Below are 56,229 nucleotides of genomic sequence, written 5' to 3' on the forward strand. Positions count from 1 at the left end.
GTCTTCCGTTATTACCGTTCGGATTCGGCCAGCGCGGTGGAAGCCGGCGCGGATGTGCGCACCGCGCTTGTCGCCTTCGGCGTCGATGCCTCGCACGGTTATGAGCGCATCCACATGCATGCGCTGCGCTCGATCGCGGAGCTGATCACCGCCTATCTGACCTCCGATGTCGAGATCAAGCGCGACTTCCAGCAGACCGGCCCGATGACCGGCTTTACCCGTCAGCCGACCGGAAAGGCCAGGCAGGAACTCTCCGCCGATGTCGAGACGGAGAAGATCGACGACCCGGAACATCCCCACCATGCCGGCCATGCCTGAGCGATTGCTGCAGTGCACGCGCTTGCCAAGCGGTGCAATCTTGCTATGAATGCTGATCACCCTGGATCGTTTCAGGCGTGGTGCAAGGGGATAGAATGCAACGTGTGACCACTTATATTCCGGCAGGCGCGGCCAGTGGCCCGGCCTCCGGACGCGTCGAACTGACCCATGACGGGCGTCACCTCCGGCGCAAGGCGCTGAAGCTTGCCGATGGCGGCTCGGTGATGCTCGATCTGAAGGAGGCCGTGCTATTTGCCAGCGGCGACCGGCTGGTGCTGGAAGACGGCTCGCTGATCGAGATTGTCGCAGCCCCCGAGGAGCTTTACGAGATTCGCGCCCGCGACGGCCTCCACATCATCGAACTTGCCTGGCATCTCGGCAACCGGCATCTGCCGGCACAGATCGAGACCGACCGGATCCTGATCCTGCGCGACCATGTCATCCGCCAGATGCTCAATGGTCTTGGCGCGACGGTGAGCGAAGTCGTCGAACCGTTCCAGCCTGTGCGCGGCGCCTATCACAGCCATGGCGGTCACGATCACCATCACGGCGATCACGACCACAACCATGATCACGGAGATCACGACCATCACGGCCATCACCACCACCACGATTGAAGCGGCCAACGTATCGGGTACGTCGCTGCTCAGGCTGATGTCCTGGTTATCGCCGGCCTTTCCGCTCGGCGGCTTTGCCTATTCCGGCGGGCTGGAACGTGCCGCTCATGACGGTCTGCTGCAGGACGCGGAAGGCCTGAAGGTCTGGCTCTCATCGGGGCTCGCGCAGGGCTTTCTCTGGAACGACGCCGTTCTTCTGTGCGAAAGCCATCGCGCGGAGGGTGACAGCGCCCGCATTGGCGAGACCGCAGCGTTGGCCGCCGCCCTTGCGGGTTCGCGCGAACGCCATCAGGAGACGCTGGCGCTCGGATCGGCCTTTGTCACGGCCGCCGCCGCCTGGCCTGCACCGGTGCTTGCCGAACTGCCGGGCGAGATCGCGCTGCCGGTTGCCTTTGGCGCTGTCGCCGGAGCGCACGGCATCGGTCTGGAAGCGGCCTGCCAGGGCTATCTCCATGCCCAGATCGCCCAGTCGGTCTCCGCCGCCATCAGGCTGTCGCTCTGTGGCCAGGTCTTGGGGCTTGAAGTGCTGGCGGGGCTGGAAGAGAAGATCCTTGAAACGGCGGCGCGCGCGGCGATCTCCGGCCCTGATGATCTCGGCGGCTGCACGTTCCGGGCGGATGTCTCGGCGCTGCGCCATGAAACCCAGCATTCGCGACTTTTTCGCAGCTAGAGCGGTTCCGCCTTTCATGGAAACGTGTAACCGTTCTATCTCTTTGTTTCGACGCATTTTCACGGACGTCAGATGTTTCCATCTGACTGCGAAATGCTCTAACTTTTGGATTTGACGAGGTTCGACATGAAGTCTGAAAACGGTCCCCTGCGCGTGGGCATCGGCGGTCCGGTGGGCTCTGGCAAGACGGCGCTGACGGAGAAACTGTGCAAGGCGATGGGCCGCGATTACTCCGTCGCCGTCGTGACCAACGACATCTATACGCGTGAGGATGCCGAGGCGCTGGTGCGCATGCAGGCGCTTTCGTCGGATCGCATTGTCGGCGTGGAGACCGGCGGCTGCCCGCATACGGCCATCCGCGAGGACGCGACGATCAACCTGCAGGCGATTGCCGAGCTGAATGCCCGCATTCCCGATCTCGACATCATCTTCATCGAATCGGGCGGCGACAATCTGGCGGCCACCTTCTCGCCGGACCTTGCCGACATCACCATCTATGTGATCTCGGTCGCCCAGGGCGAGGAAATTCCGCGCAAGGGCGGGCCGGGCATCACCCGCTCCGACCTTTTGATCATCAACAAGAAGGATCTGGCTCCTTACGTCGAGGTCAATCTCGACGTGATGGCTGCTGACGCCGAACGCATGCGCTCCGGCGCGCCGACCGTGTTTACCGACCTGAAGCGCGGCGACGGGGTGGAGGCGATTGTCGCCTTCCTCAAGGAAAATGGCGGTCTTTGAAAGAGAACTTCCGTAAACGAAAAACCGGCGGGAGTTACCCCGCCGGTTATCAGGTCGGTCGCATGACCGGTGCGCAGATCAGAGAGCCCGCAGCGCGTCCATATCCTCAATTTCGATGATGCGACCGTGTACGTGAACGCCGAGACCTTTCAGCGTCGCGAAGGCGCGGGAAAGCGCTTCGGGGGCAAGCCCCAGCTTTCCGGCAAGAAGGCTCTTCTGGAAGGAGAGGCGGAAGGAAGCCGGGGATTCCTGGCCTTCGGCCTGTTCCAGAAGGTAAAGGGCAACGCGCTGAACGGCGGTGTTGAGCCGGTCATTGGCGATGCAGTCCATGGTTTCCTGAAGCTGGCCGGCAAGCGAACCGGCAATGGCGCGCGCCAGCATGCCGTCATCGACAAGGCTCGCATTGCGCACGCGATTGATGTCGTAGCGCGCCAGCATCGCCTTGTCGGCGGCCTGGGCGTGGTATTCATAAGTGTCGCCGCCGAAGATCAGGTCGTCGGCAAAGCTGTCGCCCGGTCCGCAGACGCGGATATCGGCTTCGCGTCCTTCGCTGTTCTGCCGGTAAAGGCGCACATAGCCGGAAAGCACGCTGTAGAAGTGGGTTGCCGGATCGCCTTGGCGAAAGACCACGTCACGGGGATAGCAATTGGCGAAGGTCGCGCATTCCATCAGCTTGTTCATGGTCGCCATATCCATGTTGGCCGTCAGCTTGGTTTCGACAAAAAGCGTTTTCTTTCGCTCGTTCAGCAAGAGGGTCCTGTTCACTGTCCGTCTCCTGTCCCGGCCCCGCGGCGACCGGGCTTTTTGCCTGTCCAGATCTGCAACACGACCGGTGCACGCCGCAATGTCGCCGGTTGCTGCGCCGGAGCCCGTCTCCTCGTCAGGGGGAAACCCGGACCCTCGCGCATAATGTCTGACTATCGCAGGCCATACGGACCATCCGTATCGCCCGTCCTGCGGCCAGGGCCGTCTCATCGGTTGGGAGGGAGGAGACCGGCCTTCTGCCTGGATGAAACCTAGAAGCAGATGCCGCACGGGGTATTGATTTCAATCAACTGAAAGCCGGAAATTTTGACGTTTGCGGCGCGCGCGGATGTCGCGTGTGGCAAAAAGCAAAAGGGCCGGTTTCGGGCCGGCCCTTGAGCGAAACGATTTAAAGAAATTCGCGTTTTCCGCTAGCGGAATGTTTCCGCTCGCCAATCCGGAACGCTCACGCCATGCCGTGCCTGCCATAGCCGTCGCGGTTGTTCTCGATCTCGTCGATCCGCTCTTCGAGTTTGGCAATTTTGGCGCGGTTGGCCTCGCTGAGCCGGCCCGCTTCCTCAGTGGTATAGACATGATCGTCCGGGTCGCGCTGGCCGATGAAGCGGCTGAACGCCCACCTGAGAAGTCTGGCGATATCATCCATGATCATGAAGAAGGCCGGCACCACCAGAAGACTGAGCACGGTGGAGACGATGATGCCGCCGATCACCGCCGTTGCCATGGGCGCGCGGAAGGCCGAGCCCTCGCCGACGCCAAGAGCTGCCGGCAGCATGCCCGCCGACATGGCGATCGAGGTCATGATGATCGGCCGGGCGCGTTTGCGGCCGGCTTCCACCAGGGCAGCGCGCCGTTCCATGCCGTGCCAGATCGCCTCCTTGGCGAAGTCGACGAGCAGGATCGCGTTCTTGGTGACGATGCCCATCAGCATCAGCAGGCCGATCATGACCGGCATCGACACCGGCTCATCCGTCAGGATCAGCGCGATCGCCACCCCGCCAAGCGCCAGCGGCAGCGAGAACAGGATGGTGAAAGGCTGGATCACATCCTTGAACAGCAGGATCAGCACCGCCAAGACCAGGAACAGGCCAAGCAGCATGGCGTTGATGAAACTCTGCTGCATCTCGGCGAGGATCTTGGCATCGCCGCTTTCAGCCAGCGTCACCGTATCCGGGATCTCGGTGTTCTCGACGATCTCGCGGAAGCGCGCCGTTGCCGGATCGAGCGCCACGCCCGGCGGCAGGTTGGCGCCGATGGTGACCACGCGGTGGCGATCGTACCGGTCAACGGTTGCGACGCCTTCCGTATAGTTGACGTCGGCGACGACCGACAGCGGCACCATTTCGCCGGTTGCCGTCTGGATCTTCAGGTTGCGGATTGCCGAGAGGTCGCGCCGCAGTTCCAGATCGGTGCGAACGCGGATCGGAATCAGCCGGTTGTCGAGCGAGATCTTCGGCAGGTTGGCGTCGATATCGCCGACGGTCGAGACGCGCACGGTGTTGGCGATCTGGGCCGGCGTGACGCCAAGCCGGGCCGCGATTTCCTTCTTCGGATGGATCTGCAGCTCCGGCCGGGGAAGGGCGCCTTCGGAGGAAACCTTGTCCAGCATCGGATCGGCGCGCAGCTTCGATTCCAGAATGGCGACCGCCTGCTGCAGGTCTTCCTCATTGTCGGAGAGGAAGTTGAACTGGATGTCGCGCTGGCCCCGGTCGTTCAGCTTGGTGACGCGCAGGTCGGGAATGTCCGAAAGCGCCGCCAGAACCTCCTGCTCGATCTGCCATTGCGGGATGGTGCGGCCCTGCGGCTCGAGCTTCGGCAGGTACTGGCCGATCAGCGGAAGGCCGCCGATCAGGTCGTTGACAATTGCCTCGGGCAGGGAATGGGCGAGGTTTTCGAGCGTAACCGTCACGGTTGCGCGGCGATATTCGAGATCGCCCAGCGGCGAGGAGCCGCCAAGAACCGTGACGCTTTCCACGCCCTGAAAACCTTCGATCCGGTTCGCGACCAGCCGCGTCATCGCTTCGGTGTCGGAAAGCTGGGCGTTCGGCGGCAATTCGACGGAGAGGACGATGCGCGAGGCATCTTCCGGCGGCATGAAACTGCCGGGGATCTTCGACATGAAGTAGCCGGAGATGATGAGGACCATGATGGCGAGCCCAAGAGTCGGGTAACGCCAGGCCGTCGTCCAGCGCACGGCAGCCGTATAGCCCCGCATCGCGCGGCCGTCATTGGCCTCGCTGTCTTCGGCCGCCTTGTGCTTTGCGGGCTTGAGCATATAGGCGGCCATGACCGGGGTGATCAGGCGGGCAACCACCAGCGAGAAGAACACGGCAAAGGCCACCGTCAGACCGAACTGGATGAAGTACTGGCCCGGAATGCCCGGCATGAAGGAGACGGGCGCGAACACGGCGATGATGGTGAACGAGGTGGCAATCACCGCAAGGCCGATCTCGTCGGCGGCATCGAGTGCCGCGCGGTAGGGCGTCTTGCCCATGCCGATATGCCGCTCGATATTCTCCACCTCGACGATCGCGTCATCGACCAGAATACCGGTCGCCAGGGTCAGCGAGATCAGGCTCACAAGATTGAGCGAGAAGCCGAGCATATCCATGATCCAGAAGGTCGGGATCACCGAGAAGGGAAGCGCCACGGCGGCAATCAGCGTTGCCCGCCAGTTATGCAGGAACAGGAAGACGACGATGATGGCGAGGATCGCGCCCTCATAAAGCGTGTCGAGGGCTGCGGTGTAATTGCCCTTGGTGAAGTAGACGGCATCATCGATCAGGTCGATGGAGACGTCCGGGTGTTCGGCGCGGACTTCGTCCAGAGCTTCGGCCACCGCATCGGCCACCGTCACTTCGCTGGCGCCCTTGGAGCGGAACACGCCGAAGGAGACCACCGGATTGCCTTCGTGGCGGGCGAAGGTGCGCGGCTCCTCATAGGTATCCGTTACCGTGCCGAGATCGGAAAGCCGCGCGAACCGGCCATTGCCGAGCGCGATCATGGTGTTGGCGAGATCGGAAACGCTGCGGGCATCGCCCAGCGTGCGGATCGCCTGTTCGGCGCCTGCCACCTGGCCGCGGCCGGAACCGGTGTCGGCATTGGTCTGGCGCAGCTGCGCGTTCACATCGGAGGCGGTGATGCCATAGCTCGCCAGCTTGTTTTCATCGAGCGAGACCTGAATTTCCCGATCCGCGCCGCCATAGCGGTCGACCCGGCCGACGCCGCGAATGCCCTGAAGCGCCCGCTCGATCGTGTCATCGACGAACCACGACAGTTCTTCCAGCGACATGTTGGGCGAGGAGACGGCAAAGGTCTGGATCGCCTGGCCCTCGACATCGATCTTGCGCACCACCGGCTCGTCGGCATTGGCCGGCAGATCGGAGCGGATATTGTCGATCGCGTCCTTGACGTCGCGCAGCGCCTCGTCGGGCTTCACTTCCATGCGGAACAGCACCGAGGTGGTGGAAACGCCGTCGGTCACCGTGGAGTTCAGTTCATCGACGCCGGAGACGCTGGCGATCGCGTCCTCGATCTTCTTCGTCACCTGCATTTCCAGTTCCGCAGGTGCCGCGCCGCTCTGGGTCACGGTCACGGCGACGACGGGAACGTCGATATTCGGGAAACGGGTGATCGGCATGTCGCGGAACGACTGCAGGCCCATGAACAGGAGCAGGCCCAAGAGCAGAAGCGGCGCAACCGGATTTCGAATGGCCCAGGCTGAGAAATTCATGTGTCCTGACCTCAGTTCAGCGGCGCTTCGGCGGCCGGTACGGGGTTGATCCGGTCACCGGCGCGCACATAGGCGCCGGCCTTGGCCACCACCTGGTCGCCCTCGGCAAGACCGTCAACGATCTCGATCGCGTCGCCGTCCTGAATGCCGGTCTTGACCGTCACGATCTCCACCGTGCCGTCCTTCACCCGGCGCACGGTGGAGCCCTGGCGGTCGATATTGACGGCGGTCATCGGCAAGGCCAGGTTCTCGGCTTCCTCGACGATGATCTCGGCGCTGGCATACATGCCGGGCCGGGCGCGTCCAGGTTCATCAATGGAGATGAAGACATCGCCGAGACGGGTGATGTTGTCGACGACGGGCGAGACCAGCCGGACGGTGCCGCTGAGAGCGGGCGCATCGCCGACCAGCGAAATCGTGGCGCTCTGCCCCTCCGATACCTTCATCATGTTTTCCTCGGGAACCTCGGCAACCAGCTCGATCGCGCCGTCGCGGATCATGGTGAACATCGGCGTCGAGGCGCCGGTGGCAATCGCGCCGATGCGGGCATTCTTGCCGGAAACGATGCCGGAGACAGGCGCCTTGATGTTGGTGCGCTCAAGCCGCAGGTCGATATCGTCGATCTGCGCCTGCTGGACGTTGATATCGGCTTCCGCCACGCTGACGGCCTCGCGCGCGGCGGCCGTCGAGGCATCGGCCCTCAGAGCCGCCGTTTCCGCCTGTTCCAGTGCGGAGGTGGAGACCGAGCCGTTGTCGGCGAGGCGTTTGGTGCGCTCGAATTGGCGGCGGGCATCCGTCTGCGCGGCTTCGCTTGCGGTCAGCTGGGCGTTGAGCTGGGCCAGACTGGCCTCGGCCTTCGCCTTGCTCGCCTGGAGGCTGCTCTTCTGCAGAAGGAGTGAATCAGTTCTGAGCGTCGCCAGCACGTCGCCTTCTTCGACCCTGTCGCCGATCTCCGCATTGATCGTCTCGACCGAGAGGCCCTCGACCAGCGGCTGGACATAGACCTCCTCGACCGGTTCGATCGTGCCGGTTGCCCGAACGATCGCGGTCAGCGGCATTACCTTCACATCGGTGACAATAATGGAGGGCAGGCTCGTTCCTGTCTCGGCGGGCGCGCTCGCTTCCGCGCCGAGTGCCGGCGAGAAAGCCATCGCGAGAAGCATCGGAGACAATACGGCGAGACGGACATGTTTCTGCATGACGGTTTTCCTCTATCGGCCGGGAGGAGGCCACAACTCTATTGCGGATCGTCTTGCGCAAAACTGAGCGCGCGGTGATCGACCGGTCTTGCACCGGGCACCTGCAGCCTGTTCTACGCGAACGGGCGAGTGCCGGATGATGTCGCTGGGCAGTTCGTCACAACCGGGCGCTATTTCAAGTCGGTCTGGTGCAAAAACATTCATAATTGAACCAAGTGGTTCGATTAATATCGGCACTGGTGCAAAAATGCAATACGCGCGGCTCCGAAGGGAACCGCGCGCAACAGGATTTAATCAAGTGTTTGAATTTTAGTTGGAAAGTGCCGCGTCGGTGATTTCCAGCGTATAGGCGCCTTCCGGCGTCTTGGTGATGACCGGGTCCGAACCGCCGCCGAGCAGAACCTCGACGGTGCGCTCGTAGTCGGCCGGATCAAGCGCGCCGTTGGAGCCGGCCGTCAGCTTGGCCACTTCGCCCATCATCCGCTTCTGGTGCTTTTCGGTCTGGGCGCCGGTATCGTCATATTCGAGCACGATTTCGGCGGCTTCGTCCGGGTTTTCCTCGGCCCATTTCCAGCCCTTCATCGAAGCGCGAACGAATTTGACCATGTCTTCCTTGAATTCCGGATTGGCCAGGTCGTCTTCGAGAACATAAAGGCCGTCCTCCAGCGTCGCCACGCCTTCATCCTCGTATTTGAAGGTGTTGAGCGCATCTTCCGGGATACCGGCGTCGACCACCTGCCAATACTCGTTATAGGTCATGGTCGAGATACAGGCTGCCTGCTTCTGCAGGAGCGGATCGACGTTGAAGCCCTGTTTCAGCACGGTCACGCCATCTTCGCCGCCATCGGTCGGGATGCCAAGATGCGCCATCCATGACAGGAAGGGATATTCATTGCCGTAGAACCAGACGCCGAGCGTCTTGCCGGGGAAATCCTCGGGGCTCATGACATTGTTTTCCTTCAGGCAGGTCAGCATCATGCCGGAGGATTTGAACGGCTGGGCGATGTTGACGAGCGGCACGCCCTTTTCGCGCGTTGCAAGCGCGGACGGCATCCAATCGACGATGACGTCTGCGCCGCCGCCGGCGAGCACCTGTGCCGGCGCGATATCCGGGCCGCCGGGCTTGATGGTGACGTCAAGGCCTTCTTCCTCGTAGAAGCCCTTTTCCAGCGCCACGTAATAGCCCGCGAACTGGGCCTGCGTCACCCATTTGAGCTGCAGGGTGATCTCGTCTGCGGAAAAGGCCTGACCTGCGCCGAGCGCCAGACCGCCAGCGGTCAATGCCGCGAGAAATGTCGATTTCATGTTTTCGTTCCCCTTGGTTTCGATTGGTTCATCACGACCGCCCGGACCGGACGGAGGGATGCCAGAACGTGACGACGCGCTGGATGAGCGCCACCACGCCATAAAAGGCGGAGCCGGCAACAGCCGCCACCGCTATTTCGGCCCAGACCATGTCGATATTGGCCCGGCCCACTTCCGTGGAGATCCGGAAACCCATGCCGACCGTGGGTGTGCCGAAAAACTCTGCCACAATGGCGCCGATCAGCGCCAGCGTGGAATTGATCTTCAACGCATTGAAAATGAACGGCCATGCCGCCGGAAGCCGGAGCTTGACCATGGTCTGGCCCCAGCTTGCCGCATAGGTGCGCATCAGGTCGCGCTCCATGCTGGAGGAGGCGGACAGGCCCTGAATGGTGTTGACCAGCATCGGGAAGAAGGTCGCGACCACGACAACGGCGGCCTTTGACGGCCAGTCGAAGCCGAACCACATCACCATGATCGGCGCGATGCCGACAATCGGCAGCGCCGAGACGAAATTTCCGAAGGGCAGCAGCCCGTTTTTCAGGAAAGGCGAGCGGTCGATGAGGATGGCAACGATGAAGCCCGAGCCGCAGCCGATCGCATAGCCGATCAGCACCGCCTTCAGAAAGGTCTGCTGGAAATCGGCCCACAGGATCGGCAGCGAGTGTGTCAGCCGCACCCAGACATCGCTTGGGGCGGGCAGCAGGATCGGCGGGATGTCGAAGGCAATCACAACGCCTTCCCAGATGATGATGATCGCGGCGCCGAAGATGACGGGCACGGCAAACCAGGCGAGGCGATTGAGCACGGGGTTGGAGAATTTCTGCCGCACCAGCCATTCATTGAAGGCCCAGCCGCCGAGCCAGAAGGCGATTGCGAACCAGACAAAACCGTCATTCATGGCTTGACCCCCATGCGTTTGAGGACCGCCGTTTGCGCAAGGCCGACAATGGCGACGAGAATGGAGGCAAGGATGGCCGCCATGAACAGCGCCGACCAGATCTGCACGGTCTGCCCATAATAGGAGCCCGACAGGAGCCGCGCGCCAAGTCCCGCCACCGCTCCCGTCGGCAGTTCGGCAATGATCGCGCCGACCAGCGAGATCGCAATGGCGATCTTCAGCGAGGTGAAGAGATAAGGCATGGCCGATGGCAGCCGCAGCTTCCACAGGATCTGCCGGTCATTGGCGTTATAGGTGCGCATCAAATCAAGCTGCAGCGCGTCGGGCGAGCGCAGCCCCGAGACCATGCCGACGGCGACGGGGAAGAAGGACAGATAGGTCGAGATCAGCGCCTTGGGCAAAAGCCCGGTAATGCCGATGGCGTTCAGCACCACGATCAGCATCGGCGCTATCGCGATGATGGGAATGGTCTGGCTAGCGATGATCCACGGCATCATCGAGCGCTCCATCGTGCGGTTATGAACGATGGCGATCGCCAGAATGATGCCGAAACCGGAGCCGATGGCAAAGCCGAGCAGGGTGGAGGAAAGCGTGATCCAGGCGTGGTAGACGAGGCTGCGCTTGGAGGTGACCTTCTTCTCGATGGTCGTGCTCCACAGCTCCGCCGCGACCTGATGCGGCGAGGGCAGGACCGGCCTTTCCAGCGTGTAGGATTGCGAGACGACTTCGCCGAAGGTGATCTCCTGGCCTGCCCGCCTCGCCTGGTCCTCGACGAATTGCCGGTTCAGGACCACGACGAAGACACACCAGATGGCGAGGATGGCGAAGACGACGGTGGCAACGGGAAGGACGCGCTCACGCAGCATGGCGGTGTCCTTTCCAACGGCTGGACGTCGATCGCGATGCCGCAGCGCCGGCCAAGCCCACCCCCCAATCTCCCCCCTTGAGGGGGAGATGTCGCGAAAGCGACAGAGAGGGGTACAGCGCACCCGATCTGCTCTGCGTGCGCGGCTTGCGGTTCACCCCCCTCTGCCCCTGTCGGGGCATCTCCCCCTCAAGGGGGGAGATTGATTGGAGGTTGCGGCCGCGTTCAGCCACTCCCCAACCTCTCCCGTCATCCCGGCCTTGAGCCGGGATCCAGGGCCACACAACGGGAGGCAGCGATTGATGTCCGGCAGCAGAACCGGTTCGCGCGGTCATACCGTGCCGCCCTGGACTCCGGCTCAAGGCCGGGGTGAGGGTATGTGGGGGTAGCAGGCGCTTATTCATAACGATGCCCCTGAAGTTCGCTTTGTTCGGGCCAGCCGTACAGTATATCCGGAAGTCCTTCTTCATTATCGCCATCGGTGCGGCGAAGCTCGCCAAAGCCTTCCCGCTCATAGAAGCGTCGTGCTGCGGTATTGGCCTGAAAGGTCCAGAGCCTGAGCCCCGTGGGCCGGTTCGTCTTGGCTTGGTCGAGCAGTGCCTTGCCAACGCCGGCGCCGCGCGCGATGGCGGAAACGTAGAGCGCGGTGACATAGTCATCATCGGATAGGGCCAAAAAACCCAGAACGCTCATGTCAACCGCTACGACGGACACGGCGCGCTCGTTGAATACAGACTCCCGATAGTGGTGTGTGACGTCGGCATGCGTGTGCACTCGCGGCATCCAGGGCGTTTCATCGATCCAGTCGTTGAGGATGGCGGCACAGGCTGTCATATCGCCGATTTCGGCAGGGCGAAGTGCGTATTCACTCATAACTATGCCCCGCCCTCAGTCCCTCGCGCACGCGATGGGCGATCTTCAGAAACTCGGGGCTTTCGCGAATGTCGAGCGGGCGCTCCTTCGGCAGCGTCGAATCGATCACGTCGGTCACCCGTCCGGGGCGCGGGCTCATCACCACGATCTTGGTCGAGAGATAGACGGCTTCCGGAATGGAGTGGGTGACGAAGCAGATGGTCTTGTTGGTCGCCGCCCAGAGCTTCAGGAGCTGTTCGTTCAGATGGTCGCGGACGATTTCGTCGAGCGCGCCGAAGGGCTCGTCCATCAACAGGAGATCGGCATCGAAGGCGAGCGCGCGGGCAATCGAGGCGCGCTGCTGCATGCCGCCGGAAAGCTGCCAGGGGAATTTCTTCCCGAAACCCGCAAGGTCCACCAGTTCCAGCACCCGCTCGATGCGGCGGTTCTGGTCGGCCCTGGTATAACCCATGATCTCGAGCGGCAGGGCGATGTTCTTCTCGATCGTGCGCCAGGGATAAAGGGCGGCGGCCTGAAACACATAGCCATAGGCGCGGTCGAGCCGGGCGTTTTCCGGCGTGGTGCCGTTGACGGTGATCTCGCCGGCGGTCTTTTTCTCCAGATCGGCGATGACGCGCAGAAAGGTGGTCTTGCCGCAGCCGGACGGGCCGATGAAGGAGACGAAATCGCCCTTCTTCACCTCCAGATTGACATCCTTCAGCGCGTGGACCGGACCATCATTGGTCTCGAAGGTGAGACAGAGATCCTTCGCCGAGACGACGGAAAGGGGCGCCTTGTCATTCATGCTGCGCTCTCCAGTTCAGAAAATCGTTTGCGCGCGATGGGAAACAGGTGGTGTTCGCTCAAACCCGCGCGCTTGACGTCGACCGGCCCGAACAGCGGAAGCCAGCGACATTCCGCGATTTCGGCCTGCGGGGCGACATTCGGCGCGGCGAAGGTGGAAAAGGCATGCGCCTCGACGATCATGCCGGGTTCGTTCGCCGCCTTTTCGCGATGGAGACCTTCCGGCCGGAAGGTTTCGGGCGAAAGCTTCAGCGCTAATTCTTCGTCCAGTTCACGAATAAGCGCGTCAATCGGGGTCTCTCCGTCATCAATCTTGCCGCCGGGCTGCATGAAGGCCTCAGTGCCGCGCTTGCGCACGGTCAGCATCTCGCCCTTGTCATTGATGATCAGCGCGACGGCGATGCGGATGGTGTTGTCGTCGCTCATCGGCTCAGGCCCTCTTCTGCAGGGCAAGCGCTGCCCCCAGCATCACCAGGAAGCCGCCGGCGGAAGCCTCGAGCCAGGCAACCACGCGCTCCGTCACCACCCGGGCAAGGGCGGAAAAGGCGAGCGCATAGATGATCAGGATCGGCAGTTCGAGCATCACCGAAATGCCGCCGAAGACCACCATCTGCATGGCCACATCACCCGTCGGATTGACGAATTGCGGCAGGATGGCAACGAAGAATGCGAGGTTTTTGGGGTTCGCCGCCTGCACGCTGAAGCCGCGGAAGAACAGCCGGAACGGGGCCTCGGGTGCCACGCGCTTGAGATTTGCCGCACCAGCCAGGGCCGAACCGCCTTCACCTTTCCGGCGAGACAACAGCGGGGCGATCATCTTGATGCCGAGATAGCCGAGATAGACCGCGCCGACGATTTTCACCACATTGAACAGCGTCGCGCTCATCAGGATCAGCGAGGCGACGCCTGCGGCCGAAAGCGCGAAATAAAGCGCATTGGTCGCCAGAATGCCGGCCGCTGCAGCTTGCGAGCGCCAGAAGCCCTGCCGCATGGATAGCCCCACGACCAGCAACACGGCAGGCCCCGGCGACAGGCACAGAAGAAACTCGGTCGCGGCAAAGGCCGCCACGCTTGACCAGTCCATGCGTCAGACTCCTGACGGCGGAATGCCGGCGCGCTCGATCTTGCGCGGGGCAACGAGGTCCTTCCAGGTGGAGAGCGCCTTGTTGACGGCCGGGTAAGGCTCGCGCTTGACGTATTTGCCGTGTCCTTCCTCGGTCTTCAGCGTGGTCTCCTCGACCACGACCTTGCCGCGCGACAGCGTGAAGCGCGGCAGGCCCTTCACATGCTTGCCCTCGAACACGTTGTAATCGATGGCGGAAACCTGGGTCTCGGCGGTAATCGTCTTTTCCAGCGTCGGATCCCAGACGATGAGATCGGCATCAGCGCCCACCAGAACAGCGCCCTTCTTCGGATACATGTTGAGGATTTTTGCAATATTCGTGGAGGTGACGGCGACGAATTCGTTCATCGTCAGCCGGCCGGTCGAAACGCCATAGGTCCACAGAAGCGGCAGCCGGTCTTCGAGCCCGCCCGTGCCGTTCGGGATCTTGGTGAAGTCGTTGACGCCGTAGCGCTTCTGTTCGGTGGTGAAGGCGCAGTGGTCGGTCGCCACGCAGGACAGCGTGCCCGATTGCAGCCCGGCCCAGAGCGAGTCCTGATGCTGCTTGTTGCGGAAGGGCGGCGACATCACCCGGCGGGCGGAATGGTCCCAGTCCTTGTCGAAATATTCGCTTTCATCGAGCATCAGATGCTGGATCAGCGGCTCGCCATAGACCCGCATGCCCTTCTGCTTGGCGCGGCGGATCGCCTCGTGGCTTTGTTCGCAGGAGGTGTGAACCACGTAAAGCGGTACGCCAGCCATGTCGGCAATCATGATAGCGCGGTTGGTGGCCTCGCCCTCCACTTCCGGCGGGCGCGAATAGGCGTGGCCTTCCGGGCCGTTATTCCCCTCGGCCATCAGCTTGGCCTGCATGCTGGCAACGACATCGCCGTTTTCGGCATGCACCAGCGGCATGGCGCCGAGCTCGGCGCAGCGCTGGAAGGAGGCGAACATCTCGTCGTCATTCACCATCAGCGCGCCCTTATAGGCCATGAAATGCTTGAAGGTATTGATGCCGTGCTCCTTGACGACCGCTTCCATCTCGTCAAACACCTGTTTGTCCCACCAGGTGATCGCCATGTGGAAGGAATAGTCGCAGGTCGCACTGGTCGACTTGTTGTCCCAGCGCTTGATCGCGTCGAACAGCGACTGGCCGGGATCCGGCAAGCAGAAATCGACGACCATGGTGGTTCCGCCGGCAACGGCCGCGCGCGTGCCGCTGGCAAAATCATCCGAGGAATAGGTACCCATGAACGGCATCTGCAGATGCACATGCGGATCGATGCCGCCGGGCATGACGAAACAGCCGGTCGCGTCGAGTGTCTCGTCGCCGGAAAGATCATGGCCGATCTCGATGATCCGGCCGTCCTCGATCTTCACATCGGACTTGTAGGTGAGGTCGGCGGTGACAATGGTGCCGCCCTTGATAACTGTGCTCATTATGCTGTTCCCTTGATTTTCAAACGGGCGGTTTTCCGCTTCTCGTTTTCATGATGTCTATTTCAGCCGGTATTTTCCCCGCGGATAGGTGTTCTGGTTCATGTCCGAAGGTGCGGCGCCGACGCTGGGGCTGATGCTGCCCCGGCTTCTGGCGGCTTCGCCTGCTTGCGGCGCGACCGCCGCCCCGCCGCTGACGGTCGAGGCCGGTTTCGCGCCGATGAAGCCGCGCGATCGGAGAGCCGGTGTTGCGTCCTTCGGTTTGCTTTTCATGCTGTGTTGCCAGTGGTGAAAAAGGAGCGGCGGCTATCCGTCGACCAGGTCGAGCCGCTTCTCGATGCGTGAAATGCGCTCGTCCACCCGATCAAGGCGATTCGAGAGACTTGCATATTGCGCAGTAAGAATGCCGATTTGGCTTTCGATAATGCCAAGCCTGCCCTTGATCTCAAGCAATTCTTCCGTGTGCCGATCTTGCGTGGCGCGGATCGCTCGGAGATGCTCAAGAACAAGATTCTCTGTTGCAGGTGACATGTGCGTTTTTCCATCGCGTTGAGACAGCAATATAGCGCCAAACCATTGGCCTCACAATCTGCCCGGTTTTGTCCGCCTAGAGGCATCGCTTTAGCTCCTCGATCCCGCTATTTGTGAGCATGAATGCCGTCTGGTTGCTATCCGGGCCGCCAATCTCAATAAACAGAACGCGTTCAGTGTTTGCTCCCCAATCGCCTTTGCAAGTCCTGTCGAACAATGTTGCATTCATACCGACCACCTCAACCGGCGCGCCGAGCCTGCATGTGCCTTCACAATCGTCATAGCCAAAATCGGAAATCGGTTTCATGCTTCCCATGCATGCATCTGCCGGAAGACACCAGCCGTTCGGATCGAACGCTAGAGCGGGTGCCGACCAGAAGCTGAGGCAGACAAGGCTTAACGTAACTGAGTTGGCGAGGTGCATTGGAAATTACTCCACAATCTCCGCCGTCTTCAACACCGCCCTCAGCAGCACGTCTGCGCCGGCGGTGGCCCATTCCTTGGAAATATCCTCGGCCTCGTTGTGCGACAGCCCGTCGACGCAGGGGCACATGACCATGGTGGCAGGCGCGACCTTGGCGGCCCAGCAGGCATCGTGCCCTGCGCCGGAGACGATGTCCATGTGGCTGTAGCCGAGTTCGACGGCGGCATCGCGGACATTCTTCACAAGCTCCGGATCGAAGGTCACCGGGTCGAAATGGCCGACCGGCTCGACCGAACAGCCGACGCCGAGGTCATCGCAGATTTGCGCCGCCTGCTTCTCGATCGCCGCGCGCATGCCGTCGAGCTTGTCCTGGTCAACGGTGCGGATATCGACGGTGAAGGTGACGGTGCCGGGCAGAACATTGCGGGAGTTCGGCTTGAAGAACATCTGGCCGACGCCGCCGACGGCGTTCGGCTGCGCGTCCATGGCCACCTTCTGCACCATTTCCAGAATGCGGGCCATGGCAAGGCCTGCATTGACGCGCATGGCCATCGGCGTGGAGCCGGTATGGGCTTCCTTGCCGGTCAGCGTAAATTCCAGCCACCACAGCCCCTGACAGTGGGTGACGACGCCGATTTCCTTCTTCTCCGCTTCCAGGATAGGGCCCTGTTCGATGTGGTATTCGTAATAGGCGTGCATCTTGCGCGCGCCCACCTCTTCCTCGCCCAGCCAGCCGATGCGCTTCAGCTCGTCACCATAGGCCTTGCCTTCGGGATCCTTGCGGTCATAGGCATAGTCGAGCGTGTGGACGCCGGCGAAAACGCCGGAAGCGAGCATGGCGGGGGCGAAGCGCGCGCCTTCCTCATTCGCCCAGTTGGTGACCACGATCGGATGCTTGGTCTTGATATTGAGGTCGTTCAGTGTGCGCACCAGTTCGAGCGCGGACAGCACGCCGAGCACGCCGTCATATTTGCCGCCGGTCGGCTGGGTGTCGAGATGGCTGCCGACATAGACGGGCAGGGCGTCGGGATCGGTGCCGGGCCGGGTCATGAACATCGAACCCATCTTGTCGACGCCCATGGTGAGGCCGGCATCGTCACACCATTTCTGGAAGAGCGCGCGACCTTCCGCGTCCTCGTCGGTCAAGGTCTGGCGGTTGTTGCCGCCGGCGATGCCGGGTCCGATCCTGGCCATTTCCATGATCGCGTCCCAGAGGCGGTCGCCGTTGATACGCATGTTCTCGCCTGCAAAGGCTGCCATGACTGTTCCCCGTTTCTGTTCCCGAGGCTTTGCCCAGGCCGATCTTGTTACCGGCGAAAAAGGGCATTGCCTTTCTTGTTTGGATCGGTCACGTTTTTGACCGCTTGGTAAACTTTACAACTTCCGCGCCAAGGCTCAAGTGATCAACATCAAAATCCGCCATCATTTTTCGGAAAAATGGCCTAAAGTTTAGGCTAGATTCGAAATTGTGCAAAATAGCTGCGGGTGGCAGCGCAGGACGAGAGGCGACAGGAGTGGAAATGACACCACGGGCGGGGCGGACGCAAAGGCGGACGCGGATACAGGAGGCCAAGGAAGAACTGATCCTTGAGGCCGCTCTGGATGTGTTCTCCGCAAACGGTTTCAGGGGGGCGACCGTCGATCAGATCGCCGAGGCGGCGGGTATGTCCAAGCCGAACGTCCTCTATTATTTCCGCTCGAAAGAGGCCGTGTTTACAGCGCTCGTCGCCCGGGTGATGGACATCTGGCTCGATCCGTTGCGCGTCTTCGATGTCGACAAGGACCCGGCCTCGGAGATCCGCTCCTATATTCGCCGCAAGCTGGAAATGGCGCGGGACTATCCGCGCGAAAGCCGGCTTTTCGCCAATGAAGTGCTGCAGGGCGCGCCCAATACCGAGGCCTTTCTCAAGGGCGAGCTGAAGGATCTGGTGGACGAGAAGGCCAAGGTGATTCGTGCCTGGCAGGACGCCGGCAAGCTGCGAAGGGTCGATCCCTATCACCTGATCTTTTCCATCTGGGCGACGACGCAGCACTATGCGGATTTCGACGTGCAGGTGCGCGCGGTGCTGGGCGAGGGACTTTCGGGCGAGGGCAGGTTCGAGGATGCCGCGCGCTATCTTGAGACCCTGTTTATCAACGGTCTTGGTATGCGCTGAGCATCAAAGGCCGTGGCATTTTTCGTCAGAGCACGCTATGGTTGATATCTGTTGGTGCTTTGGTGGTCATGCCTATGCCGAAGGTCTCTGTCGTCATGCCGGTCTATAATGGCGAGGCGTTTCTCTTCGATAGCATTTCATCGATGCTCTGCCAGACCTACGCCGATTTCGAACTGGTCATCATCGATGATGCCTCGCATGACGGCTCCGGCGAAATGGTCTCGCGGTTTTCGGACCGGCGGATTGTCTACCGTCGCCTGGCCGAAAACGGCGGCTCTGCGATTGCTACGAATGAAGGGCATCGGCTTGCGGGCGGAACATATATCGCGCACATGGACCAGGACGACGTCGCGCCCCCGGACCGCCTGCAAAAACAGGCGGAGTTCCTGGAAAGACATCGGACGGTGACCGTGCTGGGCGGGATGATGTCTCTCTTCGGGCAAGGGGCCGGCGAAGCGAGGGTTCCGCTTCGAGACGGCGAGATCAAGGCGGGTTTGCTGGCCGGCATTGGTCATGTCTACAACCCGACCGTGATGTTCCGTCGCGGGTTCTCCCAAAGACACGGCCTTCATTTCCGTCCCGCTTTGAAACAGGCGGCAGACTGGGGCTATTTCGCGGAGGTCTTGCTGTGCGGCGGTCGGTTCGCGAATATCGATGCGGTGCTGCTGAGGCACCGCATTCACGCCCGGCAGCAAAGTCAGTCCGTCCCGGCCGTCGACGCGGAATTGTCGGTTATGCGGGCTCGCATCCTTGCCCTGTTCTATCCCTGCCTCAGCGGACGGGAATGCGCCGCGCTTGCGCCTCTGCTGCAGTGGATCGCGCCGTCGCCGCTGACGCGCGATGCGCTGACGGACGGGCTTGAGGTTCTGGCAAAGGCCTACGCCTGGAAAAAGCGATCTGCGGCAGGTGAGGACCGGAAGGCTCTTGACCGATATCTTGGAGCATGCAGGCGAAGGGCTGAAGCGGCGTTGGCGCAAACCCGCACGGTCTGAACCTTCATTCCGACGCATCCTCGAACCGTTCCGGTCCCTCGCCCAGGCACCGAAACCACCCGCGCTCTCGCACGAAACTCTCCAGCGCGTTGCCGCTTAGTGGCGGAGCGAAAAAATACCCCTGGAAGCTGTCAACGCCGAGTTCGCGCAGGATGCGAACGTGCTCTGCCGTTTCGACTCCCTCGGCAATGACCTCGATACCCAGCGCCTTGCCGATTTCGACGATCGATGCCACGAGACGCCGCTGGCTCTGGCCGGTCGTGATCGGAAGCACCAGTTGCCGGTCGATCTTGAGCCTCTTGGGCGACAGGGACAGCAGGCTGAGGATCGATGCATAACCGGTGCCGAAATCGTCGATTTCGACGTCCACGCCCAACGATTTTATGGCGCTGACGGCGGTTTCCAGACTGGTGTCCTGATCGTCGAAGGAAATCGATTCCAGCAGCTCTATGCAAAGCTGGCCCGGATCGAGTTGGCTTTCGGCGATGCTTTGAAGCAGGGCCGGGTCGATCAGTCGCTGGGCGGAGATGTTGACCGAGATATGAGGGAGCGCGATCCCATCCTGCCGCCAGGCCTGGAACTGTGCGCTGGCCTTTTTAAGCACGACCGCATCGATGCGCGCGATCGAGCCTGTTGTCTCGGCGGTGCCGATGAAATGACTTGGGGCAAGTTGGCCGCGTGTCGGGTGGCGCCAGCGCACAAGCGCCTCGACCCCCTGGATTTCCAGTGTGCGCGCGGATATCTGCGGCTGGTAGAAAACCTCGAACTGATCGTCTTCAAGGGCGGCAAGCAGTTCATCCGCCACCTTTTTGTTGGTGATCGCGATATTGCGCAGCGTGGCGTCGAAGATCACGAACTGGTTGCGCCCCATGCGCTTGGCCTCGTAAAGCGCGATGCCCGCATTGACCAGAGCGTCGCGCATGTTGACGGTGTCCTCGTCCATCCAGGCAATGCCGACACTGGCGCTGACGCGCACCTGATGTTCGCCATAGTTCAGCGGTCTGCCAAGCGCCCGGATGATCTCTTGCGCCAGACGCGTCAGCCGCTCGACATCGCCGTTCCAGTGGGTGACGAGTGTGAACTCATCGCCGCCGATCCGCGCCAGAAAGTCCCTGGAGCCGGCGATGCTGCGCAGCATGTTGGCGCTATGACGCAGCATGGCATCTCCGGCGGCGTGCCCCAGCGTGTCGTTGATCTCCTTGAAGCGGTCGATATCGATATGAAGAACGGCATAGGGCGGTTCGGTCAGTTCGGGGCTTTGGCCTTTTTTCCTGTCGGAAAAGGCTTCCGCGAGATAGCGGCGGTTGGCGAGCCCGGTCAGCGCGTCGTGGAGTGCATTGTGACGCAGCACCTTCTGGGCCTCCTCCAACGCCTGGTTTTTCTGGCGAGCCTCGACATTGGCCCGTTTCAGGTCTTCATGAAGCCTGACGTCTTCGGTGATGTCCCAGTTGACGCCGACCACCTGTTCATTGCCGCCGGGATCCCTGAAAAAGGCCCCGAAAGCCTGCATGTGGCGGATATCGCCGTCATCCATCACAATGCGGAAGGTGTTGCGGAACTCCTTTCCTTCCGCAACGGTGATCTCCATTCTCGCTCTTTCCTTCTGCCGGTCGTCGGGATGGAGACGGTCGAACCAGATCTGCATCGGGGCCTCTGCGCAATCGGGCGTCCTGCCGTAGAGCGTGTACATCCTTTGGTCCCAGATCGCCTCGCCGCTTGCCACGTCCATCTCCCACACACCGATTTTCGATGTGTCGAGCGCAAGCTGCATGCGCCTCGACAGGCGTCCGAGTTTGGTCAGTGTGTGCAGGCGCAGGCGCAGGAGATGGGCGATGCCGGCGACGGCCGCGATGATGACAAAGCCGATCGTGCCGATCAGAACCTGTCGAGGCACAGCCATTCGGGCCGGTTGAGTCCAGCCGGTCCTTGGCGCGGCGGCGAGCGTCCATTGCGTATTGGCGAGATCGATCGGCTGGGTCACGGGATCCGCTTCGAATACCGATGGCGGACCAAAGAGCACCTCGACCGGAGAGCCGCCGGCATCGTTCTTGGCGAGGGCCAGTTCAAGGTCGGGATAGCGTTCGGTGATCGTGCGATCGGCGAGCAGATCCTCAAGGTCGACGATGGCGGAGAGAAGCCCCCAGACCTGGCTCTCCTCGCCGTCGAAGAGAGGATAATAGGCGAGCAGCGCTGAGCCGCCCTGAACCAGCGGGATCGGACCGTCTACGACCGGGCCGCGCTGCAAAAGCGCCTTTTGTATTGCGGCGAGCTGCTCCGGCCGGTCGCGATAGTCGAGGCCTATGGCTTCGCTGTTTTCCTCCAGCGGATAGACCATGGTGATCTTGAGGTCACGCGCCAGCGCTATGCTCGCGATCGCATTGTGACCCTCGATCAGCTTGTCGGCCAGCCGTCCGAAGCGGTTGGCGTCGATTTCCGGCTCAATCGAGAGGGCAAGGCCAAGTCCTTCGACGAGTTTGAGGTTCTCCTCAAGGTCAGCCTCAAGCTGCGACGTGGAAACCGCCATGCGTTCCGAGGTCTTCAGGCGAAGGTTCTGGGTGAAGTTGCGTTCGGCCTGGCGGTTGGCGAGAAGCATCGAGCCGAGCACCAGCGTGACCACGGCCAGAGCAAGGAGATCGCTCGGAATGAGCCAGAACCTTTTTTGGGGTCGCCGTTTCTCCGGCTTCAGCATTCTCCCGCCTGCTCCCGTCTGCTGTCGCGTGCCGGTCGCCATGCTGCAGGAATTCGCGGTGTGAAATCAATGTAAAAACGAAATTCCCATTAATTTATACATAAGAATCACATGCTATATAAAGTATATTAAGAATTACTATTTAAGTAAATATGAAATTTGTAGAGAGGTTACAGAAAATCCGCGGGTCGGAATGACGCCGCGGCTTTCTGATTTACTTGTGAACGCCTGCCTATTCGGCCGCCTTGATTGCCATCGGGTTGTTCGGGTGCGATGTCCAGTTGGCGTAGTCGGCGGAAACCGTCTTGCCTGTGCGCTGGTCCGTTTCACCCGGCGCAAGCGTCACCATGTCGATGCAGTTCTCGACGGGACAAACATTGACGCAGAGATTGCAGCCCACACAGTCCTCTTCCTTCACCATGAAGTGGCGCTCGCCGTCGACGATCGCCGTGATCGCCTGGTGCGAGGTGTCCTCGCAGGCGATATGGCAGCGCCCGCATTTGATACAGGCGTCCTGGTCGATCCGGGCCTTGGTGATGGAATTGAGGTTCAGGTACTGCCAGTCGGTGACATTGGGCACGGCGCGGCCGGAGATTTCGTCCAGCGTTCTGAAGCCCTTGGAATCCATCCATGCCTCAAGCCCGGAAATCATTTCCTTGACGATCTTGAAGCCGTAGGTCATCGCCGCGGTGCAGACCTGGACGTTGCCGGCACCAAGCACCATGAATTCGGCCGCGTCACGCCAGGTGGTGATGCCGCCGATGCCGGAGATCGGCAGGCCGGCGGTCTCCGGATCGCGGGCGATTTCCGCCACCATGTTGAGCGCAATCGGCTTGACCGCCGGGCCGCAATAGCCGCCATGCGTGCCCTTGCCGCCGACCGTCGGGTTGGGCGCGAAAGTGTCGAGGTCGACGGAGACGATGGAATTGATGGTGTTGATCAGCGACACGGCATCGGTGCCGCCGCGATGGGCCGCGCGGGCCGAGTGACGGATATCGGTGATGTTCGGCGTCAGCTTGGTGATCACGGGCATGCGCGTATACTGCTTGCACCAGCGCACCACCATCTCGACATATTCCGGCACCTGGCCGACGGCAGCGCCCATGCCGCGCTCGGACATGCCGTGGGGACAGCCGAAATTGAGCTCGATCCCGTCGGCTCCCGTTTCCTCCACCAGCGGCAGGATCGCCTTCCAGCTCTCCTCTTCACACGGCACCATGATCGAGACCACGATGGCGCGGTCCGGCCAGCGCATCTTCACTTCCTTGATCTCGCGGAGGTTCAGATAGAGATCGCGGTCGGTGATCAGCTCGATATTGTTGAGGCCTAGCAGCCGGCGGTCGGCGCCCCAGATCGCGCCGTAACGCGGTCCGTTGACGTTGACGACCGGCGGGCCTTCCTCGCCCAGCGTCTTCCACACGACGCCGCCCCAGCCTTCGCGGAAGGCGCGCTCGACATTATAGGCCTTGTCCGTCGGCGGAGCGGAGGCGAGCCAGAACGGGTTGGGCGACTTGATACCGACGAAATTGTTGGAAAGATCAGCCATGTCCTTGCTCTCCTTAAGCCACGGCGCTTGCCAGCGGCGCTTCGCCGGCGAGAACGAGATTGATGGAAATGGCGGCGTCGCGGCCCTGCTGGACGGAGGTGACGGTCAGGTCCTCGCCGCGCTTGATGCAGTCGCCACCGGCCCAGACATCGGGAAGCGACGTCCGGCCCTCGGCGTCGACGGCGATGCGACCGTTCTCCAGTTTAAGCCCTTCAAGATGTTCGGTGACGAAGGTCTGGCCGATCGCCTTCAATACGTGGTCGGCGGCAATCACGCCGGTCTCGCCGGTGCCGACGAGCCTGCCGTCGCGGATTTCCGTATGCTCGAACAGCACGCCGGAGACGCGACCGTTCTCGCCGATGATTTCCTTCGGCGCGAGGTAGTGGCGGATGAAGACGCCGCGCGAGGCGGCAAGGTCCTGCTCGAACTGCGAAGCGCCCATGGCATCCGCGCCGCGGCGGTAGCAGAGCGTCACCTCGTCGGCGCCGAGGAGCTTCGACTGGACCGCGGCATCGATCGCCGTCATGCCGCCGCCGAGAACGACGACGTGAGAGCCGACGGAGACGGTCGAGAGGTCGTCTGCCTGGCGCAGGTTTTCGATGAAATCGACGGCGTTTTCGCAGGCGCCGAGGTCCTCACCGGGGATGCCGAGTTCGTTGACGCCGCCAAGGCCCATGCCGAGGAAGACCGCATCATAATCGCGGCGCAGCTCTTCGAGGGTAAAATCGCGCCCGAGCATCTGGCCGCCCCGGATCTCGATCCCGCCGATTTCCAAGAGATAGGCGATTTCCTTCTGGGCGAAATCATCGACCGTCTTGTAGGCGGCAAGGCCGTATTCATTGAGGCCGCCGGCCTTGTCCCTGGCTTCCAGCACGATCACGTCATGGCCGGCCATGGCGAGGCGATGGGCGCTGGCAAGACCCGCTGGCCCGGCGCCGACCACGGCGACGCGTTTTCCGGTCTCGTGGGCGCGTGTATAGAACTGCGTGTTCTTTTCCATCGCCGTATCGGTGGCGTAGCGCTGGAGAAGGCCGATCTCGACGGGCTTTTCCTCCGCCGTGTTGCGCACGCAGGCTTCCTCGCACAGCGTTTCGGTGGGACAGACGCGGGCGCACATGCCGCCGAAAATATTCTGGTCGAAGATGGTCTTCGCAGCGCCCAGCGGATTGTCCGTGGAGATCTGGCGGATGAACAGCGGAATGTCGATCGCCGTCGGACAGGCCGTCATGCAGGGCGCGTCGTAGCAGAAATAGCAGCGATCGGCCTCAACCGCCGCCTCATGCCGGTCGAGCGGCGGGTGCAGGTCGGCAAAATTCTTGTGATAATCGTCGGGCGCAAGGCGCCCGCCTTTCAAGGCAGGTTCCGGATTTCGCATCGCAATGTTCCCCGTTTTTAACGTTGTTGAGGAAATGCTACCGCGAAATAAAAATTTTATCAAACGGTAAAAGTTTTGGCCGCCGATGCGCGCTGCATCCTGAAGGAAAAGGGAAGGCGGCTCGGCGTGGTCTGGCGCGTCCGGCATCAAGCCGAGCACGGCTGTCGGAAGCAGTCTTGATCAGAAAATGTCGAGTGCGCCGCGTTTCTTGCGGTCGGCGTCTTCCCTCAGATGGTTGACGTTTTCCCGCCAAAGCAAGGACGCGCCGGCGACCATAGCGATTGCGATCGCCAGCATCGCGCCTATCAGGAGATCACGGGCAAGGGCGTGATTGATGATCTCCTGATAGGCGCTGCCGGAAGAACCCGAAAACGGCAGGTATTCGGAAAAGAAAGTCGATGCCGGGTCGGCTGCCGAAATCGGTGCGTTTTCGAAGCCGGTTCGAGCCGCTGCCTGCAGGGGAGCCATCGCCATCAGCGCTGGCATGCCCATGAACGCCATGGCCGCAAGCCAGCGCCTTGACGCCTTCGATCGAACCGTTTTCAACATTTGCGTTGTCGTCCACATTGACCTTCTCCTTCATCGGGTCGTTCCGCGTCTGCCAAAAGGCCATGGAATTGCGACCGCTTCTGGATCAAAATTGGTTGAAGGGGACCCATTTTGAGGCGGAATCGTGGCATGGTTACCGGCGGCTGGCGAAGGCGGATTGGCTCTGAATTTCGCAATGCCGCGCCAGAGGGCGTTTCTCGAAGGGCACAACCGGCCCGGAATTGGGCAGGAACCGAGGATAGCGCTTGAAACGGCGGGCAAATTGGGCTTAGACCAGCTACTTGGAAAATATGCCGCGATCCGGCGGCTTTCCAAGGTTCAATCTAGACATCAGGACATTGAAAATGGCCCTTCTTGCTGACGCTCTTTCTCGTGTGAAGCCCTCTGCCACCATCGCCGTGGCGCAGAAAGCACGCGACCTCAAAGCGAAAGGGCGCGATGTCATCAGCCTCGGCGCCGGCGAACCCGACTTCGATACGCCGGACAACATCAAGCAGGCCGCCATCGAGGCGATCAATCGCGGCGAGACGAAGTACACGCCGGTGCCCGGCATCCAGCCGCTGCGCGAGGCGATCGTCGCCAAGTTCAAGCGCGAGAACAATCTCGACTACAAGCCCTCGCAGACGATCGTCGGCACGGGCGGCAAGCAGATCCTGTTCAACGCCTTCATGGCTACGCTGAACCCCGGCGATGAAGTCGTCATTCCGGCGCCCTACTGGGTGTCCTATCCGGAAATGGTGGCGCTTTGCGGCGGCACGCCGGTTTTCGTTTCCGCGACGAAGGAAAATAATTACAAGCTGCAGGCCGAAGACCTGGAAAAGGCGATCACGCCCAACACCAAGTGGTTCATCTTCAACTCGCCGTCGAACCCGTCGGGCGCCGCCTATACCCATGACGAGCTGAAAGCGCTCACCGACGTGCTGATGCGCCACGAAAACGTCTGGGTGCTGACCGACGACATGTATGAGCACCTGACCTATGGCGATTTCGAGTTCGTCACGCCCGCTCAGGTCGAGCCCGGCCTCTACGACCGCACGCTCACCATGAACGGCGTTTCGAAGGCCTATGCCATGACCGGCTGGCGTATCGGCTATGCGGCGGGACCGGAAGTGCTGATCAAGGCGATGACGACGATCCAGAGCCAGCAGACCTCCGGCGCCTGCTCGATCGCGCAATGGGCCTCCGTCGAGGCGCTGAACGGCACGCAGGACTTCATCCCCGAGCGCAAGGCTGCCTTCGAGAAACGCCGCGATCTGGTGGTTTCCATGCTCAACCAGGCGACCGGTCTTGAATGCCCGGTTCCCGAAGGCGCGTTCTACGTCTATCCCTCCTGCGCCGGCCTGATGGGCAAGACCGCACCGACCGGCAAGGTGATGGAGACGGATGAGGATTTCGTCACCGAGCTTCTGGAATCCGAAGGCGTGGCCGTGGTCCACGGTTCGGCCTTCGGCCTCGGCCCGAACTTCCGAATCTCCTATGCGACTTCGGAAGCCGAGCTGGAAGACGCCTGCAATCGCATCCAGCGCTTCTGCGCCGCCTGCAAGTAAGCAAGACGGTCGCTCAATGCATCAAGGGGCGCGCCGGCGGCGCGCCCTTTTTCGTGCCGGTCGCGCTTAACAGGCAATGTCATTGGCGCTATAGCCGTGGTTGTTCACCATCGAGCCGGGATGTCATGAAACTGAGCTTCTTCTCCGTATCCAGCCTGTCCGCCATGGCGGCGTTGCTCCGACTGGTCAGTTTGCTGCTGCTTTTCTTGCCGGCCGGCGCCATCTGGGCGCAACAACCGGCGGACCAGACGGCGGCCGCCGAACAGGCTCCCGTGGCGGTCGGCGTGCATGCCGTGCCGCCCTTCGTGATGAAGGATCGCGACGGGTCCTGGTACGGGCTCGGCGTCGACATGATGAATGCTCTCGGGCGCAGCCTTGATATCGACTATCGCTTCGTCGAGACCGATCCGGCCGACATGGTCGCAAGGGTTGAGGACGGAACGCTTGGCGCGGCGATCGGCCCCGTTCCGATCAATGCGCGCGACGAGGCGGTGATCGACTTTTCCCAGCCCTATTACAGCGGCAGCGTCGGCGTCGCGGTCCGGCTCGTCGACCGGCTCGGCCCGCGCTTCATGCTGGAACTGCTGACCTCGCCGGCCTTTCTCTACATGCTCGGCCTTTTGACCGGCCCCGTCTTCATCATCGGCGCGCTGATCTGGCTTCTGGAGCGACGGGCCAATCCCGAACAGTTCGAACCGCGGCCGGCACGCGGGGTGTTCTCCGGTTTCTGGTGGGCGACGGTGACGATGACCACGGTCGGCTATGGCGACAAGGCACCGGTGACCTTTCTCGGTCGACTCCTTGCGATGTTCTGGATGTTTGCGGCCCTGATCCTGGCGGCGATCACGACCGCGCAGCTTGCCGCCGGCCTTACTTCGTCGATCAACACCAGTGCGATGGAGACCGTCGGCGATCTCGGCGGCCTCGATGTTGGCACGGTCGCCGGCTCGTCGGCATCCGCTGAACTCGATATCCTGCATATCGACGCGCGCGACTTTGCGGATGTGAACGCCGGCCTCGACGCGCTGGCGCGCGACGAGATCGACGCCTTCGTCTATGACCGGGCGGCGCTGCAATGGGGCCTTCGCAATTATTCCGGCCTCTATCTGGCCGGGCTTTCCTTCTCTCAGCAGAATTACGGCCTAATCCTGCCGCAGAATGATCCGAAGCGCGATGCGATCAACATCGCCATCCTGTCGACGCTGGCGAGCGAACAATGGCATCTGATCGTCGATCGCTACCTGCCGTCGGACGGACGCTGATCCCACGCAAGATAGGCCTTCAACCCGTTTGCCAACGCATCGAAGGTGACCCGGCAGCGCGGCGAATGGCGCAAGTCCTCGTGCATCACCACGAAGAGAGGCAGGCTGAGCGGCACCTGTCCCACAAGCACCTCGTCAAGACGCGGATCGCGGCGGCCGATCGGCGCTTGGCAAAAGCCGAAGCCGCATCCTGCGCGGATCGCCGCCAGTTGCGCCAGGTTGCTGTCGGAGCGGAAGTCGAAATCAGGGAGCGTCATGTCGCCGAAGGCGCTCAGCGCCTCGCGGATATAGACCAGTTCGTGATCGAAGCCGATGGTGGGAACGTCGGCGACATCTGCGAGTTTGGCAGGCGCACCGTGACGCTCGATCACCTCCCGGCGGGCGAAGCAGCCGATCGGGATCACGCCGATACTGCGCACAAGAAGCGCGTCTTGCGTCGGTTCCACCATCCTGACGGCTATATCGGCCTTGCGCGCCAGAATGTCCTCCACCGCGTCGGAGACCGAGACTTCGATATCGAGCGCGGGATGGGCTGCCATCAGCGGGGCAAGAATTTCGGGCAGGACTTCGATCGCGATGACATCGGACGCGCTGATCCTGACGCTGCCTGCAACAGCGCTCCGGCTTTCCGATGCCGTCCGGCGGATCGCATCAGCCGAAGCGGCCATGGCCTCAGCAAGATGGCGCATGGCGCGCGCCGTGTCCGTCGGCTCCAGCCCGCGCTGCGATCGGGTAAACAATTGCTGGCCCGCTTCTGTCTCCAGCGCCTCGATATGGCGGCCGACGGTCGGCTGCGTCAGTCCGAGCCGGCGCGCCGCGCCGGAGAGCGTGCCGGTATCGAGCACGGCCAGCAAGGTTCGATAGTGATCCCAACTCATTCTTTCCATACAAATATGTATAGCATCGGTACATTTTTATACAATTCCGTTTTGATAAGATTTCTCCGATCATGGCTTTGGTTTTTGACACGATAAAGGACTGGACCGATGACTGAGACCAATTCCCCCAATGCGCTCGTGACGCGCCCGCTCGCCCTTATCCTCGGCGCCAGCGGCGGCGTCGGCGGCGCGGTAGCCGCAGCGCTGCACCGGCGCGGCTATCGCATCCGCGCGATGAACCGCAATCACGAGAAGCAGACGCGCAAATTCCCGGCCTATGAATGGGTTGCCGGTGACGCCATGAAGCTTGAAGATGTCATGGCGGCGGCCGAAGGCGCGACCCTCATCTTCCACGGCGTCAACCCGCCGGGCTACCGCAACTGGCAGAAGCTCGTGCTCCCGATGCTGGACAACACCATCACCGCGGCCAAGGCCAATCGCGCGCGTATCCTGTTCCCCGGCACGGTTTACAATTTCGGGCCGGACGCTCTGCCTGGGCCGACGGAAGACAGCCCGCAGAACGCGACGACCCGCAAGGGCCGCATCCGTATCGAGGTGGAGGCGCGGCTCAGGGAAGCGGCCTGGAACGGCACGCAGGTCATTCTCGTCAGGGCAGGGGACTTCTTCGGCGGATCAAGCGGGGCCAATAGCTGGTTCGGCCAGATGGTCAAGCCCGGAAAGCCGCTCCGTTCGGTCACGCGGCTGAGCGCGCCCGGAACCGGTCATCAATGGGCCTATCTGCCGGACCTCGGCGAGACCTTTGCCGCGTTGGATGCCCGTGCCCGCGAACTTCCGGCCTATGCGAATTTTCACTTCGAGGGCTATTGGGACGAAGACGGGACTGGGATGATCGAGGCGATCAGACGCGCAGCAAACAACCCCGACCTGCCTGCCCGCCCGTTTCCCTGGTTCCTCGTGCCCCTGCTCGCGCCCTTCATGCCGTTGATGCGTGAAGTCCTCGAGATCCGCTATCTCTGGCGTACGCCGATGCACATGAAGAATGACCGGTTGGTGAAGGTGCTCGGCCACGAGCCGCGTACGCCGCTCGACGAGGCGGTCAGGCGCGCGCTCGGTGATCTCGGCGCGATGACGCCGGAGGAGGATGGCGCAAGGCAGCCGAGCGCTGCCTGAAAGTTCAAAGCCCCAGGAAGGAGAGCATGATGAAGGTTGCGAACAGCACGAAATGCGTCATGCCTTCGATCGCATTGGTCTCGCCGTCGCTGACATTGATGGCGGCGGCGACCAGCGTGATGGCGACCATGGTGATCTGAACCGGGGTCATGGCCATGGTGAAGGGCTGGCCGGTGAAAAGCGCGATCGCCTCGACCACCGGCACGGTCAGGATCACGGTCGAAAGCGATGCGCCGAGCGCGATGTTGACGACCGCCTGCATTCGGTTCTTAAGCGCGGCCCGGAGCGCGGTCAGAATCTCCGGCCCTGCCGCGATCGATGCCACGAGGATCGCCGTCAGCGCCAGCGGCGCGCCGGTTCCCTCAAGGCCGTCGGAAAGAAGGGCGGACATGAACTCCGCCAGAAGGCCGATCAGCGCCACGCCGGCCAGGATCACGCCGACCGAAAGCGCCGTCGGCCCGTGCTCCTCCTCATCGGCCGCGCTCTGCTCCGCGCCCGCCCGCATCTTTGGATAGCGGTAGGAGAAGAAATAGCTGTGCTGGCCGACCTGCATCTTCAGGAATACGGCGTAGAGCGCCAGCATGGCGACGATGGTGAAGGCCGAATAGTAGTGCCAGCTTTCCGCAGGCACGAAATCCGGCACGATCATCGAGATGCCCATGGCGGTCAGGATCATCACCGAATAGGTGCGGCCGGAATCGTCATTATAGGGCTGCTCGCCGTGCTTCAGCCCGCCAATCAGCGCGGCGAGGCCGAGAATGCCGTTGATATCGAGCATGACGGCCGAGTAGATCGTGTCGCGGACGAGCGTCGGTTGCTGGGTTTGCTGCATCATGATCACCAGGATCAGCACCTCGACCAGCACGGCCGAGAGGGTCAGGATCATCGTGCCGTAGGGTTCGCCCGCCTTGGCGGCGAGGATCTCGGCGTGATGCGCGACGCGCATGGAGGCGCAGGCGATCGAGACGATCAGCACGGCGGCACCCATCAGGGCAAAGAGCTGGCCGGCCTCCATGACGGCATGCTCGAACAGATAGGCGAACAGGGCCATCGGAACCGCCTGCAGAAGCAGGATTTCACCACGCAGAAATTTCAACATTGTTCGAGCGACCCTGTTCTGTCGCCCCGAAGGGCGTGCGATTTTCAGCCGCCCAGCACGGGATAGTCGGTGTAGCCCTTCTCATCACCGCCGAACAGCGTCCTCTGATCCAACGCATTGAGCTGCGCATTGATCCGCAGGCGGCGCACAAGATCGGGATTGGCGACGAACGGGCGGCCGAAACAGATCAGGTCGGCACGCTCCTTTTCCAGTGCATCGATGGCGAGCTGCCGGTCGTAGCCATTATTGACCATCCAGGCCCCGGAGCCATCGGTCCGGTAGTAGGTCTCGCGCATTTCCTCGTAATTGAACGGTTCTGGCCCCTGCTGGTAGACGCGGTCGCCGCCGGTCGCGCCCTCGATGACATGAACATAAGCGAGATCATAGGCGCTGAGCTGGCTTGCCAGATAGTTGAAGAGCGCCTGGGGCTTGTCGTCGTGGATATCATTCGACGGCGCGACGGGCGACAGGCGGATGGCGGTGCGGCCGGGGCCGATCTCGCGCGAGATTGCGCCGACAACATCGAACATGAAGCGCGCGCGGTTTTCCAGTGGGCCGCCGTAGAGGTCGGTGCGTTGATTGGCGCCGGAGCGCAGGAACTGGTCGACGAGATATCCATTGGCGCCGTGAATTTCGACGCCGTCGAACCCGGCTTCCATGGCGCGGGCGGCGGCGCGCCGGAAATCCTCGATGATGCTGGAGATTTCATAGGGCTTGAGCTGACGCGGCATCGAGGTTTCGATGAAATCGCTGCTGCCGTCGGAATAGACGACGAAGGTCTTGGCTCGCGCCTGGATGGGCGATGGGGCGACTGGCGGGTCACCGAAAGGCTGCAGCGATTTGTGCGAGATACGCCCGACATGGACGAGCTGGCAGAAGATCTTTCCGCCCGATTCGTGCACTGCCGTCGTCACATGCCGCCAGCCTTCGACGGCCTCATCGCTGTAAATGCCCGGCGCATGCGAATAGCCCTGGCCCTGTTCGGTGATTGCCGTTGCCTCGGAAATGATCAGGCCGGCGGAGGCGCGCTGCCGGTAATATTCGACGTTGAGCTCGTTCGGAACGGCATCGGGGGAACGGTTGCGCATCAGCGGACCCATGATGATGCGGTTTTCGAGAGTGACGTCGCCGATCGTGATGGGATCAAAAAGATTGGCCATTCAATTCCTTTCCGTCTCGGGCCCTCGAAGCTTTGTCCTGTGTAGCCTACGCCAGACGTATGCGCAATTTTGCAATGGTCCCGAAAAGCCCTTCGAAAGCCATTGCGCCGCCGTCACCTCGAAAGGTCTTGTCGTTCTAGACCACAAAAAGACAAGAAAGCGTATACGTATTGAAGTGCCGAAGGGTGCTGCCGGTTCCCGGCCTTGACGCGAGGCAAAAAAAAAGGGCCTCCAAACGGGGCCCTTGTTAGGTGTGAAGGTAAAACCTCCAGAGGGGAACAGCTGCTGCAGCGAGACTCAACGAGTCGTCGCCGTATGCATCAGCTAACTCAGCATATGGTTCTTTTTTGTGCGCGTTGCAACAGTTTTCATCGCGAAATGCGAAAAAAAAGAACAGGGAATCGCGGGCAAAAAAAGAGGGCCGCCGAAAAACGGGGCCCTTTGAGTTAGAAGGTCTCTCAAAACCTCCAGAGGGGAACAGCTGCTGCGGTGCACCAGGGAGAAATTGGGCACCAACTGCATCAGCTATGTGCGATATGCTCCCAAATTAGGCATTCTTCAATGCGATTTTCTGCATGGCTGCCATGCAGGAAACGAAATTTGCAGCCAAAATTGACTAAAAGAAAGCAGATAGGAAAATTGCACAAAAAACAGTCTTTTTTGGCGTTGAAATGGTCTGTCCGCCACCGGTTGCCGCGCTGCGCGGATATTGCCACACCAAAATGCGGCTTGCCTTGAACAAACAAAGCCCTCGGCCGGCCTGCCGGGCCTGGTCGCAGAGCGCGAAAAACGAATCGTTTCAGGCGGTGAAGAGCTTCAGAAGCTCCAGTTCCTTGATTTCGCAACGATGAAATCGCGGAATACCTTGAGCTTGGCCGAATTCTTCATTTCATCGGGATAGCAGAAATAGGTGTCGAAGCTCGGTACATCCGCGTGAGTAACGAGTTGCAGAAGGCCCGGGTCGCGCCCGACGATATAATCCGGTAGCATGACGATGCCGATGCCGAGCAGCGCCGCGCGCTTGATCGAGGTGAGCGAATTGATCTGCAGGTGCGCCGGGCGCGGATTGTCAGGCGAGCGCCCGGCGATCTCCAGCCAGTTCACATCGAGCAGATAGGCCGGCGCCGGCTCGCCGAATGTGATGATGCGGTGATTGTCGAGATCCTCGATCGACTGCGGCTCGCCGTGACGGTTGATGTAGGACGGCGAGGCATAGACATGCATGTGCACGGTGAACAGCTTGCGCTGGATCAGGTCCGGCTGTTGCGGCTGGCGCAGGCGGATCGCGCAATCGGCATGGCGCATGTTCACGTCCAGCTCCTCATTGTCGAGGATGAGCTGGATCTGCATGTCGGGGTAGAGCTGAAGGAATTCCTGAACCTTGTCGGTGAGCCACCCCTGACCGAGACCCACCGTCGTCGTCACCCTCAGCTTGCCGGAAGGCTTTTCCTTGGTCTCCGTCAGCCGTGAGCGAACACCCTCGAGCTTCAGGAGAACGTCATGGGCGGTGCGATAAAGCAGCTCGCCCTGCTCGGTGAGAATCAGGCCGCGCGCATGGCGGTGGAACAGCTTGACGCCGACATCCTGTTCGAGGGCCGAGACCTGCCGGCTGATCGCCGATTGGGACAGATGCAGCTTGTCTGCCGCATGGGTGAACGAGCCCGCCTCCGCTGCCGCATGGAAGATGCGCAGCTTGTCCCAATCCAGAGGCATGCTCGTGCTTTTCATAAATTCTACTCCGCGGCCGCCAGTGTACCGGTTTTCTGTTCGGTCAGGAAGCGCTCGGCCTCAAGTGCGGCCATACAACCCATGCCAGCCGCCGTTACCGCCTGACGATAATTGTCGTCGGTAACGTCGCCGGCGCCGTAGACGCCTTCGATGCTGGTCTTCGTCGTGCCCGGTTCGGTCCACAGATAGCCATTCTGCTTCAACTCGAGCTGGTTTCTGATCAGGTCGACCTGCGGTGCGTGGCCGATGGCGATGAACACGCCGTCGGCATCGACCGTGGTCTTTTCGCCGCTCTTAACATCTTTCAGCCTGACGCCGGTGACGGAGGGCGGCAGCGGCGGAACTGCGGCAGTGCCGACGATTTCCTCGACCGCATGGTTCCAGATCACCTTGACGTTTTCGAGCGCAAACAGGCGTTGCTGCAGAATCTTTTCCGCGCGGAACTCGTCGCGCCGGTGCACGACCGTCACCGTCTTTGCGATATTGGCAAGATAGAGCGCTTCCTCGACGGCGGAATTGCCGCCGCCGACAACCACCACATCCTTGCCGCGGTAGAAGAAGCCGTCGCAGGTGGCGCAGGCCGAGACGCCGCCGCCGTTGAAGGTCTCCTCGCTTTCGAGGCCCAGCCACTTGGCCTTGGCGCCGGTGGCGAGAATCACGGTCTCTGCGGTGAAGACCTCACCGCTGTCGGTCGTGGCGGTGAAGGGACGCTTGGAAAGATCGAGCCTGGTGACGACATCGTTGACGATTTCGGTGCCGACATTTTCCGCCTGCGCGAGCATCTGCTCCATCAGCCAAGGTCCCTGGATGGGGTCGGCGAATCCCGGATAGTTCTCGACATCGGTGGTGATCGTCAGCTGTCCGCCCTGTTCCAGTCCGGCAATCAGGATCGGCTTCATCATCGCGCGCGCGGCGTAGATCGCAGCGGTATAGCCGGCCGGGCCGGAGCCGATGATCAGAACCTTTGTGTGATGGTCGGGCATTTCAAATCCTTTCAGCGCGGCCTTTGACGCGGGCACGCCCGCTCAATTCAGCGTCTCGGCTCATTTATGGCTGGACGGGCATCAGTTTCAAGGCCATGGAGGTGCTACCAACAGACCATTTCGGTCAGTTGAAAGAATCCTGCGGAGTGTTGTAATATTATTGCTCGCTCCATAGCCAAACGCGTCCCCGATCCGCCTCAGGAGAAATCAATGCGCGCCGACCTCGATTCCGTCGATCTCAAGATCCTGCGCGAACTTCAGCGCGATGGTCGGATGACCAATGTCGAGCTTGCAGAAAGGGTCGGCATTTCCGCGCCGCCCTGTCTCAGGCGCGTACGCAGGCTCGAGGAGGCGGGCGTCATCGAGGGTTATAATGCAATGCTGAACGCGCCGCGTCTCGGATTCGACCTTGTCGCCTTCTGCATGGTCGGGCTCAAGCACCAGTCGGAGGCCGAGTTGAAGGCCTTTTCCAAGGCGACCGATGACTGGCCGATCGTGCGCCAAGCGTGGATGACTTCGGGCGAAACCGATTTCCTGCTTCATTGCGTCGCCGAGAACCTGATGCAGTTTCAGGATTTCGTGATCGAGGTTTTGACCACCAACATGCATGTCGACACGGTGCGCACCATGCTGACCATCCGTCAGGTGAAGAAGGAAGGGCTTGTCGCGCTTTAGTCGCGCTCGGCCATCAGTCTCTCATAGGCCGAGAATTCCTTCTCCAGCATGGTTTCGACGGTGAAGTTTTCAAGCACGTGGGCGCGGGCCACTCGTCCCATTTCCTTCAGTCCTTCCGGATCGGCCAGCGCCGTGTCGATTGCGGCGGCAAAGGCCTTCGGGTTGGCCGGCGGCACAAGATAGCCGGTCTTGCCGTCAATTACCGTTTCGAGGCTGCCGCCGTGATTGGTGGCAATCACCGGGGTGCCCATCACCTGAGCCTCGATTGCGACCCGCCCGAACGCCTCGGGGCGGATCGAAGCGGAGACCGCGATGTCGGCGGCTGCCATGACGGCGGGAATGTCGCGCCGGCTGCCGGTCATCGTCACGCGGCCGGATAGGTCCAGTTCGGCAATCAGCGTTTCCAGTTCGCCGATCACGCTGGCACTGCCTGAGCCGATGATGGCCAGGCGAAAATGCCGGTTTTCGGCAAAGCCGAGTGATTCGATCAGGTAACGATGTCCCTTCCAGTCGGTGATGCGCCCGACGATGACGATGAGCGGCTGATCTTCTCCCGCGCCGAGTTCGGCGCGCGCAAGCGCCTTGTCCTCTTCGCTGACCTTTTCTGGATCGAAAACGGACGTGTCGACCCCGCGCGGGGCGAGGATGATCCGCTCTTCCGGAAAGCCGTAGACCGACATGATATGATCACGGATAAAGGCCGAATTGGCGACGACCAGCGGTCCTTTCAGCATCACGCCGGCATAGGCCCGCTTGAAACGGTTGCCGTGGCTGTAGACGCCGTGAAAGGTGGTGAGGAAACGCGGCCTGCGGTTGGCCCGCCCCGCGGCGAGCCAGCCGACCCAGGCCGGCGCTCGACTTCGCGCGTGAACGATGTCGATCTCGTTCGCGTCGATCAGATTGGCCAACCTGTTCGCATTGGCATTGATGGCAAAGGGTGATTTCTTGCCGACCTTGAGGTTGAGATGGTGCGCGCCCGTTTCCCGAAGCGGCGCCAGAAGCGCGCCGCCATCGCTCGCCACCCAGTTCTCGAAGCCCTTTCGCGCGAGGTAGGCTGCCATTTCGAGCGTGCCGCGCTCGACGCCGCCATCGCCCAGGGCCGGGAGAAGCTGGAGGATTCGGGGTGGGCGGTCCATCATCTGTACTCTTTCGCTCATGCGCGTGCCGGAGGAAGAATGGTCCGGCACCCTCTGGACGTGGTGCGGCTTGTGGGTATAGTTTTGCCGAAGCGGCTGCAGACTGCCGCCGCATGGTTTGCGGCGGGCGTTCGAGGCGCCTCCTTCGCAATGATCTTGTTGTAACCGAAAAATCCTTTTTTCATAACTGGGTGTTTTAAGGGCCGGGTGGAAGCCATCGTTTTCCACATCATGAGCGTGCCTGGGCAGTTGCCTTTGCCTTGGCTTTGTTCAAAGACAGAAACGAAAAAAGTCGTAACCAATTTTGGCGTCCACTTCCGGGCAGGCTTGCCGCCCTCGGGGTTGGAAACCGCCGATATTGATAGGATGATGCCCTTTGCAGACCGTCGTATGCATGAAATGGGGAACGCGCTATCCCGCTCTCTATGTCAATCGCCTCTGGTCGATGATCAAGCGGCACACGACGCGCCCGACGCGACTGGTCTGCTTTACCGATGACGCCGAAGGCGTGGATGATGCGGTCGCGACCTTTCCGCTTCCCGAGATCAAGATTGCTGACGACATCGCCTATACGCCCTGGCGCAAGCTTTCGTTGTGGCAGGCGCCGCTTGCCGATCTTTCGGGCGACGTGCTGTTTCTCGATCTCGATATCGTCATCACTGGCCATCTTGATGCGATGTTCGATTTCAAGCCGGGCACTTTCTGCGCCTGCGAAAACTGGACGCAGATGGGGCAGGGTATCGGCAACACCTCGGTTTTTCGCTGGCACGTCGGAAAAAATACCCATATCTTCAACGAGTTCGAGAGCAAGGGCGAAGCGATCCGGAAAAAATACGGGATCGAGCAGGTCTACATCTCGGATGTTGTCGACAAGATGGTGTTCTGGCCGCACGAATGGTGCGTGAGCTTCAAGCACACGCTTGTACCGACATGGCCGCTCAACTTTTTCCGCACGCCGCCTCTGCCAGAGGGTACCAAGATCGTCGCGTTCACCGGCAAGCCAGATCCAGACGAGGCGGCGATCGGAAAATGGCCGCTGTCTACGCCGTGGAAGCGCATCTACAAATATGCGCGACCGACCCCCTGGATTGACGAGCACTGGTGCTGACCGACAGAGACTTGCCTAAAGACGCCGCGCGGGGCCTGAAGGGCGGGTGCGCCTTTGAGCATTTCGCTGTCATATGGAAACATCCGCCGCCCGCGAGAAAGCGTCAAAACAAATAGATAGAGCGGTTATGCGTTTCCATGAAAGGCTGAAGCGCTCTAGCGCCGCCGCCCGGAGAAGAAGGGGCTGCGGCCGCTATAGAGCGGCTTGCCGGGCCTTCGTCTTGTCCTGAACAGCCGCTTGCGCGGAACCGAGGCCTCGCCTCTGGCATTGCCGGCAAGGAAACCGAGACCAAATGCCACCAGCCCGACAAGAGCCAGCGCGGAGCCGCTTGCCGCTGGGTGTTCCCGTGCAGTGCGTCCCAAAGCGTCGACTTCGCCACGCACCATAGATCCCGCACGTTCCACCGGCGTCTTTTGAGAAGGGCGCAGGCGGTCGAGCAGATCACTCGGGGACGTCTTGTGTTCAAACATTCTGTTCTCCGTGCCAATTGGTCCGCATGCGTCGTCCATCAAGAAGCGCACATGCTGGCCGGCCGCGTTCGCCGGTCCCCGTCATGGTGAGCCGATCACACGCTGGCCGAATGTAGGACCATATCAACGCAAAACTATGGCGGCCGGTTCCAACCGGCGTCGCCTTGGCAGGGAAGGCGCCGGAGCGCCCCGATCCGGTTCAGATGAAGAGCATCGCCGTTACGAAAACGAATGCGGCTCCGATCAGGATCGTATGCAGGGACCGTGATAAACTCATTTTGTCTCCTCCATTTATGGTTACGAATATATGACGGTTTCCACGCTTGGCAAAGAAAAATCGTTGTTGCGTTGCGGAAGCGCCCTTGGTCCGGTCCGGCCTGAAAACCTCCCATTTTCCCAGACTGTCAGGCTTTGCGGTCCGTTTACATGCGCAATGTCAAACGCGCGATTTTTCTCGGAACGGGGCGCCTTGAGGCGGCTTCTAGCCTGTCGCGGTAGGGATTGCTTGAGCATTTTGTGCGATGGCTTCTATTCTGTGGACAAGCGAGCGGCTTTCGGGCCACCGGCAAGAGGTACGAGATGGAGCAGGTAGTTCACGAGGCCGTCACCCACGGCGCGTCCCATGGCGGCAGTTTCGCCGCCGTCGCGCTCGTCATCGCGGTTGCCGCACTTGCCGGTCTCGGTTTTCTCTGGCTGCGCCAGCCGCCGCTGGTTGGCTTCATCCTCGCCGGCATCCTGCTCGGCCCGACGGGAATGGGGCTGATCGCCAACAGCGACAGCGTCGCCTTTCTCGGCGAGATGGGCGTGGTCGTTCTGCTGTTCTTCATCGGCATGGAACTGTCGATCAGGGCCTTCGTCGTGTCACTCCGTCAGGCGCTGCTGGTGGTGGCCGGCCAACTGGCGAGCGCCGCGGTCCTCGCCCTCGTCATCGGCTTCCTGCTCGATGCCACCACACGGGAAATCGTGATCCTCAGCTTCGTCATCGCCATGTCCTCGACCGTGGTGGCGATGAAGATGCTGGACGAGATGGGGGTTCTGCGCGGCGATGCCGGCCGGATCGCCGTCGGCGTGCTGATTGCCCAGGACATCGCCGTGGTGCCGATGCTGATCTTCGTCTCGAGTTTTGGCGGCGAGGGCTTCGACGTGACGTCGACGGCGGTCCGCGTGGTTGTCGCCGTCGGCATCATGGCGGGCCTGCTCTGGTATTTCGGCCGGTACGGCAAGCTGAAGATCCCCTATGCGGAGAAGGTGGAGGACAAGGTCGAGCTTCTGGCGCTCGGCGCGCTGGCGCTCTGCTTTTCGGCGGCTGCCCTTTCGGGCGTGGCCGGGCTTTCGCCGGCCTATGGCGCCTTTCTCGCCGGCATATGCGTCGGCAATTCCACGCTTCGCAGCCGCGTCATTCCGGTCGTCGAGCCGATCCAGAGCGTGCTTCTGGTGATCTTCTTCCTCTCCATAGGCCTTCTGATCGATCTCGGCTTCATCTGGAACAATCTTCTGACCGTGCTCCTGGCCGCCGTCGGCGTGATCGCCGCCAAATCCGTGCTCAACGTGATGTTCCTGCGCTGGACAGGCTCCTCGGCCCAGACGGCGCTGGTCGCCGGGCTTTCCATGGCCCAGGTCGGCGAATTCTCCTTCGTGCTGGCCGCAGCCGGCCTTGCCGCCGGCGCGCTCGGCGAGGACCTCTACCGCCTCGTCATCGCCATGACGGCGATCTCGCTTCTGGTCTCGCCCGTCTGGGTCTCGGTGATGCGCCGGCTCGAGGCGAGCTTCAGCGAGGGGCTGCAGAGCTATCGCAACGCTCTTGCCGTTGCCTATGCCCAGGAGCTGCGGGAGGTCGATCGCGGCCGCATCTTCGTCGGGCGGATGGCTGCGGGTGCGAGGGCAAGGCTTGTCGCGCTCAGCCATGCGCGGCGCGAGCGCCGCCGTAGAAAGGCCGAGCGCAAGGCGGAGATGGCGCGGGAAAAGCAGGCGGCAGCGGCAAAGGCCGGATCTGCCAGCGCAGAAAAGCCCGCGCCGCACGCACCCGAGGGCGACAAGGCGGAGTAACAGCCGCTTTACCTCGGACCCAAGCTCCGTTAACCTGACGCCTGTTCAGCTTACCGCCCTTCCGGCGGCGGGCCCCGGTATGCCAGGCCGGGAGGAAGGCGATGCCTTCGGTTCGGCCCGACCTTTCCATACCGGGATATCCTGATGACCGTCCTTGCATTCCTGCGCGAAAACGCCCGCTGGGTGGGCGGCGCGTTCTTGATGAACTACTTCACCGCCTTCGGCCAGACCTATTTCATCTCGCTTTCGGCCGGCGATATCCGCGCCGAATATGGCCTCAGTCACGGCGATTTCGGCCTCATCTACATGGGCGCGACGCTTCTGAGCGCGGCAACGCTCACGCGTCTCGGCCGGATCGTCGACCATCGCAGCGTGGTGCAGGTGGTGTTCCTCGTCATGCCGCTTCTGGCGCTTGCCTGCCTGCTGATGGCCTTTTCCCAGTGGATTTTCCTGCTGTTCATTGCGCTCTACATGCTGCGGCTCTTCGGCCAGGGCATGATGAGCCACATCGCGGTGACCGCCATGGGCCGCTGGTTCAATGCCATGCGCGGACGTGCCGTCTCCTTCTCCTCGCTCGGCCTGCAGACGGCGGAGGCCAGCTTTCCGTTGATCTTCGTGGCGGTGTCCGGCCTGGTCGGCTGGCGCGGAAGCTGGGTTGCCGCTGCCGCCCTGACGCTCGCCGTCGGTCTGCCGCTGATCATCGCCCTGATGCGGGTGGAGCGCGAGCCGCAATCGGCAGCGACCGGCCACAAGGTGCAGATAGCGCCGCGCGACTGGACGCGTGGCGAGGTGCTGCGCGACCCCTTGTTCTGGGCAATCCTCGCCGTCTTCCTCGCGCCGCCCTTCATCGGCACCACGATCTTCTTCCACCAGGTCTATATGGTGGAACTGCGCGGCTGGACGCTGGAAATGTTCGCGGGCTCGTTCTTCCTGATGTCGATTTCGAGCCTGGCGGCGATGCTGGCAACCGGCGTCATGGTCGACCGGTTCTCATCGGTCGCGGTCATGCCCTTCATGCTGCTGCCGATTGCCGCCGCCTGCCTGATCATCGGCGTTTCGGGCGCTGAATGGACGCCCTTCCTCTTCATGCCGCTGATCGGCTGCTCGATGGGCGCGTCGGGCACGCTCAACGGCTCGCTCTGGCCGGAGCTCTACGGCGCGCGCCATCTCGGCAGCATCCGCGCCGTGGTGATCGCGGCGATCGTGTTTTCCACCGCCGTCGGCCCCGGGCTGACCGGCTATCTGATCGACGCCGGCGTCTTCTACCCTGGCCAGATCGCGGCGATGGGCCTCGTCAGCCTTGCCCTGGCTGTCCTGATGGCCGGCCTGCGCCGCCGTCTTCTGAAACGGGCCGGCGCATAGAAAAAGCCCGGTCCAGAAAGGCCGGGCTTTCACAAATCCAGAAAAAACTAAGATCTTACTTGATCTTGGCTTCCTTGAATTCGACGTGCTTGCGCGCGATCGGATCATATTTGGTCTTGACCATCTTTTCCGTCATCGTGCGGCTGTTCTTCTTGGTGACGTAGAAAAAGCCGGTGTCTGCCGTCGACAGCAGCTTGATCTTGATCGTTGTTGCTTTTGCCATGTTCTTCTGCCTTCAAGAGCAATCCGCCCTCCATCCTGGAGAAAGCGGAACCGGTACGCCCGGACTGTTACCTAAAAAATCAAGAAGCGCCCGCATCGGACGCTTCGCTGGGCTCGCCGGGCCTTCGCCACGGCAAAATCTGGCGGGACACTACGAATCTTCGCGCAAAAGTCAAGGCTGAGTGGCCGCAAAACCGTTTGCCTTGCCCTTCCGGCCAAACTTTTGTTGCCGCAGGGGCGATTCTGCCCCTAAAACACGCCGGGCGCAACCACCGCATTCTGGAGAGGGAGCCGGCAATGATTCCATGGGTCGAACTCGATGAGGCCGAAATTCCGGGCGAGGCGGGCACGCTGCGGCTGAAGCAGCGCGGAACCGAGTTCTCCATCATGCTCGGCGCGAACGAGCTGATGAACAGCCGGCTTTCGGGCTCCGAGGAGGCGCTTGCCGAACTTGCTGCCGAAAGGATCGCCGGTCGGGACCGGCCGTCTGTCCTGATCGGCGGTCTCGGCATGGGCTTCACGCTGCGCGCCGCCCTTGCGGTTCTGCCCAAGGATGCCCGTATCGTGGTCGCCGAACTGGTGCCGGCGGTCATCGCCTGGGCGCGCGGGCCGATGGCCGCCGTGTTTGAGGGGGCGCTCGATGATCCCCGCGTGGAGATTTACGAGGGCGACGTGACGCAGTTGATCGCGGCCTCGCGGAACAGCTTCGACGCGATCCTGCTGGATGTCGACAACGGGCCGGACGGGCTGACACGGGAAGACAATGACCGGCTCTACAGTCTTTCCGGTCTTGCCGCCTCGAAACGAGCCTTGAAAAAGGGCGGCGTGCTCGCCGTCTGGTCGGCGCATCCCGATGACCGCTTCACCGCGCGCCTGAAGAAGAGCGGGTTCGAGACCGAGGCGAAGACGGTGCGCGCCCATCGCAAGAAGCGCGGGCTGAAACATGTGATCTGGCTCGGTCTCGCGCGATAGCTGCAAAAAGCCTTCTGGCGTGGCAAAACCGCCCGGAACTGTTGACCCGTCCGCCTGTCTTAACCATAGAGTTATCAGGCGTGCCATTGTCCGCAGCGTGCGCTGAGACAAGAAAGAGGACGCTTCCTTTTCATGGAAAGCAAACTGAGACGCATTCTTCGCTTCATGGAACTGACCGACGTGTTTTTCGCGGTGTTCGATGAAGAGGACAGGCTGATCTTCGCCAACCGGAAGTACCGGGAAACCTTCTATCTTGCGGCGGAGGAATATCCGCTCTGGCCGGATCTGATGCGCCGCAATTTTCACGCACGGCGCGGAACGGTGATTTCCAATCCGGATTTCGAACTCTGGCTGAAGGGCACGCTGTCGCGGCGCGGCAAGGTGCCGTTCCGCGCCTTCGAGACCGATGTGCATGACGGCACCTGGCTGTGGATGACGGAGACGGTGGACGAGGACGGCTGGATGCTGTGCCTTGCAAGCGACATCACGCCGCTTCGCGCCCAGGGCCGGACGCTGAGGCAGGAGCGCGACATCGCGCTCAGGTCATCGCTGACGGACGAACTGACGGGCATCGCCAACCGCCGCTTTCTGATGGAGCGGCTTTCCGACATGGTCGAGCGCGAGCCGGAGACGGGCAGGAGCCCGGCGGGCTGTTTCGCGATCTTCGACGTCGACAATTTCAAGCAGGTGAACGACCGCTTCGGCCACGCCTTCGGCGACCGGTTGCTGATCGGCTTTGCCCAGAAGATTTCGACGCTGGTCCGGCGGGTCGACTGTTTCGGTCGGCTCGGCGGCGAGGAATTCGGCCTTGTTCTGCCGCGCATGACGCCGGCAGAGGCCGCTGGCGCCGTCGAGGCGATGCTTGAGGACGTGGGCGCGTTGCGGCCATTTTCCGAGCACCCGGAATTTGCCTATTCCTTTTCCGCCGGCATAGCCTCCGCGGCCCGCCGCGAGGATCAGGCCGATCTCTACGCCCGCGCCGATGCCGCGCTCTACAAGGCAAAACGCGCCGGCAAGAACAGGGTCTGCCTCGCCGATTGACCCCGGAGCGCGCAGCGGCTAGAGAAGTCCCGCGCGGGACGGCCCGCGCCAATCGATACCCATCCGGGACGGCCCGGCCACTCTTGATCAAAAGGAGGGCCGCGTCATGGCCTGGTTCATTCTCGCAATTGCCGGTGTTCTCGAGATCGTCTGGGCCTTTTCGATGAAAAAGTCCGCGGGCTTCACCCTTCTCACCCCCACGCTCGTCACCATCATCGCCGCTGCCGCCAGCTTCGTGCTGTTGTCGATCTCCATGCGCACGCTGCCGCTCGGCACGGCCTACACGATCTGGACCGGCATCGGCGCCATCGGCGCCTTCGCCGTCGGCGTGGCCGTTCTCGGCGAGGCGGCAACGCCCGGAAGGCTGATTGCGGCGGCGCTGATTATTTCGGGGATCGTGCTGATGAAGCTTTCGGGCGGTCAGGGGTGATGCACGGCGTCAGGCGACGCGGATGGTCCTTCTGAACGTCAGCGAAATACGGCGCTGCCGGCTGATTTTCGCGCCTGCGACACTGTCGCTCTTGCGTGCCGGGATTTCATGCGTCCAGTCATAGCGGGCCGATCCTTGCATGATCAGCGCGGAGCGTGGATCGAGAAGGACGGCGCGCTTTGCTTCACCGCGGCGAAAGATCATTTCGCAGGATGACAGAAGACTGAGAGACACGATCGTTTCGCCGAAGCAGGGCGGACAGTCGATATGGGCGCTGATGCCCTGTCCCGGAAGATATTCGTTTGCAATCACCTGGTCTGGCTTCTCGCCGAATACCACTTGAAGCTTCTCGGTAACATCGTCGAGCCAATCGGGCAGAGGTCCGATATAGGCATCGGGCGTCACCGCGCGGGCTTTGTAATCATAGCGATAGCCGAAGTGCTGGACCCGTCGCTTGAGTTCCGTGCTCCAGGCAAGAGCATCAAGCGCTTGCGCCAGGGCGACCTCCTCCGAAGGCGCAACGAACTCCGGCAGAATGGCGGCGCCCGGTGGCAGGTCATCACCCATGTCGAAGAGCGTATTCATCACCGCTCGGAATAATCCACCGCCTCTTCGCGTCCCTTGCCGTCGAATCCGTGCATCTTGAGCGCCCATTGCAGGCCGATGACTGCGCCTTTCATGGGCTGGATGAGGGCGAAGGCGGTAAGCGCCGTGAGCGGGACCCAGACGGCGAGGTGCACCCAATCGGGCACGTCGAAGAGTTCCGCGCCGGTCATGTAGCCGCCGACCATGAAATGGCCGAGCACGAGGATAACGAGATAGGCCGGCAGGTCGTCGGCGCGGTGGTGATGGATTTCCGTGCCGCAGTTTTCGCAATGGTCCACGGTCTTCAGATATTTGTAGAACAGCTTTCCCTTGCCGCAGGCGGGGCAGCGGCCCTTCAGGCCCGTCAGCATGGCGGGCGCGAGCCGGCGCTCGTCATCCGGCTTGTCGCCATAGCGGTGGTGATTGTCGTCGGCCTGTTCGGACATGGTATCCTCCGTGAGGCCCGATTTATCCCGAAAGTCTGACGAAACGCAATGGTGTGGGGGTGACTGTGGCGGGTATCGCGGCATGGGCAGTGTCCCCCGATCTCCCCCCTTGAGGGGGAGATGCCCCGACAGGGGCAGAGGGGGGGAACCGATTGCTACACGGTCTTGCGCCAGAGGTTGGCTTCGATACCCCCCTCTGTCGCGTTCGCGACATCTCCCCCTCAAGGGGGGAGATTGTTGGCGGCGAGGCCGGTGCATGCCGTACAGCTACAGCCGAGACTGTCCTTACCGCGCGGCGCAGACCGTGGCGTTGCCGTTGGTCCAGCAGCCGCCGCCTGTCAGGCGGAAGCCTTCGCCGAGCGGGGCCTGGGCGTGGGTGGCGCCGGGCTCGGCATTCCAGTGCGCGCCTGCCGTTCCGTCGCCGAAGGGTGAAACCTCCGCAAAGTACTGGCCGAGATAGTTTTCCCGGTCGGTGTTGATCCAGAACGTGCCGGTGCCGTCATTGGCAAGCCAGATCGGGCAGCCGGCGGCCATGTCCACATAGGTCTTGCCGGCAACGATCAGCTTGCAGGAGCCGTAGATCACGTTCGGGCCGGAGGATTGCTGCTGCGGCTGTGCCGGCGGCGGGCTCGAGGCATTCTGGAAACAGGCGAAGGTTTCCTCCGAGGCCCGGCTGCTGCCGGAAAGCGCAAAGGCCACCTCGTTCCAGCCCGTGCCGGTGTCGTAGCCGAAATGGATGGAGGAGGCGTTGGCGAAGAGGTCGATCTCGCCCCAGGGCTCGTCATTCGGCAGAAGCAGCGTGCGCCACTCGAATGTGTACTGGTCGGGCACAAGCTGCATCGCATAGGTCATGCGCGAAGACCGATCGCCGTCGAACCACATCTCGACATCGACCGGAAAGGGTGAGGCGGCCGAAGCGTAGCTCGAAAAGCCGATGCCGGTGGTCGACGCGTCATGGCGGAAGAAAAGGCCTTCTTCCGAGCCGGTGATGCGCATGGCCTCGCAGGCCGTCACCTGGCCATTATCCTTGATCTGGGTGATTTCCCAGCCATTGAACTGGGCATAGGGCACGGCTTGCTGCGCCTGCGCCATCGGCGCGAGAGAAAGAACGCCAGCGGCAAGCGCCGCCGCGAAGGCAGAGCTGATCGAGTTCATTCGGATGTTCCCCTGTTCGCTCGGGCGGCATCCCCCTTAGACCCGCTCCGGCGATGATAGCGTTATCCGAAGCTTGCGATCAGTCAAGGTAGGCGGCCCGTCCGGCCGCCGTCTTTTATGCAATAGTTCTAATAAAAGTCCGAGAAAGCCTGTGGCCCGGTCTAGCGCCGCCCGCGTCCGCTGCGCCGTCCCGCGCCGCCGCCGCGCATCGGGCGGCCGGTCTTCGATTTGTGGAAGGAGCGGGTGGGGGCGGGGAGCTTGCGGCCGGACGACAGCATTTCGAAGCGCAGCGCGCCCGCAAGCGGGATCGCCTCCACAAGCTGAACCTCGACATTGTCGCCAAGCTGATAGCCGAGATTGGAGCGCTCGCCGACCAGCGCCTGACGCACCTCGTCATGCACATAATAATCGCCGCCAAGGGTGGAGACCGGCACGAAGCCATCAGCCCCATATTCCGGCAGGGCGATGAACAGGCCGGAGCGGGTGACGCCGGCAACGCGGCCGTCGAAACTCTCGCCGATGCGGCCGGCCAGATGATGGGCAATCAGCCGGTCGACGGTCTCGCGTTCGGCGGCCATGGCGCGGCGCTCGAAGGTGGAGATTTCGGCGGCGATATCGTCGAGCTGCTCTTCCTCCTCGCGCTCCAGACCGCCCTCGCCAAGGTGCAGGGCGGCCACCAGCGCGCGATGGACGATCAGGTCGGCATAGCGGCGGATCGGCGAGGTGAAATGCGCGTACTTCATCAGGTTCAGACCGAAATGTCCGCCATTTTCCGGCGAATAGACGGCCTGGCTCTGCGAACGCAGCACCATTTCGTTGATCAAGTCCTTCTGCGGCGATTGCTCGGCCTTCGACAGGATGCCGTTGTAGGAATTGGCCCTGAGATTGCCGCCCTTGGCGAGCGGAATGGAAAGCGTCGCCAGGAATTCGCGCAGGCTCTCCTGCTTGGAAAGCGACGGCGCGTCATGGGTGCGGTAGATCAGCGCCTGGCGCTTCTTCTCCAGCGTTTCGGCAGCCGCCACATTCGCCTGGATCATCATTTCCTCGATGAGCTTGTGCGCATCGAGACGCGGCGGCACCACAACCTTGTCCACCGTGCCGTCATCCTTCAGCAGGATGCGGCGCTCGGGCATGTCGAGTTCCAGCGGCTGGCGGCGGTCGCGCCCGCGCTTCATCGTCTCGTAGGCGGCCCAGAGCGGCTTCAGCACGGGTTCCAGCAGCGGACCGGTCTTGTCGTCGGTCTTGCCGTCGATGGCGGCCTGCGCCTGTTGATAGGAAAGCTTCGCCGCGCTCTTCATCATGATGCGATGGAAGGTATGGGAGGCCTTGCGGCCATCCTTCGAGAAAACCATGCGCACGGCCATGGCGGGCCGATCCTCGCCCTCGCGCAGCGAGCAGAGGTCGTTGGAGATGCGTTCCGGCAGCATCGGCACGACGCGGTCGGGAAAATAGACCGAATTGCCGCGCTTCAGCGCCTCCCGATCAAGCGCCGACTTGTGGCGGACGTAATAGGAAACATCGGCAATCGCGACGGTGACGATAACGCCGCCCTCGTTTTCAGGCCGCTCGTCGGGTTCGGCGAAGACCGCGTCGTCATGGTCCTTGGCATCAGCCGGGTCGATGGTGACGAGCGGCACGTCGCGCCAGTCCTCGCGGTTCTTCATCGTCGCGGGCTTGGCCGCTTCGGCCTCGTCGATCACTTCTTTCGGGAAGATATGCGGAATGCCGTGCGAATGGATGGCGATCATCGACACGGCTTTTTCCGACGCCAGCGAACCGACAATGGTCAGCACCTCGCCGCGCGGCAGGCCGTAGCGGCCCGAGCGCTTGACATCGGCCTCCACAAGGTCTCCGTCCTTCGCGCCGTTGAGCGCGGTCTCGTCGATGGCGATCTCGTTGTCGCGGCGGTCGATCGGCATTAGCCGGGCCGAACCATCGTCGAACATGCGGATAACGCCCAGCGCTGCCGCGCGCCGCTTGTCGATCACCTTGATGATGCGGGCGGTATAGGCCGGGCCGGTTTCCGATTTCGACGGGAAGATCTTGGCGACGATCCTGTCGTTGAGGCCGGCGGTCGGCACCTTGCGCTTGCCGTTCTTGCCGCCGCCGGACTGGCGGATGAGGACGGCAGGGGCTGCCCCTTCCTCCTCCGGCCATTCGGCTGGCCGGCCGATCAGCTCGCCATCCTTGTCGCGGGTGGTGATGTCGAGCACGGTAACGGGCGGCAGCGCGCCGGGACGGACCAAGCTCTTGCGCTTCTTCTGCAGCATGCCCTCGTCCTCGAGGTCGCGCAGCAGGTCCTTCAGTTCGACGCGGGCCGCGCCCTTGATGCCGAAGGCCTTGGCGATCTCGCGCTTTGACGCGCGGTCGGGATTGTCGGCGATGAACTTCAACAGCACATCGCGCGGCGGCACATCGCCGTGAATGATTGCGTCGGGCTTATTGGAAGCCGGGCCGGTTTTCGGTTTTGCGCTCAACTGTCGCTCTTTTCGGCCTCGGCCTCATCGGTCTTCTTCTTTTTCGAAGCCGATGCCTTCTTGGTTGCCGAAGCGGTTTTGGATGTTGTCTTCTTGGCTGCGGGCTTCTTGGCCGGAGCCTTCTTCTTGGCAGGCTTTTTTGCGCCGGTCTTTTCCATGCGCGCCGTCAGAAGCGGAATCGCCTCTTCCATGGTCACTGACTGCGGGTCCTTGCCCTTCGGCAGCGTGGCGTTGATCTTGCCCCATTTCACGTAAGGACCGTAGCGGCCGTCATTGACGGTCACTTCGCCGCCGCCATCGGGATGTTCGCCGAGCGACTTCAGCGCGGCCGGCGCGGAGCGGCGGCGTCCGCCATTGGCGCGCTTGTCGGCGATGATCGAGACGGCGCGGTTGACGCCGACGGAGAACACATCCTCGATGCTCTCCACATTGGCATAGGTGCCGTCATGAAGCACGAAGGGACCATAGCGCCCGAGGCCGGCGGAAATCATCTTGCCGTCTTCCGGATGCGGTCCGACCTCCCTCGGCAGCGACAGAAGCTGCAGCGCCTTTTCGAGATCGATGTCTTCCGGCTTCCAGCCCTTGGGCAGAGACGTCCGTTTGGCTTCCTTGCCTTCGCCGCGCTGAACGTAGGGACCGAAACGACCGGTCCTCAGCGTCACGGTCTCGCCGGTTTCGGGGTCAACGCCGAGTTCGTTCGGCTCGTTCGGATTGATGCCATTGGCCTCGGCATCGGCGTCCGCGCCGAGCTGGCGGGTGAAGTTGCATTCCGGATAGTTCGAGCAGCCGACGAAGGCGCCGTATTTGCCGAGCTTCAGCGAAAGCTTGCCGGTGCCGCAAACCTGGCAGGTGCGCGGATCGGAACCGTCCTCCCGCTTGGGGAAGACGAGCGGCGCCAGCGCCTCGTTAAGCGCGTCAAGAACATTGGTGACGCGCAGTTCCTTGGTGTCCTCGATCTGGGCGAAAAAATCCTTCCAGAAATCGCGCAGGACCTGCTTCCACTCCAGCGAACCGTCGGAAATCTTGTCGAGCTTTTCCTCAAGGTCGGCGGTGAAATCATATTCCACATAGCGATTGAAGAAGTTTTCAAGGAAGGCCGTCACCAGCCGGCCCTTGGCCTCCGGCGTCAGCTTGCGGTTTTCGATGGCGATATATTCGCGGTCGCGCAGCGTCGCCAGCGTCGAGGCATAGGTCGACGGGCGGCCGATGCCGAGCTCTTCCAGCTTCTTGATCAGCGAGGCTTCCGAATAGCGCGGCGGCGGCTCGGTGAAATGCTGGGTGGCGCGGATCTTGTCCTTGTCGACGCTTTCCTGGGCGTTGATCTCGGGCAGGCGACCATCATCCTCGTCATCGTCGGACGGCTGCTTTTCCTCACGATTGTCGGCATAGGCCTTGAGGAAGCCGTCGAACTTTACGACCGTGCCGACGGCGCGCAGGCCGGCGGTCTCGCCGCCCTTGGCTGCGGTGATCTCGGCCGTGGTGCGTTCCATCTCGGCGGATGCCATCTGGCTGGCGATGCCGCGCTTCCAGACGAGATCGTAGAGGCGGAACTGGTCGGCATCGAGATATTTCTTCACCGATTGCGGCGTGCGGGTGAAGTCTGTCGGGCGGATGGCCTCGTGGGCTTCCTGCGCGTTCTTGGCCTTCACCGAATAATGCCGGGGGCTTTCCGGCAGGTAACGCTGGCCGAACTGATCGCCGATCGCATCACGGGCGCCGGTGATGGCCTCGGGCGCCATGGAAACGCCGTCGGTACGCATATAGGTGATGAGGCCGGCGGTTTCGCCGCCGATATCCACGCCTTCGTAAAGCCGCTGGGCGACCTGCATCGTCCGCGAGGCAGAAAAGCTGAGGCGGGAGGAGGCTGCCTGCTGCAGGGTCGAGGTGGTAAAGGGCGGGCCGGGATTGCGGCGCACGGGCTTTGCCTCGACGCTTGCCACCGAATAGGTCGCGCCTTCGAGCAGTTCCTTGATGCGGCCGGCATGCTCGCCGTCCTTGATCGAGTTCTTCTGGACGCGCTTGCCATCAGCCTGCACGAGGCGGGCCTCGAAGGCATCACCGCGCACCGTCTTCAGGTCGGCGACGATGTTCCAGTATTCTTCCGGAATGAAGCGTTCGATCTCGCTTTCGCGGTCGCAGACGAGGCGGAGCGCCACCGACTGAACGCGGCCGGCCGAGCGGGCGCCCGGCAGCTTGCGCCATAGCACAGGCGACAGGTTGAAGCCGACGAGGTAATCGAGCGCGCGGCGGGCGAGATAGGCATTCACCAGCGCCTCGTCGATGTCGCGCGGATTGGCCATGGCATCGAGCACGGCCTTCTTGGTGATGGCGTTGAAGACGACGCGCTTGACCGGCTTGTCCTTCAGCACCTTCTTCTTCTTCAGCAGGTCGAGCACATGCCAGGAGATCGCTTCGCCTTCCCTGTCCGGGTCGGTTGCGAGAATGAGGCCGTCGGCGTCCTTGACCGCGTCGGCGATATCCTTCACCCGCTTGGCAGAGGCGGTGTCGACCTTCCAGGACATGGCGAAGTCCTCGTCCGGCAGCACCGAGCCATCCTTCGGCGGCAGGTCGCGCACATGTCCGAAAGACGCCAGAACCTTGTAGTCCTTGCCCAGATATTTGTTGATGGTCTTCGCCTTGGCGGGGGACTCTACAACGACTACGTCCATGTCTTCCGTCTCAATTCTGTCTGTGCCTTCTCGCGCGCATCTTCGGCTGCCTCCCCGGCGCGGTCAACAGACGGGGGAAGCCGAGTGGCCTCCGCCGATCTTTTCAGCGCGGATATGAAGGCCGAAACCGGAGCGCGGTCGGCATATTCCGTCAGCGTTTGCCGGGATGGCGCTGATGCGAGGAGGCGTGTTCAAAGTTCACATCCCTGCCATCGCATGCGTTCTCGCTGGCTCTTTCGGCACTGCCTTTACCTCGAAACAGGGGAACAGTGCAAACCCGACGTTTGTGTCGGCTTTCATGCTGGCCGAAATGGACAGGCTTGGGCTTCCGGTCAAGTCCCGTCATCGAATTTCGGATAAATACAACCAGGCACAACCGGCAGGCAATACTTTTAGTAATTGCAATCCCCATCTGGAACGGTATTGTTTGGTAACGACAAGAGCTAGGGCGATGCGGTGGACATGCAAGGCTGATGGGTGAGTAAATGCCAGCGAATATTTCCGGAAACGACAATGAGAGAAGGCTGACGGAGGATGAAATTATTTATATAAGGCAGATACTTGGTCAGTTACGCCGTCTCTCTGACAAGGAAGGTACGGAAATTCTCTGCTATCTGATCGATATGGCTTATCTTGAGGCTGGGGAAGTGCAGTCGCAGCTCATTACAAATCTCCGAAAAGAGTAGAAACCAATCTTTTTGTTTCAATATATAGTTGTGTAGGCGATACCTATTTGATCGGAAATGCACAGCCGATCAGGTGAGCGATATCCGGCCGCCGGGATGACGGACAAGCCGGCCGGCAAGATCAAGCTCCAGCAGGATCAGCTGTACCTTGGCCGCGTTCACCCCGGTAAACCGGATCAGATCGTCGATCTCGCAGGGGCTTGGCCCCAGCGCCTCGGCGACGCGAAGGCGATCGTCCTCGCGGGGCTCGACTTGCGCCTGCCCTTCCGGTTCGCTCTCTTCGCCCGCATCGCCGGACAACGGCAACTCCAGATCAGAAAGCGGCGCCAACGCCTCCAGGACGTCCTCGGGCGAACAGACGATCATCGCTCCCTGCTTGATCAGGCCATTGCTTCCCTGAGCTCGCGGATCGAGCGGCGAGCCCGGCACGGCAAGGACAAGCCGGCCGGCCTCGTTCGCCAGCCTGGCCGTGATCAACGAGCCTGAGCGCATGGCGGCCTCGACGACGACAACCGCAAGCGCGCAGCCGGCAATCAATCGGTTGCGCCGGGGGAAGTCCCGTGCGCGCGGCTCCCAGCCATAAGGCATTTCGCTGATTGCGACCCCGCCTTCCGCACAGATCCTGCGATAGAGCTCGGCATTTTCCGGCGGATAGATCCGGTCGAGGCCGCCGGCAAGGGCGGCGAGAGTGCCGTGTTTCAGGCTTGCATGGTGGGCGGCGGCGTCAATGCCCCGGGCAAGCCCGGAGGCGGCCGTATAGCCGGCGCCGGAGGCTGCGGCGGCGATCATGGCGGCGAATTTGGCGCCGGCGACCGAGGCGTTGCGCGCGCCGACAATGCCGAGCGTCGGCCGCGTCGCGGTCTCGCCGCTGCCACACATGGCGAGAAGCGGCGGCGCGCCGTCGATCGCGCGCAGAGCCGGCGGATAGTCGGGCTCGCCGATGGCGACGAAGCGGCCGTCATGGCGGGCGGCCATCTCCATCTCGCGTTCGGCATCGGCAATGCTGGCAACGCGGATCCGCTTCATCGCGCCGCCGCGTTTTGCCAGTTCCGGCAGCATTTCGAGCGCCTTTTCGGCGCTGCCGCAATGATTGATGAGTTCGCGGAAGGTTGCTGGCCCGACATTGTCGCTCCTGATCAGCCGGAGCCAGGCGATGCGCTGGCTCTCGGACAGCGAGATGCCGGAGGGGCTCACCGTATGGCTTCCATGTCCTGACGCAGCGCGCACGCTTTGCCGCGAGAAGCCAAACCGTTCGTCACCCTTTTTCTCCGATCCTGCTTTCCTTGCCCGATATCAGGCGCTCGATATTGGTCTTGTGCCGCCACCAGGAAATGATAGTGAGGACGGCCATGACCATTGAAGCCTGCGGTTGATCCATTATCCACAAGGCAACCGGGATGACAAGAGTGGCGACGAGAGCCGACAGCGAAGAGTAGCGCGACAACCGGGCGACCAGAAGCCAGACGAAGGCAAAGATCAGCACCGCTGCGGGGGCGACGCCGAGAAGCACGCCGATATAGGTTGCCACGCCCTTGCCGCCCTTGAAGCCGAGCCAGACCGGGAAGAGGTGGCCAATGAAAGCCGCCGCGCCCGCTATCAGGCCGGCGTGAGGACCATAGAGCTTGGCGCAGATGATGACGGCGAAGGTCGCCTTCAGCGCGTCGAGCAGCAAAGTGAGGGCGGCGAGATGCCGCTTGCCGGTGCGCAGGACATTGGTGGCGCCGATATTGCCGGAGCCCATCTTGCGGATGTCGCCGAGGCCGGCCATGCGGGTGATGAGATAGCCGAAGGGCAGGGACCCCAGAAGATAGCCGATCGCGATGACGATCAGCGCGTCAACAGGCGTCAGGTCGAAAGCGAATAATTCCCCCACGATGCTCATCCTCTCCTAGCTTGCCTGATAAACGCATTTGCCGCCGACATAGGTGCGCACGGCGCGACCGGAGAAGCGGGCATTTTCAAACGTTGTGTTCTTCGAAAGCGAGACGAGGCGGTCGGGCGTGACGATCCATGGCTCTTCCGGATCAATCAGCGTGATATCCGCACGGGCGCCGGGCTGAAGCGTACCGGCATCGAGATCGAAGACTTTCGCCGGTCGGGTCGACATCGCATCGATCAGCCGCATCAGCGGCACTTCACCGGAATGATGCAGGCGGAGCGCGGCGGACAACATGGTCTCAAGCCCGATCGCACCGTCCTCGGCATCGGAAAAGGGCAGGCGCTTGGTGTCGACATCCTGCGGATCATGCGAGGAGACGATGATGTCGATCAGCCCGTTCTTCAGCGCCTCGACCATCTGCAGCCGGTCCTCTTCGTGGCGCAGCGGCGGCGTCAGCTTGAAGAAGGTGCGGTATTCGCCGATGTCGTTTTCATTCAGCGTCAGATTGTTGATCGAGATGCCGCTGGAAACAAAGGCCCCGCGTTCTCGGGCGACGCGGATCGCCTCGACCGATTCGGGCACCGAGATCAGGGCTGCGTGGTAGCGGGCGCCGGTCAGGGCTGCGAGCCGCAGGTCGCGTTCTAGCGGAATGATCTCGGCCTCGCGCGGAATGCCGGAAAGGCCGAGCCAGCTGGCGAACAGCCCCTCGTTCATCACGCCGGTTTCGCTGAGGTAACGGTCGCGCGGCTCCAGCGAGACCACGGCGTCGAAGGCGCGGGCATAAGTCATCGCCCGGCGCAGAACCCGGTTGTCGGAGAGCGAATAGCGGCCATTGGTGAAGGCCACCGCGCCTTCGCCCTTGAGCAGGCCCACTTCCGTCATCTCGAGGCCGGCAAGCCCCTTGGTCAGCGCCGCAGCGGGGAAGATGTTGACCACAGCATTGTCGCGCGCGGTCTTCAGCACGAATTCCAGCAGCGCGACATCATCGATCGGCGGATGGGTGTCGGGCATCATCACGAAGGAGGTGATGCCGCCGGCGGCAGCCGCAAGACTTGCCGAATGGATGGTCTCGGTGTGCTCTGCGCCGGGCTCTCCGACGAAGACATGGGCATCGACGAGACCGGGGGCGGCGACAAGGCCGCGGCAATCGACGACCTCCGCGCCGTCCGGCGCGCCCTGGTTAGCCGCATCGCGGCCGGCAGCAAGAATGCGGCCGTCCTCGATGATGATCGTGCCGGTCTCGTCAAGATCGCGGGACGGGTCGATGATGCGGGCGTTGTTCAGAACCAGCGGTTTCATACCCGTGCGCCTCCATTGTCCGAGAGCATCAGCGTTTCCATCACGGCCATGCGCACGGCGACGCCCATTTCCACCTGTTTCTCGATCACGCTTTGCGGCCCGTCGGCGACATCGGTGGCGATTTCCACGCCGCGATTCATCGGGCCGGGATGCATCACCAGCGCATCTTCCTTGGCGGCCTTCAGCTTTTCGGCATCGAGCCCCCAGAAGCGGAAATA

The 56,229-nt window shown here is 62.0% G+C and carries 53 protein-coding genes (2 of these 53 only partly in view); 18 read left to right on the top strand and 35 right to left on the bottom strand.

From position 1 onward, the window contains the following. From GGR30_RS16670 to ureG, 4 genes are all read left to right on the top strand, one after another. Positions 1 to 318: the 3' end of an osmoprotectant NAGGN system M42 family peptidase gene (locus GGR30_RS16670; RefSeq protein WP_183488431.1), read on the top strand. 876 nt of this gene lie to the left of the window's left edge; 318 of the gene's 1,194 nt are visible here — the last part of the coding sequence; its start codon lies off the left edge, out of view; it ends in the stop codon at positions 316 to 318. A gap of 95 nt (positions 319 to 413) precedes the next feature. Beyond that, positions 414 to 935, top strand: coding sequence for an urease accessory protein UreE (gene ureE, locus GGR30_RS16675; protein WP_183488433.1), 522 nt, complete (start codon positions 414 to 416; stop codon positions 933 to 935). Between the two features lie 37 nt (positions 936 to 972). After that, on the top strand, positions 973 to 1,605 hold the full coding sequence (locus GGR30_RS16680; RefSeq protein WP_246413988.1) for an urease accessory protein UreF: 633 nt from the start codon (positions 973 to 975) through the stop codon (positions 1,603 to 1,605). A gap of 126 nt (positions 1,606 to 1,731) precedes the next feature. Further along, entirely contained in the window at positions 1,732 to 2,343 is a 612-nt protein-coding gene (ureG, locus tag GGR30_RS16685; RefSeq protein WP_183488435.1) for an urease accessory protein UreG, read from the top strand. Between the two features lie 78 nt (positions 2,344 to 2,421). On the opposite strand, the gene GGR30_RS16690 is transcribed toward ureG, so the two are convergent. From GGR30_RS16690 to hydA, 11 genes are all read right to left on the bottom strand, one after another. Then, the gene (locus GGR30_RS16690) at positions 2,422 to 3,108 is read right to left on the bottom strand and encodes a Crp/Fnr family transcriptional regulator (RefSeq protein ID WP_343066513.1); all 687 of its coding nucleotides are present in this window, start codon (positions 3,106 to 3,108) and stop codon (positions 2,422 to 2,424) included. Between the two features lie 445 nt (positions 3,109 to 3,553). Then, positions 3,554 to 6,838: an efflux RND transporter permease subunit gene (locus tag GGR30_RS16695; protein ID WP_183488437.1), complete on the bottom strand. Its 3,285-nt coding sequence runs from the start codon at positions 6,836 to 6,838 to the stop codon at positions 3,554 to 3,556. A gap of 11 nt (positions 6,839 to 6,849) precedes the next feature. Next, entirely contained in the window at positions 6,850 to 8,037 is a 1,188-nt protein-coding gene (locus tag GGR30_RS16700) for an efflux RND transporter periplasmic adaptor subunit (protein WP_183488439.1), read from the bottom strand. A 309-nt stretch (positions 8,038 to 8,346) separates the two neighbouring features. Next, the gene (locus GGR30_RS16705; RefSeq protein ID WP_183488441.1) at positions 8,347 to 9,342 is read right to left on the bottom strand and encodes an ABC transporter substrate-binding protein; all 996 of its coding nucleotides are present in this window, start codon (positions 9,340 to 9,342) and stop codon (positions 8,347 to 8,349) included. Between the two features lie 31 nt (positions 9,343 to 9,373). Continuing rightward, entirely contained in the window at positions 9,374 to 10,243 is an 870-nt protein-coding gene (locus tag GGR30_RS16710) for an ABC transporter permease (RefSeq protein ID WP_183488443.1), read from the bottom strand. After that, complete coding sequence (locus GGR30_RS16715) at positions 10,240 to 11,109, bottom strand: ABC transporter permease (RefSeq protein WP_183488445.1); 870 nt, start codon at positions 11,107 to 11,109, stop codon at positions 10,240 to 10,242. The genes GGR30_RS16710 and GGR30_RS16715 overlap by 4 nt, the downstream gene beginning before the upstream one ends. Positions 11,110 to 11,504: 395 nt before the next feature. Continuing rightward, a complete protein-coding gene (locus GGR30_RS16720) occupies positions 11,505 to 11,981 on the bottom strand; it encodes a GNAT family N-acetyltransferase (protein ID WP_183488447.1) in 477 nt (158 codons plus the stop codon). After that, positions 11,974 to 12,765, bottom strand: a complete 792-nt coding sequence (locus GGR30_RS16725; protein ID WP_183488450.1) for an ABC transporter ATP-binding protein — start codon at positions 12,763 to 12,765, stop codon at positions 11,974 to 11,976. The genes GGR30_RS16720 and GGR30_RS16725 overlap by 8 nt, the downstream gene beginning before the upstream one ends. Continuing rightward, positions 12,762 to 13,190, bottom strand: a complete 429-nt coding sequence (locus tag GGR30_RS16730; RefSeq protein ID WP_183488452.1) for an NUDIX hydrolase — start codon at positions 13,188 to 13,190, stop codon at positions 12,762 to 12,764. Before GGR30_RS16730 ends, GGR30_RS16725 begins: the two co-directional genes overlap by 4 nt. A 4-nt stretch (positions 13,191 to 13,194) precedes the next feature. Beyond that, positions 13,195 to 13,848: a LysE family translocator gene (locus GGR30_RS16735; RefSeq protein WP_183488453.1), complete on the bottom strand. Its 654-nt coding sequence runs from the start codon at positions 13,846 to 13,848 to the stop codon at positions 13,195 to 13,197. A gap of 3 nt (positions 13,849 to 13,851) precedes the next feature. Continuing rightward, positions 13,852 to 15,306, bottom strand: coding sequence for a dihydropyrimidinase (gene hydA / locus GGR30_RS16740; protein ID WP_183488455.1), 1,455 nt, complete (start codon positions 15,304 to 15,306; stop codon positions 13,852 to 13,854). 100 nt (positions 15,307 to 15,406) lie between these two features. Between hydA and GGR30_RS16745 the strand changes: the two genes are divergently transcribed. Then, positions 15,407 to 15,595 carry a hypothetical protein gene (locus tag GGR30_RS16745; protein WP_183488457.1) on the top strand — a complete coding sequence of 63 codons (189 nt, stop codon included), beginning with the start codon at positions 15,407 to 15,409 and terminating at the stop codon, positions 15,593 to 15,595. A gap of 14 nt (positions 15,596 to 15,609) precedes the next feature. Here the strand turns inward: GGR30_RS16745 and GGR30_RS16750 are convergent, their stop codons facing one another. The 3 genes from GGR30_RS16750 to GGR30_RS16760 form a co-directional block, all read right to left on the bottom strand. Beyond that, positions 15,610 to 15,834, bottom strand: coding sequence for a hypothetical protein (locus GGR30_RS16750; protein WP_183488459.1), 225 nt, complete (start codon positions 15,832 to 15,834; stop codon positions 15,610 to 15,612). 76 nt (positions 15,835 to 15,910) lie between these two features. Next, on the bottom strand, positions 15,911 to 16,258 hold the full coding sequence (locus tag GGR30_RS16755; RefSeq protein WP_183488461.1) for a hypothetical protein: 348 nt from the start codon (positions 16,256 to 16,258) through the stop codon (positions 15,911 to 15,913). 6 nt (positions 16,259 to 16,264) lie between these two features. Further along, on the bottom strand, positions 16,265 to 17,518 hold the full coding sequence (locus tag GGR30_RS16760) for a Zn-dependent hydrolase (RefSeq protein WP_183488463.1): 1,254 nt from the start codon (positions 17,516 to 17,518) through the stop codon (positions 16,265 to 16,267). Positions 17,519 to 17,778: 260 nt separating this feature from the next. Here GGR30_RS16760 and rutR point away from each other — a divergent pair, with 260 nt between their 5' ends. Both rutR and GGR30_RS16770 read left to right on the top strand, forming a co-directional pair. Next, positions 17,779 to 18,414: an HTH-type transcriptional regulator RutR gene (gene rutR, locus GGR30_RS16765; RefSeq protein ID WP_183488465.1), complete on the top strand. Its 636-nt coding sequence runs from the start codon at positions 17,779 to 17,781 to the stop codon at positions 18,412 to 18,414. Between the two features lie 74 nt (positions 18,415 to 18,488). Next, positions 18,489 to 19,406 (top strand): glycosyltransferase family 2 protein, encoded by a 918-nt coding sequence (locus GGR30_RS16770; protein WP_183488467.1) that lies wholly within the window; start codon positions 18,489 to 18,491, stop codon positions 19,404 to 19,406. A 4-nt stretch (positions 19,407 to 19,410) separates the two neighbouring features. On the opposite strand, the gene GGR30_RS16775 is transcribed toward GGR30_RS16770, so the two are convergent. The 4 genes from GGR30_RS16775 to GGR30_RS16790 form a co-directional block, all read right to left on the bottom strand. Continuing rightward, complete coding sequence (locus GGR30_RS16775) at positions 19,411 to 22,095, bottom strand: bifunctional diguanylate cyclase/phosphodiesterase (protein WP_183488469.1); 2,685 nt, start codon at positions 22,093 to 22,095, stop codon at positions 19,411 to 19,413. A gap of 232 nt (positions 22,096 to 22,327) precedes the next feature. After that, a complete protein-coding gene (gene preA, locus GGR30_RS16780; protein WP_183488471.1) occupies positions 22,328 to 23,641 on the bottom strand; it encodes an NAD-dependent dihydropyrimidine dehydrogenase subunit PreA in 1,314 nt (437 codons plus the stop codon). Positions 23,642 to 23,654: 13 nt separating this feature from the next. Next, positions 23,655 to 25,016 carry an NAD(P)-dependent oxidoreductase gene (locus GGR30_RS16785; RefSeq protein ID WP_183488473.1) on the bottom strand — a complete coding sequence of 454 codons (1,362 nt, stop codon included), beginning with the start codon at positions 25,014 to 25,016 and terminating at the stop codon, positions 23,655 to 23,657. A gap of 180 nt (positions 25,017 to 25,196) precedes the next feature. Then, positions 25,197 to 25,565 (bottom strand): hypothetical protein, encoded by a 369-nt coding sequence (locus tag GGR30_RS16790; protein WP_183488475.1) that lies wholly within the window; start codon positions 25,563 to 25,565, stop codon positions 25,197 to 25,199. Positions 25,566 to 25,909: 344 nt separating this feature from the next. On the opposite strand from GGR30_RS16790, the gene GGR30_RS16795 reads away from it, so the two are divergent. Further along, positions 25,910 to 27,112, top strand: a complete 1,203-nt coding sequence (locus GGR30_RS16795) for a pyridoxal phosphate-dependent aminotransferase (RefSeq protein WP_183488477.1) — start codon at positions 25,910 to 25,912, stop codon at positions 27,110 to 27,112. 125 nt (positions 27,113 to 27,237) lie between these two features. Next, positions 27,238 to 28,374 carry a transporter substrate-binding domain-containing protein gene (locus tag GGR30_RS16800; RefSeq protein WP_183488479.1) on the top strand — a complete coding sequence of 379 codons (1,137 nt, stop codon included), beginning with the start codon at positions 27,238 to 27,240 and terminating at the stop codon, positions 28,372 to 28,374. Here the strand turns inward: GGR30_RS16800 and GGR30_RS16805 are convergent. After that, positions 28,350 to 29,261, bottom strand: coding sequence for a LysR family transcriptional regulator (locus GGR30_RS16805; protein WP_183488480.1), 912 nt, complete (start codon positions 29,259 to 29,261; stop codon positions 28,350 to 28,352). The genes GGR30_RS16800 and GGR30_RS16805 overlap by 25 nt on opposite strands. Before the next feature lie 99 nt (positions 29,262 to 29,360). Here GGR30_RS16805 and GGR30_RS16810 point away from each other — a divergent pair, with 99 nt between their 5' ends. Continuing rightward, positions 29,361 to 30,383 carry an NAD(P)H-binding protein gene (locus GGR30_RS16810; protein WP_183488482.1) on the top strand — a complete coding sequence of 341 codons (1,023 nt, stop codon included), beginning with the start codon at positions 29,361 to 29,363 and terminating at the stop codon, positions 30,381 to 30,383. 4 nt (positions 30,384 to 30,387) lie between these two features. Here the strand turns inward: GGR30_RS16810 and GGR30_RS16815 are convergent, their stop codons facing one another. The 4 genes from GGR30_RS16815 to trxB all read right to left on the bottom strand — a co-directional run bounded on the left by GGR30_RS16815 (position 30,388) and on the right by trxB (position 35,353). Continuing rightward, on the bottom strand, positions 30,388 to 31,482 hold the full coding sequence (locus tag GGR30_RS16815) for a calcium:cation antiporter (RefSeq protein ID WP_183488484.1): 1,095 nt from the start codon (positions 31,480 to 31,482) through the stop codon (positions 30,388 to 30,390). Positions 31,483 to 31,526: 44 nt separating this feature from the next. Further along, complete coding sequence (locus tag GGR30_RS16820; protein ID WP_183488486.1) at positions 31,527 to 32,642, bottom strand: alkene reductase; 1,116 nt, start codon at positions 32,640 to 32,642, stop codon at positions 31,527 to 31,529. A gap of 816 nt (positions 32,643 to 33,458) precedes the next feature. After that, positions 33,459 to 34,355, bottom strand: a complete 897-nt coding sequence (locus GGR30_RS16825) for a LysR family transcriptional regulator VtlR (protein WP_024709085.1) — start codon at positions 34,353 to 34,355, stop codon at positions 33,459 to 33,461. A gap of 20 nt (positions 34,356 to 34,375) precedes the next feature. Next, positions 34,376 to 35,353 carry a thioredoxin-disulfide reductase gene (gene trxB, locus GGR30_RS16830; protein ID WP_183488488.1) on the bottom strand — a complete coding sequence of 326 codons (978 nt, stop codon included), beginning with the start codon at positions 35,351 to 35,353 and terminating at the stop codon, positions 34,376 to 34,378. A gap of 210 nt (positions 35,354 to 35,563) precedes the next feature. On the opposite strand from trxB, the gene GGR30_RS16835 reads away from it, so the two are divergent. Next, a complete protein-coding gene (locus GGR30_RS16835; protein WP_183488490.1) occupies positions 35,564 to 36,028 on the top strand; it encodes an Lrp/AsnC family transcriptional regulator in 465 nt (154 codons plus the stop codon). Here GGR30_RS16835 and GGR30_RS16840 read toward each other — a convergent pair. After that, on the bottom strand, positions 36,025 to 37,185 hold the full coding sequence (locus GGR30_RS16840; protein WP_183488492.1) for a glycosyltransferase family 4 protein: 1,161 nt from the start codon (positions 37,183 to 37,185) through the stop codon (positions 36,025 to 36,027). The two genes, GGR30_RS16835 and GGR30_RS16840, sit on opposite strands and share 4 nt — an antisense overlap. Before the next feature lie 355 nt (positions 37,186 to 37,540). On the opposite strand from GGR30_RS16840, the gene GGR30_RS16845 reads away from it, so the two are divergent. Then, positions 37,541 to 38,272, top strand: coding sequence for a hypothetical protein (locus GGR30_RS16845; RefSeq protein WP_246413984.1), 732 nt, complete (start codon positions 37,541 to 37,543; stop codon positions 38,270 to 38,272). 155 nt (positions 38,273 to 38,427) lie between these two features. Here the strand turns inward: GGR30_RS16845 and GGR30_RS16850 are convergent, their stop codons facing one another. After that, positions 38,428 to 38,742, bottom strand: a complete 315-nt coding sequence (locus GGR30_RS16850) for a hypothetical protein (RefSeq protein ID WP_183488494.1) — start codon at positions 38,740 to 38,742, stop codon at positions 38,428 to 38,430. A gap of 579 nt (positions 38,743 to 39,321) precedes the next feature. Here GGR30_RS16850 and GGR30_RS16855 point away from each other — a divergent pair. Beyond that, positions 39,322 to 40,788, top strand: coding sequence for a cation:proton antiporter (locus GGR30_RS16855; RefSeq protein ID WP_183488496.1), 1,467 nt, complete (start codon positions 39,322 to 39,324; stop codon positions 40,786 to 40,788). A 144-nt stretch (positions 40,789 to 40,932) separates the two neighbouring features. After that, positions 40,933 to 42,150 carry an MFS transporter gene (locus GGR30_RS16860; protein ID WP_183488498.1) on the top strand — a complete coding sequence of 406 codons (1,218 nt, stop codon included), beginning with the start codon at positions 40,933 to 40,935 and terminating at the stop codon, positions 42,148 to 42,150. A gap of 55 nt (positions 42,151 to 42,205) precedes the next feature. Here GGR30_RS16860 and rpmG read toward each other — a convergent pair whose 3' ends face one another. Continuing rightward, positions 42,206 to 42,373: a 50S ribosomal protein L33 gene (gene rpmG, locus GGR30_RS16865; RefSeq protein WP_018066542.1), complete on the bottom strand. Its 168-nt coding sequence runs from the start codon at positions 42,371 to 42,373 to the stop codon at positions 42,206 to 42,208. Positions 42,374 to 42,669: 296 nt separating this feature from the next. Between rpmG and GGR30_RS16870 the strand changes: the two genes are divergently transcribed. The 3 genes from GGR30_RS16870 to GGR30_RS16880 all read left to right on the top strand — a co-directional run bounded on the left by GGR30_RS16870 (position 42,670) and on the right by GGR30_RS16880 (position 44,815). Further along, positions 42,670 to 43,344, top strand: a complete 675-nt coding sequence (locus GGR30_RS16870) for a spermidine synthase (protein ID WP_183488500.1) — start codon at positions 42,670 to 42,672, stop codon at positions 43,342 to 43,344. Between the two features lie 132 nt (positions 43,345 to 43,476). Further along, positions 43,477 to 44,385, top strand: a complete 909-nt coding sequence (locus GGR30_RS16875; RefSeq protein ID WP_183488502.1) for a sensor domain-containing diguanylate cyclase — start codon at positions 43,477 to 43,479, stop codon at positions 44,383 to 44,385. A 106-nt stretch (positions 44,386 to 44,491) separates the two neighbouring features. Next, entirely contained in the window at positions 44,492 to 44,815 is a 324-nt protein-coding gene (locus tag GGR30_RS16880; RefSeq protein WP_183488504.1) for a DMT family transporter, read from the top strand. 9 nt (positions 44,816 to 44,824) lie between these two features. Here GGR30_RS16880 and GGR30_RS16885 read toward each other — a convergent pair whose 3' ends face one another. From GGR30_RS16885 to topA, 5 genes are all read right to left on the bottom strand, one after another. Continuing rightward, positions 44,825 to 45,400 (bottom strand): alpha-ketoglutarate-dependent dioxygenase AlkB, encoded by a 576-nt coding sequence (locus GGR30_RS16885; RefSeq protein WP_183488506.1) that lies wholly within the window; start codon positions 45,398 to 45,400, stop codon positions 44,825 to 44,827. Continuing rightward, positions 45,400 to 45,846, bottom strand: a complete 447-nt coding sequence (locus GGR30_RS16890; protein WP_183488508.1) for a DUF983 domain-containing protein — start codon at positions 45,844 to 45,846, stop codon at positions 45,400 to 45,402. Before GGR30_RS16890 ends, GGR30_RS16885 begins: the two co-directional genes overlap by 1 nt. 285 nt (positions 45,847 to 46,131) lie before the next feature. Next, entirely contained in the window at positions 46,132 to 47,001 is an 870-nt protein-coding gene (locus tag GGR30_RS16895) for a hypothetical protein (RefSeq protein ID WP_183488510.1), read from the bottom strand. A gap of 161 nt (positions 47,002 to 47,162) precedes the next feature. Further along, positions 47,163 to 49,478, bottom strand: a complete 2,316-nt coding sequence (gene rnr, locus GGR30_RS16900; RefSeq protein ID WP_183488512.1) for a ribonuclease R — start codon at positions 49,476 to 49,478, stop codon at positions 47,163 to 47,165. Then, the gene (topA, locus tag GGR30_RS16905; RefSeq protein ID WP_183488514.1) at positions 49,475 to 52,147 is read right to left on the bottom strand and encodes a type I DNA topoisomerase; all 2,673 of its coding nucleotides are present in this window, start codon (positions 52,145 to 52,147) and stop codon (positions 49,475 to 49,477) included. Before topA ends, rnr begins: the two co-directional genes overlap by 4 nt. A gap of 485 nt (positions 52,148 to 52,632) precedes the next feature. Between topA and GGR30_RS16910 the strand changes: the two genes are divergently transcribed. Further along, positions 52,633 to 52,833, top strand: a complete 201-nt coding sequence (locus tag GGR30_RS16910; RefSeq protein WP_183488516.1) for a hypothetical protein — start codon at positions 52,633 to 52,635, stop codon at positions 52,831 to 52,833. A 69-nt stretch (positions 52,834 to 52,902) separates the two neighbouring features. Here GGR30_RS16910 and dprA read toward each other — a convergent pair whose 3' ends face one another. From dprA to GGR30_RS16930, 4 genes are all read right to left on the bottom strand, one after another. Continuing rightward, positions 52,903 to 54,027, bottom strand: a complete 1,125-nt coding sequence (dprA, locus tag GGR30_RS16915; RefSeq protein ID WP_183488525.1) for a DNA-processing protein DprA — start codon at positions 54,025 to 54,027, stop codon at positions 52,903 to 52,905. A gap of 61 nt (positions 54,028 to 54,088) precedes the next feature. Further along, positions 54,089 to 54,715 carry a glycerol-3-phosphate 1-O-acyltransferase PlsY gene (gene plsY, locus GGR30_RS16920; protein WP_183488527.1) on the bottom strand — a complete coding sequence of 209 codons (627 nt, stop codon included), beginning with the start codon at positions 54,713 to 54,715 and terminating at the stop codon, positions 54,089 to 54,091. 6 nt (positions 54,716 to 54,721) lie between these two features. Further along, complete coding sequence (locus GGR30_RS16925; protein WP_183488530.1) at positions 54,722 to 56,011, bottom strand: dihydroorotase; 1,290 nt, start codon at positions 56,009 to 56,011, stop codon at positions 54,722 to 54,724. After that, positions 56,008 to 56,229, bottom strand: the end of a protein-coding gene (locus tag GGR30_RS16930; protein WP_183488532.1) for an aspartate carbamoyltransferase catalytic subunit. The gene runs 720 nt beyond the window's last position; 222 of the gene's 942 nt are visible here — the last part of the coding sequence; its start codon lies off the right edge, out of view; its stop codon occupies positions 56,008 to 56,010. The genes GGR30_RS16925 and GGR30_RS16930 overlap by 4 nt, the downstream gene beginning before the upstream one ends.

Origin of the sequence: Martelella radicis (assembly GCF_014196625.1) — a bacterium.
GTDB classification, from domain to species: Bacteria; Pseudomonadota; Alphaproteobacteria; order Rhizobiales; family Rhizobiaceae; genus Martelella; species Martelella radicis.

Coding starts and splice junctions, on each gene's coding strand:
- GGR30_RS16700 (WP_183488439.1), bottom strand. CDS start 8,037: ATGCAGAAACATGTCCGTCTCGCCGTATTGTCTCCGATGCTTCTCGCG.
- GGR30_RS16925 (WP_183488530.1), bottom strand. CDS start 56,011: ATGAAACCGCTGGTTCTGAACAACGCCCGCATCATCGACCCGTCCCGC.
- GGR30_RS16705 (WP_183488441.1), bottom strand. CDS start 9,342: ATGAAATCGACATTTCTCGCGGCATTGACCGCTGGCGGTCTGGCGCTC.
- GGR30_RS16710 (WP_183488443.1), bottom strand. CDS start 10,243: ATGAATGACGGTTTTGTCTGGTTCGCAATCGCCTTCTGGCTCGGCGGC.
- GGR30_RS16800 (WP_183488479.1), top strand. CDS start 27,238: ATGAAACTGAGCTTCTTCTCCGTATCCAGCCTGTCCGCCATGGCGGCG.
- ureE (WP_183488433.1), top strand. CDS start 414: ATGCAACGTGTGACCACTTATATTCCGGCAGGCGCGGCCAGTGGCCCG.
- GGR30_RS16730 (WP_183488452.1), bottom strand. CDS start 13,190: ATGAGCGACGACAACACCATCCGCATCGCCGTCGCGCTGATCATCAAT.
- GGR30_RS16715 (WP_183488445.1), bottom strand. CDS start 11,109: ATGCTGCGTGAGCGCGTCCTTCCCGTTGCCACCGTCGTCTTCGCCATC.
- GGR30_RS16755 (WP_183488461.1), bottom strand. CDS start 16,258: ATGCACCTCGCCAACTCAGTTACGTTAAGCCTTGTCTGCCTCAGCTTC.
- topA (WP_183488514.1), bottom strand. CDS start 52,147: ATGGACGTAGTCGTTGTAGAGTCCCCCGCCAAGGCGAAGACCATCAAC.
- GGR30_RS16855 (WP_183488496.1), top strand. CDS start 39,322: ATGGAGCAGGTAGTTCACGAGGCCGTCACCCACGGCGCGTCCCATGGC.
- GGR30_RS16880 (WP_183488504.1), top strand. CDS start 44,492: ATGGCCTGGTTCATTCTCGCAATTGCCGGTGTTCTCGAGATCGTCTGG.
- GGR30_RS16750 (WP_183488459.1), bottom strand. CDS start 15,834: ATGTCACCTGCAACAGAGAATCTTGTTCTTGAGCATCTCCGAGCGATC.
- rutR (WP_183488465.1), top strand. CDS start 17,779: ATGACACCACGGGCGGGGCGGACGCAAAGGCGGACGCGGATACAGGAG.
- GGR30_RS16735 (WP_183488453.1), bottom strand. CDS start 13,848: ATGGACTGGTCAAGCGTGGCGGCCTTTGCCGCGACCGAGTTTCTTCTG.
- GGR30_RS16810 (WP_183488482.1), top strand. CDS start 29,361: ATGACTGAGACCAATTCCCCCAATGCGCTCGTGACGCGCCCGCTCGCC.
- GGR30_RS16720 (WP_183488447.1), bottom strand. CDS start 11,981: ATGAGTGAATACGCACTTCGCCCTGCCGAAATCGGCGATATGACAGCC.
- GGR30_RS16745 (WP_183488457.1), top strand. CDS start 15,407: ATGTCCGAAGGTGCGGCGCCGACGCTGGGGCTGATGCTGCCCCGGCTT.
- trxB (WP_183488488.1), bottom strand. CDS start 35,353: ATGCCCGACCATCACACAAAGGTTCTGATCATCGGCTCCGGCCCGGCC.
- GGR30_RS16825 (WP_024709085.1), bottom strand. CDS start 34,355: ATGCCTCTGGATTGGGACAAGCTGCGCATCTTCCATGCGGCAGCGGAG.
- GGR30_RS16895 (WP_183488510.1), bottom strand. CDS start 47,001: ATGAACTCGATCAGCTCTGCCTTCGCGGCGGCGCTTGCCGCTGGCGTT.
- GGR30_RS16875 (WP_183488502.1), top strand. CDS start 43,477: ATGGAAAGCAAACTGAGACGCATTCTTCGCTTCATGGAACTGACCGAC.
- GGR30_RS16770 (WP_183488467.1), top strand. CDS start 18,489: ATGCCGAAGGTCTCTGTCGTCATGCCGGTCTATAATGGCGAGGCGTTT.
- GGR30_RS16870 (WP_183488500.1), top strand. CDS start 42,670: ATGATTCCATGGGTCGAACTCGATGAGGCCGAAATTCCGGGCGAGGCG.
- GGR30_RS16790 (WP_183488475.1), bottom strand. CDS start 25,565: ATGTTGAAAACGGTTCGATCGAAGGCGTCAAGGCGCTGGCTTGCGGCC.
- GGR30_RS16840 (WP_183488492.1), bottom strand. CDS start 37,185: ATGAGCGAAAGAGTACAGATGATGGACCGCCCACCCCGAATCCTCCAG.
- GGR30_RS16680 (WP_246413988.1), top strand. CDS start 973: ATGTCCTGGTTATCGCCGGCCTTTCCGCTCGGCGGCTTTGCCTATTCC.
- ureG (WP_183488435.1), top strand. CDS start 1,732: ATGAAGTCTGAAAACGGTCCCCTGCGCGTGGGCATCGGCGGTCCGGTG.
- GGR30_RS16805 (WP_183488480.1), bottom strand. CDS start 29,261: ATGGAAAGAATGAGTTGGGATCACTATCGAACCTTGCTGGCCGTGCTC.
- GGR30_RS16910 (WP_183488516.1), top strand. CDS start 52,633: ATGCCAGCGAATATTTCCGGAAACGACAATGAGAGAAGGCTGACGGAG.
- GGR30_RS16785 (WP_183488473.1), bottom strand. CDS start 25,016: ATGCGAAATCCGGAACCTGCCTTGAAAGGCGGGCGCCTTGCGCCCGAC.
- plsY (WP_183488527.1), bottom strand. CDS start 54,715: ATGAGCATCGTGGGGGAATTATTCGCTTTCGACCTGACGCCTGTTGAC.
- GGR30_RS16760 (WP_183488463.1), bottom strand. CDS start 17,518: ATGGCAGCCTTTGCAGGCGAGAACATGCGTATCAACGGCGACCGCCTC.
- GGR30_RS16695 (WP_183488437.1), bottom strand. CDS start 6,838: ATGAATTTCTCAGCCTGGGCCATTCGAAATCCGGTTGCGCCGCTTCTG.
- preA (WP_183488471.1), bottom strand. CDS start 23,641: ATGGCTGATCTTTCCAACAATTTCGTCGGTATCAAGTCGCCCAACCCG.
- GGR30_RS16850 (WP_183488494.1), bottom strand. CDS start 38,742: ATGTTTGAACACAAGACGTCCCCGAGTGATCTGCTCGACCGCCTGCGC.
- GGR30_RS16885 (WP_183488506.1), bottom strand. CDS start 45,400: ATGAATACGCTCTTCGACATGGGTGATGACCTGCCACCGGGCGCCGCC.
- GGR30_RS16860 (WP_183488498.1), top strand. CDS start 40,933: ATGACCGTCCTTGCATTCCTGCGCGAAAACGCCCGCTGGGTGGGCGGC.
- GGR30_RS16835 (WP_183488490.1), top strand. CDS start 35,564: ATGCGCGCCGACCTCGATTCCGTCGATCTCAAGATCCTGCGCGAACTT.
- GGR30_RS16725 (WP_183488450.1), bottom strand. CDS start 12,765: ATGAATGACAAGGCGCCCCTTTCCGTCGTCTCGGCGAAGGATCTCTGT.
- hydA (WP_183488455.1), bottom strand. CDS start 15,306: ATGAGCACAGTTATCAAGGGCGGCACCATTGTCACCGCCGACCTCACC.
- GGR30_RS16775 (WP_183488469.1), bottom strand. CDS start 22,095: ATGCTGAAGCCGGAGAAACGGCGACCCCAAAAAAGGTTCTGGCTCATT.
- GGR30_RS16890 (WP_183488508.1), bottom strand. CDS start 45,846: ATGTCCGAACAGGCCGACGACAATCACCACCGCTATGGCGACAAGCCG.
- GGR30_RS16820 (WP_183488486.1), bottom strand. CDS start 32,642: ATGGCCAATCTTTTTGATCCCATCACGATCGGCGACGTCACTCTCGAA.
- rpmG (WP_018066542.1), bottom strand. CDS start 42,373: ATGGCAAAAGCAACAACGATCAAGATCAAGCTGCTGTCGACGGCAGAC.
- GGR30_RS16795 (WP_183488477.1), top strand. CDS start 25,910: ATGGCCCTTCTTGCTGACGCTCTTTCTCGTGTGAAGCCCTCTGCCACC.
- GGR30_RS16815 (WP_183488484.1), bottom strand. CDS start 31,482: ATGTTGAAATTTCTGCGTGGTGAAATCCTGCTTCTGCAGGCGGTTCCG.